Genomic DNA, 57671 nt, shown 5'->3' with positions numbered 1-57671 from the left:
TGGCTGGCCTGCCGACGATCCGCAGGTGAAGCCGCGTTTACCCGCTGCGCTGGTGGTGCATGAAAACAGCTATCAGCCTGTCGATGCGGACATCCTTGCACAATATGATGCGCAAATTGCCGCGTATTATACGTCGCGAGGCAGCAATACCCGTCAGGATACCTGGAGCGATCATATCCGGCGCACCATTATTAAAGAGAACCGCCCGTTCATCCTCGACTATTTGCATAAACAAGGGTGGGCAGTGCGCTAATTCCCGTTCATCCTGTGTCTCGCTGCGTGTATGATACGCAGGCTTTCTACTCGTCATGCTTCTCGTTGCCAGTGCGTTTGCTATATCACTGGGCGCCCTGGTCATAGCGTTATCTCTGCTGCCGGGGCTAACTGACTTGCCGCCTTCCGGCAACGTGAAAAAGGTAGAGTATTGCCAGTCTATTCAGAGAGGTGCAGGGTGAAAATCGCCATATTGTCCCGGGACGGAACGCTCTATTCATGCAAACGCCTACGCGAAGCTGCCATTGCGCGCGGGCATCTGGTCGAAATTCTCGATCCGCTGTCGTGTTATATGAACATTGACCCCGCGGCGTCTTCGGTCCATTACAAAGGCCGTCAACTTCCCCATTTTGATGCAGTGATCCCGCGAATTGGTTCTGCGATTACCTTTTACGGTACCGCCGCGCTGCGCCAGTTTGAAATGCTGGGTAGCTATCCGCTCAATGAGTCGGTGGCGATTACGCGCGCGCGTGACAAATTGCGTTCTCTGCAACTCCTGGCCCGCCAGGGGATTGATCTGCCGGTGACGGGGATCGCCCATTCACCGGATGACACCAGTGATCTGATTGCCATGGTCGGCGGCGCGCCGCTGGTGGTAAAACTGGTAGAAGGGACACAGGGGATTGGCGTGGTCCTTGCCGAAACACGGCAGGCGGCAGAAAGTGTGATTGACGCTTTTCGCGGCCTGAACGCCCATATTCTGGTTCAGGAATACATTGAGGAAGCGAAGGGACGGGATGTTCGTTGCCTGGTGGTGGGCAACGAGGTTGTCGCGGCGATTGAGCGGCAGGCGAAAGAGGGCGATTTTCGCTCCAACCTGCATCGTGGCGGCGTGGCCAGCGTGGCGACAATCACCCCGCGTGAGCGGGAGATGGCGATTAAAGCCGCACAGACACTCGGTCTGGATGTCGCCGGGGTGGATATCCTTCGTGCCAACCGGGGGCCGCTGGTGATGGAGGTGAATGCGTCGCCTGGGCTTGAAGGTATTGAGAAGACCACAGGGGTGGATATCGCGGGTAAAATGATTGCCTGGATTGAGCGCCATGCCACGCCCGGCTATTGCCTCAAAACCGGCGGGTAGTCGATTTTCCGCGCTACATAATGGTATGCGGCCTGCTTTTTGCGTAAGCTATGGCTCCCATTTTTTCGTCAGAGGTTGTTTTGCGCATGAATTCACTCGTCGCACCTGGTCTGGACACGCTTCGTCAATGGCTTGATGAACTGGGTATCAGTTTCTTCGAATGCGATACCTGCCAGGCGTTACACCTGCCGCATATGCAGAATTTCGACGGGGTATTTGACGCCAAAATCGATCTGATTAACGACGTTGTCCTGTTTACGGCGATGGCGGAAGTGAAGCCTTCCGCCTTGCTGGCACTGGCCGCCGATCTTTCCGCCATCAATGCCAGTTCTTTGACGGTGAAAGCATTTCTTGATATTCAGGATGATAACCTGCCTAAGCTTGTCGTTTGCCAGACATTATCCTCAGGCGCCGGGGTGACGCTCGAACAATTTGCATGGTTCATGCGCCAGAGCGAAGAGCAAATTTCAATGGTGATCCTTGAAGCCCGCGCCCATCAGATGCTGTTTGTTCCCGAAGAAGAAGAGCTCAAAGCTGGCGAAGACGCGCACAATTTTCTTCACTAAACCTGCCTGACATTAGCGCAGTCGCTGCCAGAGCGGCTGCATAATGAATGTTTTAATTCTGCTTTTAACCTTCTTTTAAAGAATTATTCACCGCTATTCCCGCCGTTTCGGCTTATCACATAGACAGAATCTGCATAAAAAATTGATAAAAGGCGTTTTTTAATCTGCCCTATAGCCTCTAACCCTGGCTACAGTTATTCTTGCGGTGCTTTGAAAGCATGCGGCGTCGGCCGAAAGAATTTTCCTCTTCGACCAGTGCAGACTGACAAAATATGCATGAATTTTGCATATCTTAAATGCGTACACTTAGTTCGTATGGTAACGGACTTTCCAGAAGGAATGAGATATGACCGCTTTGAGTAAAAAATGGTTATCAGGTCTTGTTGCGGGTGCATTAATGGCTGTCTCTGCCAGCACACTCGCCGCAGAGCAAAAGACGCTGCATGTGTATAACTGGTCTGACTATATTGCGCCGGATACGGTCGCAAACTTTGAAAAAGAGACCGGGATTAAAGTTGTTTACGACGTGTTCGATTCCAACGAAGTGCTGGAAGGCAAATTGATGGCGGGCAGCACCGGTTTCGACCTGGTGGTGCCTTCTGCAAGCTTCCTTGAGCGCCAGTTAACCGCCGGTGTGTTCCAGCCGCTCGATAAGAGCAAGCTGCCGAACTGGAAGAACATGGACCCGGATGTGCTGAAAATGGTTGCTCAGCATGACCCGGACAACAAATACGCGGTGCCGTACCTGTGGGCCACCACCGGCATTGGCTATAACGTTGATAAAGTCAAAGCGGTATTGGGCGATGTGCCGGTCAACAGTTGGGATCTGGTGCTGAAACCGGAAAACCTCGAAAAACTGAAAAGCTGCGGCGTCTCCTTCCTGGATGCGCCAGAAGAGATTTTCGCGACCGTGCTGAACTACCTGGGTAAAGATCCGAACAGCACCAAAGCGGACGATTACTCCGGCCCGGCAACCGATCTGCTGCTGAAACTGCGTCCGAACATTCGCTACTTCCACTCCTCTCAGTACATTAACGATCTGGCAAATGGCGACATCTGCGTAGCCATCGGCTGGGCGGGCGACGTGTGGCAGGCGGCTAACCGTGCTAAAGAAGCGAAGAACGGCGTGCATGTTAACTACATCATTCCGAAAGAGGGCGCCCTGGCGTTCTTCGATGTCTTCGCCATGCCTGTTGATGCGAAAAACAAAGACGAAGCGTATCAGTTCCTGAATTACCTGATGCGTCCTGACGTTATCGCGCACATCAGTGACCACGTCTTCTATGCTAACGGTAACAAAGAGTCCAAACCGTTGATCAGCGCAGAAGTACGTGACAACCCGGCAATTTATCCGCCGGCGGATGTTTTCGCGAAACTGTATACGCTTAAAGTGCAGGATCAGAAAATTGACCGCGTAAGAACCCGCGCGTGGACAAAAGTAAAAAGCGGCAAATAATCAATCACCTGAACAGTGATTGCGTTGCACCAGGGCGGTGCAATTGCCCTAAACCTGGACAGAGGTCATCGGCCTCTGTCCGGTCATTTGTAGACAACTAGCTGGTACTGGTTGAGTTTTTTTGCCGGAGAGCACTTGAGTGAATGACGCTATCCCCCGCCCACAGGCGAAAACCCGTAAGGATTTAACGCCTCTGCTTGAAATCCGCAATCTGACCAAATCGTTTGACGGCCAGCACGCCGTTGATGACGTCAGTCTGACCATTTATAAAGGCGAAATCTTCGCGCTGCTGGGTGCATCTGGTTGCGGCAAATCAACGCTGCTGCGAATGCTGGCAGGCTTTGAACAGCCAACGACCGGGCAAATTATGCTCGATGGTGTCGATCTGGCGCATGTGCCGCCTTATCTGCGTCCTATCAATATGATGTTTCAGTCCTATGCCTTGTTCCCGCATATGACCGTTGAACAGAACATCGCGTTTGGCCTCAAGCAGGACAGGCTGCCCAAAGCGGAAATCGCCAGCCGTGTTGCGGAGATGCTGAGTCTTGTGCACATGCAGGAGTTCGCTAAGCGTAAACCGCATCAGCTTTCTGGCGGTCAGCGTCAGCGTGTCGCATTGGCCCGTAGTCTGGCAAAACGCCCGAAACTCCTGCTGCTTGATGAGCCGATGGGTGCGCTGGATAAGAAACTGCGTGACCGTATGCAACTGGAAGTGGTGGACATTCTGGAGCGCGTTGGCGTGACCTGCGTTATGGTCACCCACGATCAGGAAGAAGCCATGACCATGGCCGGACGTATCGCCATTATGAACCGCGGTAAGTTTGTGCAAATTGGCGAACCTGAAGAGATTTATGAACACCCGACCACCCGCTACAGCGCCGAATTTATCGGCTCGGTTAACGTGTTCGAAGGCCTGCTTAAAGCGCGTGAGGACGACGGTCTGGTGATTGATTCGCCGGGGCTGGTTCATCCGCTGAAAGTGGACCCGGATGCCTCTGTTGTGGATAACGTGCCGGTCTATGTTGCGCTGCGCCCGGAGAAAATCATGCTCTGCGAAGAGCCGCCTGCTGACGGTTATAACTTCGCGGTGGGTGAGGTGGTGCATATTGCCTACCTTGGCGATCTGTCGATTTACCACGTTCGTCTGCAAAGCGGGCAAATGATCAGTGCGCAGTTGCAGAACGAGCACCGCTATCGTAAAGGTACCCCGACATGGGGCGACGAAGTTCGCCTGTGCTGGGATGCCGACAGTTGTGTGGTTCTGACGGTTTAAGGAGCGGTGATGAGTACACTTGAACCACCGACCCGCGTCGAAAAACCGGGCGGTTTTAACCTGTGGTTGGCGCGTTTTCAGATGAAGCACGGGCGCAAGTTCGTTATCGCGCTGCCCTATATCTGGTTGATCTTACTGTTTTTACTGCCGTTCCTGATAGTCTTCAAAATCAGTCTGGCAGAGATGGCGCGCGCGATCCCGCCCTATACGGATCTGGTGGAGTGGGCCGATAATCAGCTCACCATTTCGCTCAACATCAATAACTTCCTGCAACTGACCGACGATCCGCTCTATTTTGAAGCGTATCTCCAGTCATTACAGGTCGCGGCGGTGTCGACGATCTGCTGTCTGGTTCTGGGGTATCCGCTGGCCTGGGCCGTTGCGCACAGTAAGCCATCAACGCGTAATATTCTGCTGTTGCTGGTTATTTTGCCTTCATGGACCTCTTTCCTGATTCGCGTCTATGCCTGGATGGGGATTCTGAAAAGTAACGGCGTGCTGAATAATTTCCTGATGTGGCTGGGGATTATCGATCAGCCGCTGACGATTTTGCACACCAACCTGGCGGTGTATATCGGTATTGTTTATGCCTATTTGCCGTTTATGGTGCTGCCTATCTACACCGCGCTGACGCGTATTGACTACTCGCTGGTTGAAGCGTCGCTGGATCTGGGCGCGCGCCCGCTGAAAACCTTCTTTAGCGTGATCGTGCCGTTGACCAAAGGGGGTATTATCGCAGGCTCCATGCTGGTGTTTATCCCGGCGGTGGGTGAGTTCGTGATCCCGGAACTGCTCGGTGGCCCGGACAGCATCATGATTGGTCGCGTCCTGTGGCAGGAGTTCTTTAATAACCGCGACTGGCCGGTGGCCTCGGCGGTGGCGATTATTATGCTGCTGCTGCTGATCGTGCCAATCATGTGGTTCCATAAACATCAGCAGAAACAGATGGGAGACAACGCATGAATAACTTGCCGGTAGTGCGTTCCCCGTGGCGTATTTTGATTCTGGTGCTGGGGTTCACGTTCCTCTATGCGCCGATGCTGATGCTGGTCATCTATTCCTTTAACAGCTCCAAACTGGTGACGGTGTGGGCCGGCTGGTCAACGCGCTGGTATAGCGAGTTGTTCCATGATGACGCCATGATGAGCGCGGTGGGCCTGAGTCTGACCATTGCCGCCTGCGCCGCGACGATGGCGGCGATCCTCGGTACGATTGCGGCAGTGGTGATGGTGCGCTTTGGCCGTTTCCGTGGCGCCAACGGTTTTGCGTTTATGATTACCGCGCCGTTGGTGATGCCGGATGTGATCACCGGGCTGTCGCTGTTGCTGCTGTTTGTTGCCCTTGGCCATGCGATTGGCTGGCCATCGGATCGTGGCATGCTCACCATCTGGCTGGCGCATGTGACCTTCTGTACGGCTTATGTCGCGGTGGTTATATCCTCACGTCTGCGTGAACTCGACAGGTCAATTGAGGAGGCGGCGATGGATCTTGGCGCGACGCCGCTGAAAGTGTTCTTTGTTATTACGCTACCGATGATCATGCCAGCGATTATCTCTGGCTGGCTGCTGGCGTTTACCCTCTCTCTTGACGATCTGGTTATCGCCAGCTTCGTTTCCGGCCCGGGGGCGACAACGCTGCCGATGCTGGTCTTCTCGAGCGTACGTATGGGGGTGAACCCGGAGATCAACGCCCTGGCGAGCCTGATACTGGGTGTCGTGGGGATTGTTGGTTTAATCGCCTGGTATCTGATGGCGCGCGCGGAAAAGCAGCGAGTGCGCGATATCCAGCGTGCAAGACAGGGACAATGATTCTAGAATCTTAAACGTTGTGTCACGGATGCCGCGCTTGTCGCGGCATTTTTCACAGGGAATATTGCACATTGGGATTCTTTACTAAAGCGCATCAGTCTCACGCACGTCCGAATGTACCCGCACTGGTACAAGTGGCGGCTATCGCCATTATTCTTATCCGCTGTGTGGATGTCTTCATGCTCTGCAATGTGCTGGGCATACGGGGAATGATCGACTTCGTGGTACGCAGCGCGCAAACCTGGAGCCTGACGCTGATTTTCTTCGGCAGCCTGGTGCTGGTCTTTGTTGAAATCCTCTGTGCTTTTTCCGTGGTGAAGGGGCGAAACTGGGCGCGCTGGCTGTATCTGTTGACGCAAATTATTGCCACCGGTTATCTGTGGGCGGCATCGCTGGGGTATGGATATCCTGAGCTGTTCAGTATTGCCGGCGAATCAAAACGTGAGATTTTCCGTACGCTAATGATGCAGAAAATGCCCGACCTGCTGGTACTCTTCCTGTTGTTTGTCCCTTCTCCCAGCCGACGCTTTTTCCGTCTGCAATAACGGGGTACAATCGCCGCCCCGCAATTAAGAAGGTTTTATTATGCAGTGCGCACTCTTTGACGCCAGGCGCTGTCACTCCTGTCAGTGGATTGAACAACCGACTGGCGACCAACTCTGTGCAAAAATGACCGATCTCCGCACCTTGCTGGCGGATTTGCCGGTGACAGAATGGTGCGCGCCGGTTAGCGGCCCGGAACAGGGGTTTCGTAATAAAGCCAAGATGGTGGTGAGCGGCAGCGTGGAGAAACCGCTGCTCGGCATGTTGCATCGCGACGGTACCCCCGAAGATTTGACCGATTGCCCGCTTTATCCCGCCTCGTTTCAGGCGGTTTTCGCCGTCCTTAAACCTTTTATCGCCCGTGCGGGCTTAACGCCCTACAACGTGGCGCGTAAACGCGGTGAGCTGAAATACCTGCTATTAACCGAAAGCCAGCATACGGGCGGCATGATGCTGCGTTTTGTGCTGCGTTCACAGGCCAAGCTTGAGCAGCTTCGTGCCGCGCTGCCGTGGTTACAGGCGCAATTGCCGCAGCTTCGCGTCATTTCAGTCAATATCCAGCCGGTGCACATGGCCATTATGGAAGGGGAGACGGAAATCTTCCTGACTGAGCAGCAGGCGCTGGCGGAAAATTTCAACGGCGTGCCGTTGTGGATCCGCCCGCAGAGTTTCTTTCAAACCAATCCGGTTGTCGCCAGTGCGCTGTACGCTACGGCGCGTGAGTGGGTAAGGGCGCTGCCGGTACGCCATATGTGGGATCTGTTTTGCGGTGTCGGCGGTTTTGGTCTGCATTGTGCAACCCCGGGGATGACGCTCACCGGTATCGAAATCGCCCCGGAGGCGATTGCCTGCGCGAAGCAGTCTGCGGCTGAGCTGGGGCTGACCGATTTGCACTTTCAGGCGCTGGACTCCACCCGGTTCGCGACCGCCCAGACGGATGCGCCACAACTGGTGCTGGTAAACCCGCCGCGTCGTGGAATTGGCCAGGCGCTTTGCGATTATCTGAGTCGGATGGCGCCGCCGTATATCGTCTATTCAAGCTGTAATGCCCGCACGATGGCGGCAGACTTACACGCGCTGGAGGGCTATCGCGTGGAGCGTGTACAACTGTTTGATATGTTCCCCCACACGGCGCATTACGAAGTGCTGACACTGCTGGTGAAATGTTCTACGGTTTAAGGCATTCGCTCATCAGGGACACTGACCATGCGTATGCCATCTCGTTACTTATTCCCTCTTAAACCTGCCGCACCGGGTTCCGGTGTGGTGGCGTTCGTCGTTCTGTTTGCGCTGTTGGCTGGGGTTCTTTACGGCGCTTATCGCCTGTTGCGTGACTTTGTGAGCACGGGGAATCCTTTTATTTTTGCCGTTGCGCTGTTTGTGGTGCTGTTGAGCGTTTCCGGGATTGTCGACAGCCGCAAGCGGCGCGCAAGGCTCCTGGCACTGGCGCAGGCGCGTCAGGGCGAAAGCATTTGCCAGTTTGCGCGCGCATTTCCTCGGCGGGATGTGGACGCCTGGGTGATCCGCGCTGTCTGGGAAACCGTGATGGCGTGGGGTGTGCGTGACCTGGTGCGGCTGAATTTCCCCCTGCGGGCGGACGACAGTCTGGCACTTTTTGCTTTAGACGATGACGAAGAGCTTTTCGATGCGCTCTCTGATGCGGCGACAAGGGCCGGGCGTACACTGGAAAATCATGAGCACAACCCGTTTTTTCCCCTCATCACGCTGCGTGATATGGTCATGGCGTTGAATGCGCAGCCCATGACGCCAGAGCGGCAACAAAAAAGAGACGTCGTTCTGGATTAGGGTAAACAGTGGGCACAGCCCGGCCAGTGACCCCGGCAATACTGTCCGGGGTGCTGGCGGGGAGATTATTTGTCCATGCCGTCCGATTTTTTCTTCATCATGTCGTCGTCTTTGCCCATGGTCCCTTTTTTCGCCATGTCGCCGTGTTTCATCGTGCTCTCTTTTTTTGTCATCCCGTCATGTTTCATCGGCGCCTTTTTCTTCATCATGGTGCTGTCGTCCTGCTTTTTCATACCGTCCTGGCTCATCGCGTCGGCGGCATGGGCGTTAGCCACCCCAAAGGCACAGAGGGTGGCGAGGGTGAGAATCATCTTTTTCATCGTGGTTTCCTTGCAAGGTGAGAGGGGGTGTCACCTGACTCTCTTGCCTGACTCCGGAAAGTGTGGGTGACAGGCCGCAGCTTACGCCTGGACCGGTCACGACTTCCTCACGGAAATATAAATTATTTGTGATAACTCAATGCGCGACTATTGGGTAAGCTAATAAAGAGAAAGGCAACCGGAACGGGCTATGGAAATCGCAAAAAAAATACTGCTGGTCGAAGATGATCGGGATATTGCTGGCCTGCTGCGGCTTAATTTGCAGGACGAGGGCTACCAGATTGTGCATGAAGAGGATGGGGCGCGTGCGCTCGCCCAGCTTGAAAAGACCGACTGGGATGCGGTGATCCTCGATCTGATGCTGCCGAATGTCGATGGGCTGGAGATTTGCCGCCGCATCCGCCAGATGACCCGCTATCTTCCGGTCATTATCATCAGCGCCCGAACCAGTGAGACACATCGGGTTCTGGGGCTGGAAATGGGGGCGGATGATTATCTGGCGAAGCCATTTTCGATACTGGAACTGGTGGCGAGGGTGAAGGCGCTGTTTCGTCGCCAGGAGGCGATGGGACGCAACCTGCGTCTTGATATGGGCAGTATTGCCTGTCACGGTTTAACCATCGACCCGCTTCCCCGCGAGGTGCGCCTGCGCGGCGAGTTGATTGATCTGACGCCGCGCGAGTTCGATCTGCTCTACTGGTTTGCCCGTCACCCCGGTGAGGTCTTCTCGCGCCTGGCGCTGCTCGATCAGGTGTGGGGATATCAGCATGAAGGCTATGAGCACACAGTTAATACCCATATCAACCGTCTACGTATGAAGATTGAAAAGGATGCCGCCGCGCCGGAAATTATTCTGACCGTCTGGGGGAAAGGCTATAAATTTGCCGTTTCGGAGCCTGAGGGGGAATGATGCGTCGTTTAAGTCTGACTCAGCGCCTGACGCTGCTCTTCACCGTGCTGCTCTTGCTCTGCGCCGCCGCAGCCTGCAGCGTTCAGCTCTACAGTAGCACCCGCTACGGCGATGCGATGGTGCAACGGCTTTCTGCGGGTCTTGCTCAGCAAATTGCCAGCAGTGAGCCGCTGCTTGATTCCCAGGGCAAAGTGAATCGCCAGACGCTGAAATCGCTGTTTGACCGCCTGATGACGCTCAACCCCAGCGTCGAGCTGTATATGATCTCCCCGGAAGGCGACTTGCTGGCCGATGCCGCGCCGCCGGGGCATCTTCGTCGCGAGCATATCGATGTTGCCCCGTTGCAGCACTTTCTATCCGGCGCGGCCTGGCCGGTCTACGGCGACGATCCGCGCAGTGTCGACAAACAAAAAGTCTTTAGCGTGTCGCCGATTCGCCTCGATGGTCAGCTGCGGGGTTATCTCTACATTATTTTGCAGGGTGAGAACCTGAACGCACTGGCGGATACTGCCTGGCAAAAAGCGCTGTGGAGCGCATTGCTGTGGTCGTTGCTGTTAGTGGCGGTGTTTGGCGCACTGGCAGGCGGTCTTACCTGGTGGTGGGTGACGCGTCCGGTGAAAAAGTTGACCCGCGAGGTGCAGGGGCTGGAGCAGGATAGCATCAGCGCCATCAAGCAACTGGCGTTGCGTGCGCCGGATCCTGAGGCAGGAAATGAAGTCGCGGTCCTGGAAAACGCCTTTATTGAGCTTTCCCGGCAGATAGCCAGCCAGTGGGATCAATTGGCAGACAATGACCGACAGCGACGGGAGTTTGTCGCCAATATTTCGCACGATTTACGTACCCCGCTGACCTCATTACTCGGCTATCTGGAAACCCTTTCGGTGAAGGCTGGGCATTTAACGCCGGAAGAGTCGAAGCATTATCTGAGCATCGCCCTGCGCCAGGGAAACAAAGTCCGGCACCTGTCTCAACAGCTCTTTGAACTGGCGCGGCTGGAACATGGTGGCATCAAACCGCAGCCGGAACCCTTCTCAATGGCGGAACTTTTGCAGGATGTGGCACAAAAATTCGATCTGATGGCGGAAACGCGCGACATCCGATTACTGCTGGAGTTGCCCACCAACCTGCCGCTGGTGTATGCCGATTTGTCGATGATGGAACGGGTGCTCACCAATTTGCTGGATAATGCGGTGCGTCATACGCCCAACGGTGGGAAGATTTATCTGCGCGCCCGTCAGCAGGATGACCAGCTTATGGTTGAGGTTGAGGACAACGGGTCCGGTGTACCGGGTGCGCTGCGGGCTACGTTGTTCCAGCGCCCGTCGGTGCTGGACAAGGCCAGTGCGGGAGAGTCGCGCGGCGGGCTGGGGCTGATGATTGTCCGGCGTATGCTGCAACTGCACGGTGGCGATATCCGGCTGGTGGATGCGCAACCGGGGTCGTGTTTCCGCTTTACGCTGCCGTTTCAGGGAGCGTGAGAGCATAAAAAAAGCCGCGTCACGCGGCTTTTTCTCTTCAATTCCGCTTACTGCGGGAACCACTGATCGCTGATTTTCTGGTAAGTGCCGTCAGCTTTGATGGCCGCCAGGGCCGCGTTCAGTTTTTCCAGCAGGGCTTTGTTATCCGGGCGTACCGCGATACCAAGGCCTGTGCCGAAATACTGCGGATCGGTCACTTTCGGAGTCGCAACACCCAGTTGCGGGTTGGTTTTCAGCCACTCGTTGACCACCGCGGTATCACCGAACACGCCATCGATACGGCCATTTTTCAGGTCGATAATCGCGTTCTGGTAGCTGTCATAAGCTACGGTTTTCACTTCCGGATGTTTGTCCTGCAGGTATTTCTGGTGCGTGGTGCCGTTTTCCATACCGATACGTTTGCCTTTCAGGTCATCGAAGGTTTTATACGCATCTTTTTTGGCGATAACCACGGCGGAGTTGGCGTAGTACGGCTCGGTGAAGGAGACCTGTTTGCTGCGCTCAGGCGTGATATCCATGCCGGAGATAACCGCGTCATATTTTTTGAATTTCAGGGACGGGATCAGGCTGTCAAAGGCATGGTTGGTGAAAGTACACTCTGCTTTCATCTGGGTACAGAGCGCGTTTGCCAGGTCGATATCAAAGCCCACAATCTTGTTATTCGCATCCATGGATTCAAACGGCGGGTAGGTAGCAGAGACACCGAAATTAATTTTATCCGCGGCGGTTGCGCCAGCAGCGAAAGAGGCAAGTAATGCGGCCAGAATCAGTTTTTTCATTTTTGGAGCTCCTGTCTGTCAATCTTATTGTTTTGCGGTTGCCGTGTCTGAGGCATGGGGCTAACAATGCCATTTAATGAATTTATATGCAATATATTTGATTAGTTATTTTATTTTTCACATAAAAAAAGCGAGCGATTAATAAGTTGCTCGCTTTGCTGGTTACTATTTATGCATTTTGTATGGTTTTAGTTGCGACGCTCAAAGGCCAGCGCTTTACGCTCAATCAGACGCATCATCAGGGTCAACAGACCGTTAACGATAAGATAAATCGCCCCGGCAGCACCAAATACCATCACATCGTAGGTGCGTCCGTACAGCAACTGGCCGTGCCCCATCACTTCCATCAGCGTAATGGTATAGGCCAGCGATGTACTCTTGAACACCAGCACCACTTCGTTCGAATAGGACGATAAGGCGCGTTTGAATGCATACGGCAACAGAATCGCCAGCGTGTCTTTCTTGCTCATCCCCAGCGCGCTACAGGACTGCCACTGGCCTTGCGGAATGGCGCGGATCGCCCCGTAAAACAGCAGCGTGGTATAGGCCGCGCTGTTCAGGGAGAGCGCCAGCAAGGCACACAGCCAGGGTTCCGACAGCAGGTGCCAGATAACCGGATATTCCTGCAGCACCGGGAACTGGCCCGGACCGTAGTAAATCAGGAAGATCTGCACCAGCAGCGGGGTACCGGTAAACAGCGTGATATAGCCACGGACTATCCACGACAGAACGGGCGTCTTTAGCGTCAGCACAATGGTAAAGAGCAACGACAGAACCAACGCGGCAATCAGCGACGCCACGGTGAGCGTCAGGCTGGTGTGCAGGCCTTTCAGCAGCTCGGGTAAGTACTCAAGCATCAGTCTGGTCTCCGTTCAAAGCGTGTTGCGCGCAGATCGATACGCTTAAGGATCCACTGACTGAGCAGGGTGACCACCAGATAAATCGCTGCCGCCACAATGTACCAGGTAAAGGGTTCCTGGGTACGGGTGGCGATACTTTTGGTTTGCAACATCAGGTCATTAACGCTGATAAGCGATACCAGCGCGGTATCTTTCAACAGTACCAGCCACTGGTTGCCAAGGCCCGGCAACGCGTGACGCCACATTTGCGGCATGACCAGACGGAAGAAAATGGCGCTTTTTGACAGCCCCAGCGCCTGGCCCGATTCCCACTGACCTTGCGGTACCGCTTTTAACGCGCCACGTAAGGTCTGTGACGCGTAGGCGGAGTACAGCAATGACAGGGCGATCACGCCGCAGAAGAACGGGCTGACATCAAAGTTCTCGATCTGCACCTGTATCGGGAGTTGCACGAACCCCAGATTGAGGGTGAAACCGTCAGAAAGAATTAACAGTAGCTGTGATGAGCCGAAATAGATAAACAGCACGACCAGAATTTCTGGTAAGCCGCGCAAAATAGTGACCAGCGCCGAGCCAGCCCACGCAACGGGACGCCATTTGGCTGACTCCCATACCGCAAAAATCATCGCCAGAACCAGGCCGATGATCAGTGCGCAAACGGCAAGGCCGACGGTCATCCCGGCGGCGCTTGCTAATGGAAAAATTTCATTCATCAAGGATTACTTCTGGAACCATTTGTTGTAGATGGTTTCGTAGGTGCCATCTTTCTTCACTTTTTCCAGCGCAGTGTTGAATTTCTGCTGCAACTCGGTGTTGCCCTGACGAACGGCGATACCCAGGCCCGTGCCGAAGTACTCTTTATCGGTCACTTTGTCGCCAACGGCAGCCAGTTTATCGTTCGATTTCAACCATTCGGTAACAACTGCGGTGTCACCGAATACGGCATCGATACGGCCATTCTGCAGATCCAGCTTAGCATTCTGATAGCTGTCGTACGGAACAGTGGTGATTTCCGGGTGCTTATCGTTGATGAATTTCTGGTGAGTAGTGCCGTTCTGCACGCCCACTTTCTTGCCTTTCAGGGCATCAATGCTGGTGTATTTACCGGTTTGACCCACGAACAGCGCGGAGTTGTCATAGTACGGAGTGGTAAACAGAACCTGTTTCTCACGCTCCGGGGTGATGTCCATACCGGCCATTACCGCGTCGAAACGACGGAATTTCAGGCTGGGGATCAGGCTATCGAACGCCTGGTTGGTGAAGGTACAGGTGGCATCAATCTCTTTACACAGCGCGTTTGCCAGGTCCACATCGAAACCAACGATTTTGTTGTTGGCGTCGGTAGATTCAAACGGAGGGTAGCTTGCTTCGGTGGCGAAACGGATAGTCTGTGCTGCGGAAGCAGAGAGGCTGACGCTTGCAAGTAGCGCGGCGATCAATACTTTTTTCATTGTCATTTCCCCGAGAACTCAGTGAGATAAATAATATTTAAACGCGTCGGTCTGCGGCGAAGCAAAGCAGCTCGCATCCCCTTGTTCGATAATATGACCGTTTTCCATATAGACCACGCGGCTGGCGGTTTTGCGCGCCACTTCCACTTCATGGGTCACGATAACCTGCGTAATGCCGGTTTCTGCCAGTTCACGGATGATGCTGACGATTTGCGCGGTAATTTCCGGGTCCAGCGCGGCTGTCGGTTCATCAAACAGCAGAACCTGCGGCTCCATCATCAGGGCGCGGGCAATCGCCACACGCTGCTGTTGGCCGCCGGAAAGATGCAGCGGATAACGATCGCTGTAGGGCTTAAGACGTAAACGTTCCAGCAGTTTGTCCGCACGGGCGAGCGCCTCATCTTTACTCAGGCCCAGCACGCGGCACGGGGCTTCAATCAGGTTCTGGGCTACCGTTAAGTGCGGCCAAAGATTGTATTGCTGAAACACCATACCCACGTTCTGACGCAAATCGCGAATCGCTTTGTCAGAAGGGGCTTTGGCAAAATCGAAGTGATTGCCTGCGATGCTTAACTGACCGGAGCGCGGCATCTCAAGCAGGTTCAATACGCGTAATAATGAGCTCTTACCCGCGCCACTCGGGCCAAGCAGCACAAGTGTTTCACCGTGCGGGCAGTCAAGCGTAATGTCAAAGAGCGCCTGGTGCGCACCATAGAAGCAGTTAATGCCGTTTAATTTTATACTCATCGAGGCAATCTAATAGCAATTGAGGCCGCAAATAGTAACGTTCGCAGAATAGTTATGCAATATTTGTGCGTTAAAACTTAAATATAAACCGCATTCACACATAAAGTTAGCACAAAATACCGGGGCGTGATGGAAGCAGGCATAAATGTCGGCATTCGCGCTCGAATGCCAGACATTTTGCGGGGATTAATGCATATTTCCCACTTTCATGGGCATCTTGTTAGCGATGCTCAACAGACTGGCGCAATGTCCCGGCCGGAGCATGCGCCGCGCCACCGAGGTAGCGTACATCGTCCACAGCCCAGCACTGACCTTCACGGATCATCAGCACTTCATCCTGCCAGCTTTGGGAGCCCTGAGTCAGGGTGACCCGCAGTGGAATGTTTCGCGCATCGGTGTTCGGGATCGTTGAGGCGCTGGCAACGCTCGCTTTCTCTGGCATGACGGTTCTGCTGGAGAAGGGATCGGATTTCAGGAGCGTGGTATTGCGATTATCTTTACTGGCCGCGGTGAGCGAAGCCGCCAGATCGTCGCTCAGGTACGGACGCAGTGCGGAAAAATCATTACTGCGGTGCTCAATGCGATAATCGTAAAATTGTTGTGCAACAGTATCGGGACCGCCTTCGATACAAGGGCCGCTGCGGGTTCCGATATCCTTAAACGCTGGTGTAACCGTGGTACAGGCGCTGAGCAGCAGCGCGCACGGTAAAACGAGAGTCAAAGCAGAGTAGCGCATATTGATTTCCTTATTTTCTCTTCGGATATAACCACCTTTCAAGAATAGTGTATTGCTCCGATAATGTGCTTTATAACGCACTGAGTATCAAAAGGAGACGCTGATGCAATTTTCAACAACACCCACCCTCGAAGGCCAGCCGATTGTCGAATACTGCGGCGTCGTCACCGGCGAAGCGATTCTGGGGGCCAATATTTTTCGCGACTTTTTCGCCGGTATTCGCGACATCGTGGGGGGCCGTTCAGGCGCGTATGAAAAAGAGCTGCGCAAGGCGCGTGAAATTGCGTTTCGCGAGATGGGCGAGCAGGCAAAAGCGCTGGGCGCGAATGCCGTTGTGGGTATCGATATCGATTACGAAACGGTGGGCAAAGACAGCAGCATGCTGATGGTGAGTGTGAGCGGTACGGCGGTGAAAACACGCTGATGAGCCGCTTTTTATCCTTACTGTTGTTAGCGCTGCTTCTGGTGGGTTGTGCGGGTGAGAAGGGGATCGTCGATAAAGACGGTTACCAGCTTGATACCCGCCGTCAGGCGCAGGCGGCGTATCCGCGTATCAAAGTGCTGGTGGTGCACTACACGGCGGATGACTTTGATGTTTCGCTGGCGACGCTCACCGATAAGCAGGTGAGTTCGCACTATTTGATTCCGGCGCACCCGCCTGTCCATCACGGTAAGCCGCGTATCTGGCAACTGGTGCCGGAAAGTGAGCTGGCCTGGCATGCGGGGATCAGCTACTGGCGCAACGCCACGCGAATCAATGATACCTCTATCGGTATTGAGCTGGAAAACCGTGGCTGGCAAAACGTGGCAGGGGTGAAGCGATTTACCCCCTTTGAGCCTGAACAGATTGCCGCGCTGGTTCCGCTGATGAAAGACATTGTCAGTCGTTATCACATCCAGCCACAGAACGTGGTGGCGCATTCGGATATCGCCCCGCAGCGCAAAGATGATCCGGGGCCACTTTTCCCGTGGCGTGAACTGGCGTCACAGGGGATAGGGGCATGGCCGGATGCCTCGCGTGTGGCATTCTATCTGAATGGTCGCGCGCCGTATGAAGCGGTAGAGACGGCCTCACTGCTCGATCTGCTGGCGCGCTACGGTTATGAGGTCAAACCGGAGATGAGCGCCGCCCAGCAGAAAAGGGTGATTATGGCCTTCCAGATGCATTTCCGCCCGGCATTATGGAATGGCATAGCCGATGCGGAAAGCCAGGCGATTGCCGAGGCACTGCTGGAAAAATATGGTCAGGGATGAGGACGCTTGAGGGAAGGGCCGTTTAGCGCGGCAACTTCCCGTGATCCCGCAGCCAGTAAGCCGTGCGGGCAATGCCCTCATCGACAGAGACAATAGGCTCATATCCCAGCTCGTCCTTCGCTCTTTGGATATCCAGCGTGAAATCGAAGTTCAGCTTGGATACCCCATAATGGGTGAGCGAAGGCTCTTTCGCTGATTTGTCGCCGAAACGTTCCATGCTGCGTGCGATCATATCCAGCATCGCATAAGGCACCGAGCGGATGCGGCAGTCCATCCCTAAATCGTCAATTAATTTTTGCACGATGCTACGCAGGGTGCGCGGCTCGCCGTTGGTGATGTTGTACGTTCGCCCGGACGGCAGCGCATCACAAACGGGCTGGCTTGCCAGCCACATCGCATGCACCGCGTTTTCATAGTAGGTCATATCGACCAGCGCTTGCCCACCGCGCGGCAGTAAGATGCTGCGGTAGTGGTGCATCATCTGCGCCAGGCGGGGGATAAAGACTTTATCGTGCGGCCCGAACAGACTCTGCGGGCGTAAAACTGTAAAACGGGTATTGGGGTTGGCCTGCGCAAGCAGTTGAATCACCTCTTCGCTGGCGGCTTTACTACGGGCGAACTCGTTAGCTAAGCGCGCCGGACGGAAATCCTCACGAATGTCGTGATGGTGGTGATAATCGAAATAGAGTGATGGCGATGAAATATGAATGAAGTTACGCACGCCCCAGGCCACGGCCCATTCGCCGAGGCGGCGGGTTGCCCGGACGTTCGCCAGGTCAAAGGCTGCCTGTGTACCCCAGGGAGAGGTAAAACTGGAACAGTGCCACAGGGTGTCCACCCCGGCGAGCATCACTTTGGCCTGCGAAGAGACCAGCTCGGTCAGATCGGCGTGAATAAACTCAGCGCCCATTTTTGTCAGCAACTCGCCCATGGCTTTGTTGCGGCCCGTTGCGCGTACGCTAATGCCTTTTTGACGCAAATATTCGACGGCGTTTCGGCCTAAACCGCTGGTTGCGCCTGTGACCAGAACCTTCATAGCAATCCACTATAGTGACCCGCAATCATTGCGTGCGCATTCTTCCGTGAAACAGGGCGGTATGCAATGGGAAACATGAAAGAATAATGTCTGAATTTACTTTTTTTCTGCGTTTTGTTCTGCCAGTCGCGCAATTCGCCGCGCCATGCCCCGAAAAATAAACAGATGCGCGGGGATCATCAGCAGCCAGTAGAGCAGCCCTGGCATACCGTGCGGATGCCACCAGGCGCGCACATCCAGCAGACGGTATTGACCTTTGTCGGTGAGGGTAAAGCTCAGGCGACCCAGCCCCGGCGCTTTCATCCCGAACAGCAGTGCTAATTGCTTTTGCGGCTCGGCGATGATCACTTTCCAGCTATCAACCTGGTCGCCTGGCTGCAAAAACGGACGCTGCGGACGGCCTTTCGCCAGACGATGGCCGATCAGATGATCCAGCGCGGCGCGGGTTTGCCAGAGAACATTGCCAAAAAAGTAACGCTCTTTACCGCCGATCTGATTAACCACCTCCCACAGCGCCTCCAGACTGGCGGCAGTTTCAACGGTGAAGCCTGCCTGTTTGGGGAAATAGCCGTATTGCGGACGCCAGCGTGCAAATGCCTGCGGGGAATATCCCCAGTCGCTGGAATTCACCAGTTTCTCTTCTTCGCGAAGCGTACGACGAACCGCTTCGTCGAAAGTGATCAGCGGTTGGGGGATGAGCTGGCGAAGGGGGCCATCGTCAGCCAGCAGATCGTGCTTTAACCCCTGAATCAGCGCGCGCGCAATAGTCGGCGGCACGGACGTGATGACCTGTAAAAACCAGACCGAGATAAGCCGGGTGGGCAGAGGGACAGGGATCATCGGACGGGTAACGCCACTGACCGTCATAAAGTGTTCAAACTGTTGCTGGTAACTCAGCGTTTCCGGGCCGGCAGCCTCAAAAACGCGGTGCTCTTGCGACGGATGATGGCGTAACTCCAGCAGGTAGTGGAGCAGATTCTCCAGCGCAATGGGAGTGGTACGTGAACGCACCCACAGCGGCGGCGTCAGCACCGGCAGGTTATAAACCATATCGCGCATCACTTCAAACGCGGCCGAGCCTGCGCCAATAATAATCCCGGCGCGCAATTCCGTAACAGGAACCCCCGCGTCGCGCAGGATATCGCCGGTGAGCTGGCGGGCAATCAGATGGCTGGAGTCACTGGATCCTTTGGCCTGCAGTGAGCTGAGAAAAATCACCTGCCGGACCGGACATTGCCGCAGCGTATCGCGCACGTTGAGGGCAATTTGTCGCTCCTGGGCGATAAAGTCGCCGCTCTCGCCCATGCTATGCACCAGGAAGTAGAGGGTATCGATCCCCTGAAACAGCGCCGGGAGATTGTCTGGCCAGATAAGATCCATTTCATGGCAACTTACCCCCGGCAACTGCTGTTTTTGCAGGCGAGTAAGATGGCGTGCCACAGCGAGAATCTCATGACCCTGCTGACTTAACGCCTGGATCAGGTGCTGACCAATGTAGCCACTGGCCCCGAGCACCAGAATTCGTTGCGGCACACCCTGCTCCTTAACGCTGCAAAAACGCCTGCCAGTGAGAAACAACATCGGCAAGCTGATCGCGGCTGACGTCCAGATGGGTCACCAGGCGCACAATCGGCGAAGCGTTAATCAGCACATCGCGCTCACGCATAAAGGCTCCGAGCGCCGCCGCGTTTTCTTCCCCTACGCGGACAAACAGCATATTGGTGTCATTGCGCATCACGTCGGCGCCAATTTCACGCAACTGTGCCGCCAGCCAGGCCGCGTTATCGTGATCGTCTTTCAGCCGCTGGACATTGTGCTCAAGCGCATAGAGACCGGCTGCCGCCAGTATTCCCGCCTGACGCATGCCGCCGCCGGTCATTTTACGCCAGCGCGTAGCGCGCCTGATGTAATCCTTGCTTCCCACCAGCAGTGACCCGACGGGCGTGCCAAGACCTTTAGAGAGGCAAATAGTAAACGAGTCGCAATATTGGGTGATGTCGCGCAACGCACAGCCATATTCCACCACTGCATTGAAAATACGCGCGCCATCAACATGCAGCGCAAGATTGCGCTGGCGGGTAAACTCCCACGCCTGACGCAGGTAGTCGCGTGGCAGGACTTTACCGTTGTGAGTGTTTTCCAGGCTTAACAGGCGGGTGCGGGCAAAGTGGATATCGTCCGGCTTGATTTTCATGGCCACTTTATCGAGCGGCAGGCTGCCGTCCGGTGCGGCGTCGATAGGCTGCGGCTGGATACTGCCCAGAACGGCAGCGCCACCGGCTTCGTACAGGTAATTATGTGCGGCCTGGCCAACAATGTACTCTTCGCCGCGCTCGCAGTGGCTGAGCAATGCCACCAGGTTTGCCTGGGTACCCGTAGGCAGAAACAGCGCGGCTTCCTTACCGCCCAGCGCAGCCGCGTAACGCTGCAGTTCATTGACGGTCGGGTCATCCCCGTAAACATCGTCCCCGACGGGCGCTGCCAGCATATGTTCCAGCATGGCGCGCCCCGGGCGGGTGACGGTATCACTGCGTAAATCGATCATGGCACTTCCTTATTTACACGTCATCCCTCAGGCTGCCTCTGTGCAGGCTGTGCCCGCTAACCCCCGTCGCATTGTTATCTCCGCGTCTGGGGTTAGAAGACGTGCCATCCTGATACATCATGAAGGATTTTGTGTCGAGACAAAAAGGATGTTTTACCTGAGCCAGTTCGTTTTCGCCAGTTCCATCACCTCATCGCCACGTCCGTTGATAATGGCGCGCAGCATATAAAGGCTAAAGCCTTTGGCCTGTTCCAGTTTGATCTGCGGTGGGATGGCCAGCTCTTCTTTGGCGACCACCACATCCACCAGCACCGGGCCATCAATGGAGAAAGCCCGTTGGAGAGCCTCATCCACATCGGCGGATTTTTCCACCCGGATACCGGTAATCCCGCACGCTTCGGCAATTCGGGCAAAATTGGTATCGTGCAGTTCCGTGCCATCGGTGAGATACCCGCCAGCCTTCATCTCCATCGCCACAAAGCCAAGCACGCTATTGTTAAAAACGATGATTTTGACAGGCAGCTTCATTTGCACCACCGAGAGAAAATCCCCCATCAGCATGCTGAAACCACCATCGCCGCACATCGCCACAACCTGCCGTTGTGGGTAGGTTGCTTTCGCCCCCAGTGCCTGGGGCATCGCATTGGCCATCGAACCGTGGTTGAACGATCCCAGCAGGCGGCGCTTACCGTTCATTTTCAGATAACGTGCAGCCCAGACGGTCGGTGTGCCTACATCGCAGGTGAAGATGGCGTCGTCGCTGGCGAAATGGCTGATCTGTTGCGCCAGATATTGCGGGTGGATGGCTTTCTCACTGGGTTTTGCCAGATCGTCCAGCCCCTTACGCGCATCGCGATAGTGCTCCAGCGCTTTGTCCAGAAAACGGCGATCGGTTTTTTCTTCCAGCAGCGGGAGCAGGGCGGTGAGGGTGGCATTGATATCACCCACCAGCGCCATGTCTACCTTGCTGTGGGCGCCAATGCTGCCTGGATTGATATCAATTTGAATGATTTTGGCATCCGTGGGATAAAACGCCCGATAGGGGAACTGGGTACCGAGCAGGATTAACGTATCGGCATTCATCATGGTGTGAAAACCCGACGAGAAGCTAATCAACCCGGTCATGCCAACATCGTACGGGTTGTCATACTCCACATGCTCTTTACCGCGCATGGCATGCACGACAGGCGCTTTCAACTTACCGGCAAACTCGATCAACGCACTATGTGCGCCCGCACAGCCACTGCCGCACATCAGGGCGATGTTGCTGGAGTAGCGCAGCAACTGCGCCAGTTTTTTCAACTCTTCCTCAGCGGGTACTACCACTGGTTGTGGGGCCGGATACCAGTGGCTGCTGGCGCTCTCTGGTGCCGGTTTCAACGCCACATCTCCGGGTATGACGACAACGGAAACACCACGGTTAAGTATGGCTTTGCGCATGGCGATGGCCAGCACCTGCGGGATCTGTTCGGGGGTCGAAACCAGCTCACAATAGTGACTGCATTCGCGGAACAACTCCTGCGGATGGGTCTCCTGAAAGTAGCCGCTGCCGATTTCGCTTGAAGGAATGTGAGCGGCAATCGCCAGCACAGGTACGTGGTTGCGATGGCAGTCGAACAGCCCGTTAATCAAATGCAGGTTGCCAGGCCCGCAGGAGCCAGCACAGACGGCCAGCTCACCGGTAAGTTGCGCTTCCGCGCCTGCCGCAAATGCAGCAACTTCTTCATGGCGCGTGGACATCCAGTCTATGGTGCCCATGCGGTTAAGGCTGTCGCTTAATCCGTTTAACGAATCTCCGGTTACACCCCAGATGCGTTTCACCCCTGCCTGCTCAAGTGTTCTGGCGATATAAGCGGCTACAGTCTGTTTCATCGTTACGCCTCCATCTTATTGTTCCGTCTACAAGCGTAGTCGATGAAATGTCATTATTTGTGCGTAAATTGCCCCTTATTAGTTAGGGCTTTATTTATTTTTGGATTAGGAATAATCTGCATACAGTCGAATAAAAATAGGAATCATTTCAAATGGTTAAATCTATGTTAGGTTCTGTTAATAAGATGTTGGCACACGAAGACTTTGGTCGTTTATTGCTGCGTTTGACTGTCGGTGGATTGATGTTGTTCCACGGATTGCACAAGCTCATCGGCGGTATTGATGGCATCGCGGGTATGCTGGTGGCGAAAGGATTGCCTGGTTTTATCGCTTACGGTGTGCTGATTGGCGAAGTGGTTTGCCCAGCCCTGATCATTTTGGGCATTCTGGTCCGTCCGGCAGCGCTGGTGCTGGCATTTACAATGGTCGTTGCCTGGTTGATGGTGGGTATTAACAACACGGCAATGTTGGATAAGACGGGCGCATGGGCGATCGAAAGCCTGGTCTATTTCTTTGTTGCCGCACTGGCACTGGCCTTCCTGGGCGCGGGGCGTTACTCCGTTGCGCCAGCCGAGTGGCGTTAAGGTTTTAAAAAAGCCCTCCCTGAAAAGGAAGGGCTTTTGCTTAACAGGGTACTGGCGGTTATGCCAGTACCAGATCGCTTTCCGGGTGACAGGAGCAGGCCAGAACATAACCCTCAGCAATTTCCTGTGGTGTTAATGTCATGGTGCTGGTGACGCTGTACTTACCGGACATCACTTTCGTTTTGCAAGACCCGCAGACACCCGCACGACAGGCCGCATTGACCGGCACCTTGTTACTTTCGAATGCTTCCAGCAACGTAGTGCCAATCGGACCGTAGAACGTTTTCGCCGGCTGTAGTTTGGTGAATGTCAGACCGCTGGTTGCCGCTTCTGCCACCGGGGTGAAGAACTTCTCATTAAAGAACTGCGTCACACCCAGAGCTTTAACGTCTTTCTCAACCTGGTCCATATAAGGCGCTGGACCACAGGTCATGACGGTACGGGCAGCAAGGTCCGGGACGCTGCGCAGGATCTCTTGCGTCAGGCGACCGGCAAGGAAGCCAGCCGTGGCGTTGTTTTCCGCCACCAGGGTAACCGGGTAGTTTTTCCACTCATCGGCAAAAATCACATCCTGGGGTGAGCGCACGCTAAAAATAACCTGCACATCAACCTGTGGACGGTATTTTGCCAGCCAGCGGCGCATCGACATGATCGGTGTTACCCCGCAGCCCGCCGCCAGCAAGAGTAATTTATCACTGGCTTTGTTGTCGCAGGTGAACTCCCCTTGCGCATCAGACAGCCAGAGATAATCGCCGCGTTTGACGTCTCGCGTCAGCCACTCTGAGCCCAGACCGCCATCAAGACGACGGATGGTCAGCGTGATGTATTCGCTGACGCCCGGCGTGGAGGAGATCGTATAGGCACGCATCTGCTCAGCGCTGTTGCGAATACTGACCAGCGCATATTGTCCCGCGCGGTACGGGTAATAATCGTGGCATAACAGCGACAGCGTCCAGACATCCGGTGTTTCTTGTTGGATGTGGTGAACCTGCATACGCCACGGACACTGCGGGGTTGGCATCGTCATTCTCTACTCCTTACGCGCCCAGTAACTGCTGCATATCCTGCTCTACGGTCGTGATTGAACGCAGACCGAATTTCTCATTCAGTACTGCCAGCAGATCTGGCGTCAGGAAGCCTGGCGCCGTTGGGCCGGTCACGATATTGGTGACGCCGAGTGAGAGCAGGGTCAGCAGAATCACAATTGCTTTCTGTTCAAACCAGGAAAGCACCAGTGACAGCGGCAGGTCGTTCACGCCACAGCCCAGTTTTTCCGCCAGCGTGACGGCAAGAATAATGGCCGAGTAGGCGTCGTTACACTGACCGGCATCCACCAGACGCGGCAGGCCTTCGATATTGCCGAAGTCCAGCTTGTTAAAGCGGTATTTACCGCACGCCAGGGTCAGGATCAGGCAGTCATCCGGTACGCTGGTGGCGAAGTCGGTAAAGTAGTTACGTTCACCGCGCGCGCCATCACAGCCGCCAAGCAGGAAGATGTGACGCAGTTTTTCACGGCTCACCAAATCAATCAGGGTATCGGCTGCACCGAGCAGCGTCTGACGGCCAAAACCAACGGTGATCAGGTGCTCGATTTCGCTGTACGGGAAGCCTGCCAGTTGTTGTGCCTGATCGATAACGCGGGTGAAGTCATCGCCTTCCAGATGATTGACACCCGGCCAGCCGACGATGCTGCGCGTCCAGATACGGTCATCATAGGAACCGACAGTCGGGTCGATGATGCAGTTAGATGTCATCACGATGGGGCCCGGGAAGCGGGCAAATTCAACCTGCTGATTCTGCCAGCCGCTGCCGTAGTTACCTACCAGATGTTTATATTTACGCAGTTCCGGGTAGCCGTGGGCTGGCAGCATTTCGCCATGGGTATAGACGTTAACACCCGTGCCTTCGGTCTGCTGCAGCAGGTTATGGAGGTCTTTCAGATCGTGACCGGAAATCAGGATGCATTTACCGGCAACCGCTTTTACGTTGACCTGAGTCGGCGTCGGGTGACCGTAGGCGCTGGTTTCGCCCGCATCCAGGATGCTCATCACTTTAAAGTTCATCTGACCGATTTCCATCGAGCAGTTGAGTAGGGCATTCATATCAGCAGGCCAGGTACCCAGCCACGCCATAATTTTATGGTACTGGGCGTAAATCTCGTTGTCGTACTGGCCGAGTACGTGGGCATGCTCCATATAGGCTGCGGCCCCTTTCAGGCCGTACAGGCACAGCAGGCGCAGGCCGAGAATATTTTCACCGATAACCGCTTTATCAATATTTGGTGTGAAGGCTGCCGCCTGACGCTGCAGATCGCCCAGGTCGTCGCTGACCAGTTGCAGTTCTGCCATCGGGTTATCAACCGTGGCTGCCGGATCTTTGCTCAGGCACTGTGCTTTTAAGGCTTCACGGTAGGCAATCGCTTCACGCGCATAGCCAACGATACGCACGGAATCGAAGTTGACGTTTGTCAGCGTAGAGAAGAAGGCGCGCGGGGCAAAGTTGTCGATGTCATGAACGATAATGCCGTATTCACGCGCTTTGCTGGCCCAGGCTGACAGCCCTTGCAGCGCGGCGATCAGCAGATCCTGCAGGTCCGATGTTTCGGCCGTTTTGCCGCACATACCCTGCGCATAAGCGCAGCCATCACCAGCCGGGGTACGGATGGTCTGTTCACATTGCACACAAAACATAGTCACACCTTATAAATTAAAGTTATATTTAAAATGCATGTTTAAGATTATGCTGCTCCCGAAAGGCTTAAAAGATGTTTTTTATGCAATGTGCAGAGAGATTGATTTAGCGCAATTTTAAGGCCGCCAGTCTACCGCTTAAGGGGTAAATGTTAAAACGAGAGAGGGCGCTTAATAATAAAGAGAATTATTAGCAATACTGGCAGGGGCGAAGATACCGGCGTCTCTCTTAAATGAAAAACGCCGGTTGCCGCTTAGAGGCAGAAGGAATGTTCGGAGTAACTGACAACGTAAAACGAAGAGATAAAATAAACCAATAACCTATTGGCTTAATTCGAATTAATCACGTTTTTCCAGCAGAGTGCGATACAAAATCCCCCCAAGGATGCCGCCAATAATTGGCATGACCCAAAATAGCCATAATTGATTTAGCGCCCAGCCACCCTGAAAGAGTGCCACTGCGGTGCTACGTGCCGGGTTAACGGAGGTATTTGTTACAGGGATACTGATCAAATGTATCAGCGTTAAAGCAAGGCCAATGGCAATAGGGGCAAAACCAGCAGGTGCATATTTATCCGTCGCGCCGAGAATAACTAACAGGAAGCCACAAGTCAGAACAACTTCTATTATGATGGCTGAGGTCATGGAATATTGACCAGGAGAATGTTCGCCGTAGCCATTTGACGCAAAGCCGCTGGCGACAGCATCAAAGCCCGCTTTACCGCTGGCAATCAGGTATAGCACACCGGCAGCAATTATCCCGCCTGCCAGTTGCGCAATAATATAGCCGATAATCTCTTTTGCCGGGAAACGACCACCCGCCCATAACCCCAGGGTTACGGCGGGATTAAAATGCCCACCAGAAATATGCCCGACAGCGTAAGCCATCGTTAATACGGTTAAACCAAATGCCAGCGCTACGCCAACAAAACCAATTCCCAGTTCTGGGAATGCCGCAGCTAATACCGCGCTCCCGCAACCACCAAATACCAGCCAGAATGTCCCGAAACATTCCGCCGCTAATTTTCTAAACATAATATCCTCAATAAAAATCTACATCCTGTGAAGACAGCCAAAAACATTTTTCTGGCTGCTGTGTCACTATTTTAGAAATAATGACGCGTGAGAACCAGCCAAATAAATGGCTTAAATTTGATTTAAGGCAAAATGATGATAATAGCCTTTCGATGAACGAAGAAACGCAGCAGGAAATTATTTCGAATGAAATAAGCCATGCGCTAAAAAATTAAACCATAAGCGCGTCGATACACTGGCTCACATTCAAAGATGCTTAATCTATGATAAATACGGTGTTTTGCCCCGTTTCATGCCGCTATACTTGAGCTAACTTAATGGAAAAAAGACATATTTCCCGGAGGGGCTATGATTCTGGAGCGCGTAGAGATTGTCGGGTTTCGCGGTATCAATCGGCTATCGCTGATGCTGGAACAAACCAACGTCCTGATCGGGGAAAATGCCTGGGGTAAATCAAGCCTGCTGGATGCGCTGACGTTGTTGCTCTCGCCGGAAACAGATTTATATCATTTTGTACGTGAAGATTTTTGGTTTCCGCCGGGAGATATTCAGGGGCGGGAACACCATCTGCACATTATCCTGACGTTTCGTGAATCCGAACCGGGGCGGTACCGTACACGCCGTTATCGACCGCTTCAGCCCTGCTGGGTGCCCAGCGATGATGGCTATCAACGTCTGTTTTACCGTCTGGAAGGGGAACTGGCGCAAGATGAGAGCGTCATGACGCTACGAAGCTTTCTTGATGCCCAGGGGCACCCGCTGATACTCGACGATATTGATGACCTGGCGCGCCATCTTATCCGCCTGATGCCGGTGCTACGTCTGCGTGATGCGCGTTTTATGCGACGTATCCGTAATGGTTCGCTGCCGCAGACGCTGGAAGTAGAAGCAACCGCGCGTCAGCTTGATTTTCTCTCACGGGAACTGGTGACCCATCCGCAAAACCTGACGGACGGGCAAATTCGCCACGGGCTTTCAGCCATGGTGCAACTGCTGGAGCACTATTTTGCTGAACAGGGCAGCGGTCCATCCCATCAGCGCCTGATGCGCCGTCGCTCTCACGATGAGCAGCGTAGCTGGCGTTACCTCGATATCATTAACCGTATGATCGATAAACCCGGCGGCCGTATGTACCGGGTCATTCTGTTAGGCTTTTTTGCGACGTTGTTACAGGCCAAAGGGACAGTGCGCCTGGACCGCGACGCCCGACCGCTTCTGTTGGTTGAAGATCCGGAAACACGACTGCACCCCATTATGCTTTCCGTCGCCTGGCAATTACTCAACTTGCTGCCGTTACAGCAAATCACGACCACTAACTCAGGAGAACTGCTTTCGCTCACCCCTGTTGAGCATGTATGCCGCCTTGTGAGGGAGTCTTCACGGGTTGCTGCATGGCGGCTGGGGCCGGGCGGCATGAACGCAGAGGAGGGGCGGCGTATTGCCTTCCATATTCGTTTTAACCGTGCATCGGCGCTGTTTGCCCGCTGTTGGCTTCTGGTAGAAGGGGAAACGGAGACCTGGGTGATTAACGAACTGGCACGTCAGTGCGGGCACCATTTCGACGCGGAAGGGATTAAGGTTATTGAGTTCGCCCAGTCCGGGTTAAAGCCCTTGATCAAATTCGCCAGACGCATGGGCATTGAATGGCATGTGCTGGTCGACGGGGATGAAGCGGGCAAAAAATACGCGGCAACGGTGCGCGGTCTGCTGAACGAGGAACGTGACCAGGTGCGTGAGCACTTAACCGAACTGCCGGCGCTGGACATGGAGCATTTTATGTTTCGCGAGGGGTTTGACGATGTGTATCGCCGTGTGGCGCAGTTGCCTGAAAATGTGCCGATGAATATGCGGCGTATCATTATCAAAGCGATTCATCGTTCGTCGAAACCCGACTTAGCTATTGAAGTCGCGATGGAAGCGGGGCGGCGGGGCGTGGAGTCGGTGCCATTACTTCTACGTAAGATGTTCTCCCGCGTACTCTGGCTGGCGCGCGGGAGAGCGGATTAACGGTGTAAAATCTGACGCATCTGGTTTTGCAGTGAATCCAGTAAATCATAGCGGCGGCGATACTCCGCGCGTTTTTTACTGGCAATCTCTTCCATGGTTTTTCGCACAATCAACATTGGCAGGCGGAAGGTTCCCTCGGCGGTACGTTCGCCGCTGAGCGATTCCCAGAAGCTGTCGTAGTCGGCGTGCAGCTTGTCCTGTTTTTTCTTGCGGTAGCGCCAGCTCTGGTAAATATGCGTGTCATTACTGACGGCGATAATTTGCTCCATACCCAGGTAAGATGCCAGCTCTGTACAGGCTTCCAGCAGCAGACGTTTAGGAAATAAGCCGTGGCAACTCTTGGTTGCGGCCTGGATAAACTCATGGGGAATATTCGCTTTTGCGCCCTGCAGGCCACCGATAAACAGCGTGCGTTTCCCTTCGTATAGACACAGCGCGAAGGTCATTCCCGCCAGTTGGGTTCGCTGCTCATCGCAAAAAACCAGTGTCGCTTCACCTTCTTTGTCCTGCATCGGGTCCGTATAAAAACGGATAGTATACTGCTCCCCATTCTTGCCGGTTAATTTAGCAAAGGTGACGCCCTGCGGCGTAAAAAAACCTGAACGTACCTCGGTGGGTAAGCGCGCATAAAGGGTTTTGTAATGATAATCGAGCGCGGCGAGTGTTTTTTTCTCGTCGAAGGTTAATGACAGCCACGGGCGATGTAATCGGCAGGGCAAACCCGGCTGGGCATTAAGAATAAGCAATAAATCCGGGTGCTGTGCCAGGCTGGATAGCAGTTTCGCGGTGCCGAGTGGTTTGAGCAAAGAGCGCAGCAGAAATTTTCGCCGATAAGAGGGATTTTTCCAGGCAAAACCTGACATTAATTTGCCACTGGCAAGACGGCAAAAAAGTTGCCAGCCTGTTTTTGCACAGAGTACGGGTGAAGCGATTCCAGCGATAGTGGACATGACACAAACTCGAATTGTAAGCGTAATGTCAATATTTCAACAAAATATGTCTTAACGTCGAATAAATGAATTATGTGAAAAAAAAGAAGATTGGGTTTCGTTGAGCAATTGTTTAATGAATACTGGCATCAATAGAGTCAGTTTGGATATCTGGAAAAGTTATGAATTTGAAGGGAAGAAGTCGAAAAATCTGGCTGGTGCTGATAGTACTGATCGTACTGGCGGCGATATGGCTCTTTAAGCAGTTGAATGCGCCAGTGCCTCACTATCAAACCTTGATCGTTCGCCCGGGCGAATTGCAGCAGAGCGTGCTGGCGACCGGTAAGCTGGATGCTTTGCGCAAAGTTGATGTTGGCGCTCAGGTCAGCGGGCAGCTCAAAACGCTGTCGGTGAATATCGGGGATAAAGTTAAAAAAGATCAACTGCTCGGCGTTATCGATCCGGAACAGGCAACAAACCAGATCAAGGAAGTGGAAGCGACCCTGATGGAGTTGCGTGCGCAACGTCGTCAGGCTCAGGCTGAGCGCAAACTGGCTGCGGTCACGCTCACACGCCAGCAACAACTGGCTAAAACGCATCTTATCTCGCGTCAGGATCTGGACACGGCGATTACCGACCTGGCGGTTAAAGAGGCGCAGATTGGTACTATAGATGCCCAGATTCAGCGTAATCAGGCGACGCTCGACACGGCGAAAGCCAATTTTGATTACACCCGCATTGTTGCGCCTATGGCGGGTGAGGTGACGGAAATCACCACCTTGCAGGGCCAGACGGTCATTGCCGCTCAGCAGGCTCCGAATATTCTGACCCTCGCCGATATGAGTACCATGCTGGTGAAAGCGCAGGTATCCGAGGCTGATGTCATCCACCTCAAACCGGGACAAAAGGCCTGGTTTACCGTACTGGGTGACCCGGACACCCGCTATGAAGGCAAACTTAAGGATATTCTCCCCACGCCGCAGAAAGTGAATGACGCCATTTTTTACTATGCGCGTTTTGAGGTGCCTAACCCGCAAGGCATTCTTCGTCTGGAAATGACGGCGCAGGTACATATTCAGTTAACGGGTGTGAAAAATGTCCTTACTGTGCCGCTTGCCGCGTTAGGCGATCCGGTGGGTGATAACCGCTACAAAGTGAAAGTGCTACGTAACGGTGAAGTGCGCGATCGTGAAGTGACGCTGGGTGCCCGCAATGATACTGATGCTGAGGTGACAAAAGGGCTGGATGCCGGAGAGGAGGTGGTCATTTCGGAAATCAAACCGGGGGCTAATAAATGACGGCGTTGCTCGAACTTAAAGGCATTCGCCGTAGTTATCCTTCCGGTGACGGGCAGGTAGAGGTTCTTAAAGGCATTACCCTTGATATCCATGCCGGCGAGATGGTGGCGATTGTCGGGGCTTCCGGGTCCGGCAAATCAACATTAATGAATATCCTGGGTTGCCTGGATAAGCCGACCAGCGGCAGCTATCGGGTTGCGGGGATTGATATTGCAACGCTCAATGGCGATGCGCTGGCCAGGCTGCGCCGGGAACACTTCGGTTTCATCTTTCAACGCTATCACCTATTGTCGCATCTTACGGCCGCGCAGAACGTCGAAGTTCCCGCCGTTTATGCAGGCGTTGATCGTAAGGCACGTCTGGCGCGGGCAAAGGAGCTACTGGCGCGACTGGGCTTAGATGAACGGATGGAATATCCGCCGTCGCAGCTCTCAGGTGGGCAACAGCAGCGCGTTAGTATCGCGCGCGCCCTGATGAACGGCGGGCAGGTTATCCTTGCTGACGAACCTACCGGCGCACTGGATAGCCATTCGGGTGAAGAGGTGATGGCTATCCTGCATCAGCTTCGCGATCGTGGTCACACGGTCATTATCGTCACCCACGATGCGGACATTGCCGCGCAGGCTGAAAGAGTTATCGAAATCCGCGATGGCGAGATAATTAAGAATCCTCCCTCTACGAAGCACGACAACGCGCCGAAGACAATGAGTGCAGGGACGGAACCCGGCAACTGGCGACAATTCTCCGGGCGTTTGCAGGAAGCGCTGATGATGGCGTGGCGGGCGATGGCGGCAAATAAGATGCGTACCTTGCTCACCATGCTCGGCATCATTATTGGCATTGCCTCGGTGGTGTCGATTGTGGTGGTGGGCGATGCCGCTAAACAACTGGTACTGGCTGATATTCGAGCCATCGGCACCAACACCATTGATGTCTACCCCGGTAAAGATTTCGGCGATGACGACCCTCAGTATCAGCAGGCGCTGAAATACGACGATATGGTCGCCATCCAAAAGCAGCCATGGGTGCGCTCGGCCACGCCATCTGTCTCGCAAAACGTGCGCCTGCGCAGTGGAAACATTGATGTGGCGGCCAGCGCGAATGGCGTTAGCGGTCAGTATTTCAACGTCTATGGCATGACCTTTAGCGAAGGGAACACCTTCAACAGCGAGCAGGAAAAAGGACGGGCACAGGTGGTGGTTCTCGATAGCAATACGCGTCGTCAGCTCTTCCCGAACAAAGCGCAGGTTACCGGCGAAGTGATTCTGGTGGGAAATATGCCCGCCACGGTGATTGGTGTGGCAGAAGAGAAGCAGTCAATGTTTGGCAGCAGTAAGATTTTGCGCGTCTGGTTGCCTTATCCCACCCTCTCGGCCCGCGTTCTGGGCCAGTCCTGGTTGAACTCCATTACCGTGCGAGTCAATGAAGGTTACAGCAGTGAGCAGGCGGAGCAGCAGCTTACGCGGTTGCTGTCATTACGCCACGGCAAAAAGGATTTCTTCACCTGGAATATGGACGGTGTATTGAAAACGGCAGAAAAGACCACACGTACTCTTCAGCTGTTTTTAACGTTGGTTGCGGTAATCTCACTTCTGGTTGGCGGTATTGGTGTAATGAATATTATGCTGGTATCAGTAACGGAACGAACCCGAGAGATTGGTATCCGCATGGCGGTGGGTGCGAGGGCGAGCGATGTACTGGCGCAGTTTTTGATTGAAGCCGTGCTGGTATGTCTGGTGGGGGGCGCGCTGGGTGTGGCACTCTCGATGGCTATCGCTTTCACGCTGCAATTGTTCCTGCCGGGTTGGGAGATAGGCTTTTCGCCAGTTGCGCTATTGACGGCCTTTATCTGCTCAACCTTTACTGGCGTGCTGTTTGGCTGGTTGCCAGCCCGCAGCGCGGCGCGACTGGACCCGGTGGATGCGCTGGCTCGCGAGTAAATAAAAATGCCAGTCGACTGGACTGGCATTTTAACTGCGGCATGTACACAATGAAGAAAGCGCCGTCAGGCGACGGCTTCTGCTTCTACGGGCACGATGAGACTGGCATGATTGCCTTTAGGGCCCTGATGTACATCAAACCGGACGGTTTGCCCGGCTTTTAGCGTTCTGTAACCATCCATCTGAATGGTGGAGTAATGTGCGAAGATATCTTCGCCGCCGCCTTCGGGGCAAATGAAACCAAACCCTTTGGCATTATTGAACCACTTAACAGTACCCGTTTCCATGCTTCGACATCCTTCGTAAATCTTATTTAAGTAAGATGGAATGAACCGGTGGCAGAGTGTGGGTTTGTTCAAAACCTCGCCAACTCTCGCCTGTACAATTTAGAGAAATCAGGCATCGCGTCAAGCGTTTGGCAGGGGTTATGCGGGGTGCATCAATCAAAAATTTGAAGCAGTTAACGCTATTGGAGGGGTTTGTGACAGCCGTCGCGGATGACAACGATAGATGATAGTTATCTAACACCTGATGTAGATTAAAAATACATCTAGACTCATGTAATCGGCCGATTGATTTGGGTCGGAACCTGTAACCTAAGATGAAAACTGACGATGGGCAAGACCAATAACTGGCTGGATTTTGACCACCTGGCGGATGAAAAACTGCGTGACGCGCTAAAGCCGCCATCCATGTATAAAGTTATGTTAATGAACGATGATTACACGCCAATGGAATTTGTTATTGACGTGCTACAAAAGTTCTTTTCTTATGATGTAGAACGTGCAACGCAATTGATGCTGACTGTGCACTATCGTGGAAAGGCAATTTGTGGTGTTTTCACCGCAGAAGTCGCAGAAACGAAAGTGTCGATGGTTAATAAATATGCCAGGGAAAACGAGCATCCGTTGTTGTGTACGCTGGAAAGAGCCTGAATGCAGGCATAAAACTTGGGGGAGGTGCCAATGCTCAATCAAGAACTGGAACTCAGTTTAAACATGGCTTTCGCCAGAGCGCGTGAGCACCGACATGAGTTTATGACCGTCGAACACCTGTTACTGGCATTGCTCAGTAACCCCTCGGCCCGCGAAGCGCTGGAAGCGTGTTCTGTGGACCTGGTGGCGTTGCGACAGGAACTCGAAGCCTTCATCGAACAAACCACACCCGTCCTGCCGATGAGTGAAGAGGAGCGCGATACTCAACCGACGCTCAGCTTCCAGCGTGTCTTACAGCGCGCGGTGTTTCACGTTCAGTCCTCCGGTCGTAGCGAAGTTTCCGGGGCGAACGTGCTGGTTGCCATTTTCAGCGAGCAGGAGTCGCAAGCGGCTTATCTGCTACGCAAACATGAAGTGAGCCGCCTTGACGTGGTTAACTTCATCTCTCACGGCACACGTAAAGACGAGCCGGGACAATCCTCTTCTGATTCAAGCAGTCAGGCGAATAATGAAGAGCAAGCAGGCGGGGAGGAACGTATGGAAAACTTCACCACCAATCTCAATCAGCTTGCTCGTGTCGGCGGTATTGACCCGTTGATTGGGCGTGACAAAGAGCTTGAGCGCACTGTTCAGGTTCTCTGTCGTCGCCGTAAAAATAACCCGTTGTTGGTGGGAGAATCCGGTGTCGGTAAGACGGCGATTGCCGAAGGTCTGGCATGGCGTATTGTGCAGGGTGACGTGCCTGAAATTATGGCCGATTGCACCGTCTATTCGCTGGATATCGGTTCTCTGCTGGCGGGCACCAAATACCGCGGTGACTTTGAGAAGCGTTTCAAAGCGCTGTTGAAACAGCTTGAGCAGGACAGCAACAGCATTCTGTTTATCGACGAAATTCACACCATTATTGGTGCGGGTGCCGCGTCGGGTGGACAGGTGGATGCCGCTAACCTGATCAAACCGTTGCTCTCCAGCGGTAAGATTCGCGTGATGGGGTCGACGACCTATCAGGAATTCAGCAACATTTTTGAGAAAGACCGTGCGCTGGCGCGTCGTTTCCAGAAAATTGATATTACTGAACCCTCTGTCGAAGAGACTGTGCAGATTATCAATGGCCTGAAACCGAAATACGAAGCACACCATGACGTGCGCTACACCGCGAAAGCGGTGCGTGCGGCGGTGGAGCTGGCGGTGAAATACATCAACGATCGTCATCTGCCGGATAAAGCGATTGATGTGATTGACGAAGCTGGCGCGCGTGCACGACTGATGCCCGTCAGCAAGCGTAAAAAAACCATCAACGTGGCGGATATCGAATCGGTGGTGGCCCGCATCGCGCGTATTCCTGAGAAGAGTGTGTCGCAAAGCGATCGCGATACGCTGAAAAATCTCGGCGATCGCCTGAAAATGCTGGTCTTTGGGCAGGATAAAGCCATTGAGGCATTAACCGAAGCCATCAAGATGAGCCGTGCGGGTCTGGGCCACGATCATAAGCCGGTCGGTTCCTTCCTGTTTGCCGGTCCTACCGGAGTCGGGAAAACCGAGGTGACGGTCCAGCTTTCCAAAGCGCTGGGTATCGAACTGCTGCGTTTTGATATGTCCGAATATATGGAGCGTCATACCGTCAGCCGTTTGATTGGTGCGCCTCCAGGATATGTCGGCTTTGATCAGGGCGGCTTACTGACGGATGCGGTCATTAAACATCCTCATGCGGTCCTGCTGCTTGATGAGATCGAGAAAGCGCATCCGGATGTCTTTAACCTGCTGTTGCAGGTCATGGATAACGGTACGCTGACCGATAACAACGGGCGCAAAGCGGACTTCCGCAATGTGGTGCTGGTGATGACCACTAACGCCGGGGTGCGTGAAACCGAACGTAAATCGATTGGTCTTATCCACCAGGATAACAGTACCGATGCGATGGAAGAGATCAAAAAGATCTTTACGCCGGAGTTCCGCAACCGTCTGGACAACATCATCTGGTTCGATCACTTGTCGACTGAGGTGATCCATCAGGTGGTCGACAAATTTATCGTCGAGCTCCAGGTGCAGTTGGATCAGAAAGGCGTGTCGCTGGAAGTCAGTCAGGATGCCCGCAACTGGCTGGCGGAAAAAGGCTATGACCGTGCGATGGGGGCACGTCCAATGGGACGCGTCATCCAGGATAACCTGAAAAAACCGCTCGCCAATGAACTGCTGTTTGGTTCGCTGGTTGATGGCGGCCAGGTAACGGTAACACTGGATAAAGAGAAAGATGAGCTGAAATATGACTTCCAGAGTGCACAAAAGCACAAACCGGAAGCCGCACATTAATCTTCCTGCCTGAAATAAAAAACCGGACTGATGTCCGGTTTTTTTATGCGTAGCATACTGGTGTTGATGTTGGCATCATCCCCGAAAAGCGGGGCGCATCGTATTCGGAAACGAAAAAAGCCGGACTGCGCGTCCGGCTCTCAAATTCTTGCACGTGCGTGCTTCAATAATTAACGGCTACGGAAGACAATGCGGCCTTTGCTCAGGTCGTACGGGGTCAGCTCAACTGTCACTTTGTCGCCCGTCAGAATGCGGATGTAGTTTTTACGCATTTTACCGGAGATATGCGCAGTGACCACGTGACCGTTTTCCAGTTCTACGCGGAACATAGTATTAGGCAACGTTTCCAGAACGGTGCCCTGCATTTCAATATTGTCTTCTTTGGCCATCTAATCCTCGGGGGTATCACTACCATATTTTTTTGAACCGGCAAGATAATGCCGAAGTTCGTCTGTTAAGTAAAGATTTGTGCGATAAAACGCAGCAAAGCGGCTTTTGCGCATTACCCTCACGCCACACTCACGGCACGCAATATGCGCAACGTGTAAAGGGGAACGAAGAAGGAAATGAAGGACGTCCCTGATACAAGCTTTCCCGAATGGTGGCGGGGTAACAGGCAGAAGCTGCTCTGAGCGTCCATTATAACACCCTGATAAAAAATGTGCCGAAAACATTCATCAGGCGGGTAAAAACAGTTCCCTGGGCACCCAGAAATGGGAAGGGAGCTTTTGCAAACGGAGCTCTCTAAGCCATTCAAGGTACTCGCGCCGCGGAATTTCCACGGCGCCCAGCGAGGCGGTATGCGAGTTCAGCACCTGGCAATCAATCAATTGACCCCCATCGCGAGCGAAGGCATGGCTGAACACCATTAACGCAGTTTTGGATGCATTAACGCGGCGGCTGAACATCGACTCGCCGCAAAACAATCTCCCCTGCGATACGCCGTACATGCCACCGACCAGTTCATCCTCCTCCCAGACTTCAATTGAATGGGCATGTCCTAACTCATGCAGTCGGTGATAAGCCAGCACCACATCCGGTGTGATCCAGGTTCCCTCATCACGATCCTCTGTGCAGCCGTCGATTACCCGCCCAAAGGCATGATTGATCGTAACGCGATAGGGGGAGGATTTGTGAAAACGCTTCATACTACGGCTGACATGAAACTCTGTCGGCCACAGCACGGCACGTGGGTCTGGCGACCACCAGAGAATGGGATCGCCTGGCGAAAACCACGGGAAGATACCGCGTTGATACGCCATCAGGAGACGGGCAGGGCTAAGATCCCCACCCAGTGCCAACAAGCCATTTGGTTCACGCAACGCCGCTTCCGGCGAAGGGAACGCAAGGGTATGACGAGACAGCTGGACCAGGCGCATGACACAACGCTCCACAACGCAACAAGGAATACCCCATATATATCGTCACATCCGGCACAGCACTTTAGAATCACCCCTTAATGGGAGGCTGAAAATGACGACATCCATAGACTACAGACGTTGCTTAAACTGGTAGTATCGACCCTGTTTTGCCATTAACGCTGCGTGATTACCTTGCTCAATTATTTGTCCGTTGTCCATCACAATTATCTGATCAAAGCGACTCAGCCCTCGCAGGCGATGTGTCACCATAAGCACGGTTTTTTTCTGCATCACTTCTTCAAGTAACTCAAGGATTTGGCTCTCCGTGGCAGCATCAAGCCCCTCGGTCGGCTCATCCAGCAGGACCAGCGGCGCATCGTGCAATAACGCTCGTGCGATAGCCAGACGGCGAAGCTCACCGCCGGACAGTTGACGACCGCCTTCACCCAGCCAGGCATTCAGGCCGCTGTCATCGAGTAATTTCTCAAGACCCGTGCGGGTAAGTACATCAGCCAGCGCCTCATCAGTTGCCTGCGGTGCGGCTAACAGCAGGTTATCGCGCAGCGTTGCGCTGAACAGATGCACACGTTGCGGTACCATACTGATACTCGCACGTAGCGCCGTTTCCCCGTATTGAGTCAGTGGCGCTCCGTTGAGTAATACTTCTCCGTGCTGCGGGTCCCAGGCACGCGTTAATAGCTGTAGCAGCGTTGATTTACCACACCCTGTACGCCCCAGCACAGCAACATGTTCGCCAGCGGCAATAGACAGGCTAATGCCATCCAGCGCCTTTTGCGGTTGCTCAGGATAGCTAAATGAGATGTCCCGCAGGTTGACATTGACCTCAGTGGGGGCCATCGCTGAGGTTTGCGGGAACTGCACTTCCGGCGGACAGTCGGTAATTTGCGTAATCCGTATCGCCGAGGCGATAACTTGTCCAAGGTGTTGGAATGCACCGGTAACCGGGGCCAGCGCTTCAAAAGCCGCTAAAGCACAGAACACGAAAAGGGCAATAAGCGCACCTGGCTGCGTGTTATCGCCCACGCCGCCTGCGGCGAACCACAGCATAGTCAGCACTGCAATCGCGCCAATCAGTAACATCACTGCCTGGGACGCGGCAGTCAGATCGGACTGGCGACGCTGGGCGTCATGCCAGCTTAGTTCCGTATTTTCCATCTGTTCGCGGTAGCGCTGGCTGGCGCCGAAAATCGTCAGTTCCGCCTGGCCCTGTAGCCAGGTGGTTAACTGCTGACGGTATTGTCCGCGAAGCTGCGTCAGATTTTCGCCGGTGGGTTTCCCGGCACGATAAAAGAGCGGCGGCAGGATAATCAGCGTAGCCAGCATAATTCCACCCAGCATCAGCGCCAGTGGAACATCCAGTACGCTTAGCCCGACGGTGACCACAACAATCACCACAAGAGCGCCAACAAGAGGTGAAATCACGCGCAGATACAAGTGGTCAAGCGTGTCGACATCCGCAACCACGCGATTGAGTAACTCTCCCTGGCGAAAACGTGACAGGCCGGCAGGAGAGAGCGGCAGCAGTTTGCTGAATGTAGTGACGCGCAGATGTTGCAGCACGCGGAAGGTTGCATCGTGGCTGACCAGCCGTTCAAAATAGCGCCCGGCGGTACGGGTAATCGCGGCACCGCGAACCCCTGCAGCCGGGAGCATGTAATTAAAGCTGTAGAGTCCGGCGGCGCCGACCACCGCGGATGCCGATAAAAACCATCCGGACAATGTCAGCAGGCCGATACTGGCCAGTAGTGTGACAATCGCGAGGATCACACCCAGCAACAGCAGCCAGAAGTGGCGTTTATACAGAGCGAGATAGGGCAGAAGTGCGCGCATTTAAATGTCCTCCTGGCGATGGGCGAGGAGCGCGGCAAAGGCTCCCTGCGCTGTGGAGAGTTCCGCGAAAGTCCCCTGTTCGATGATTTTTCCGTCATCCATGACCCATATGGCGCTCCAGTCGGCCAGCCCTTCTAACTGATGTGTCACCATCAGTGTTGTCTGGTTCAGTGAGGCATCATTAAGCGCTTGCATCACGCGCTGTTCACTGTGCGCGTCAAGGCTGGCGGCGGGTTCATCGAGCAGCAATAGTTGGCATCGGTTAAGCAGGGCGCGGGCAACCGCAACGCGCTGGGCCTGGCCTACGGAAAGACGCGTTCCCTGATCGCCACAAGCTGTTTCCAGCCCTTGTGGTAAGAGCGGTAAAAATTCGCTCACCCAGGCTTTATCCAACACGGTCTGCAATTCAGCGGCGCTGGCATCCGGGCGAGACAGGAGGATATTTTCCCGTAATGTGGTGGCCGGAAGCTGCGGGTTTTGCCCGACCCAACTGATAAGCTGACGCCAGCTCTCCGGGTCCAGGTCTCGTAACTCAATGCCATTTATCCGCAGGGAGCCCTCATACGGCAGGAACCCGGAAAGGGCATTCACCAGCGAACTCTTACCGGAGCCGCTTTTCCCCACCAGCACCACGCGCTGACCGGCTGGCAGCGTAAAGTTCAGTGGCCCGGCAAGGACGCTGCCTTCTGGCGATTTGAGAACCAGATCTTCCGCTGTGATGCTCACCGCCTCATCCGCTTTCAGCGTGATATCGCCACGCTGCGGATGGGCATGTGGCGCTTCCATAAAGGTTTTCAGGCTGTCGGCGGCACCAATAGCCTGGGCTTTCGCGTGATAGAACGTCCCCAGGTCGCGCAGCGGCTGGAAGAACTCCGGAGCCAGAATCAGGGCCAGGAAACCGGCAAACAGCGTTACGCCCGTGCCGTAATGGCCAAAATTGAGTTCGCCCAGGTAAGAGAAGCCAAAATAGACGGCCACCAGAGCGATGGACAACGAAGTGAAAAACTCCAGCACGCCGGAGGAGAGAAACGCCATACGCAGGACTTCCATCGTACGGCTGCGAAAATCCTCTGAGGCCTGACGAATATTTTCTGTCTCCGCTGCGCCACGATCGAAGATACGCAGCGTCTCCATGCCGCGTAAGCGGTCAAGGAAATGGCCGCTCAGGCGCGCCAGTGCTTTGAAGTTGCGTCGGTTCGCATCGGCTGCGCCCATCCCCACCATCGCCATAAAGATCGGAATGAGAGGTGCGGTTGCCAGCAGAATCAAGGCTGCGGCCCAGTTAATTGGAAAGAGGGTAATGACAATCAGCAACGGTACGCTGGCTGCCAGTGCCATCTGAGGCAGATAACGTGCATAGAAATCATGCATATCGTCGATTTGCTCGAGGATAAGCGTAGCCCAACTGCCTGCGGGCTTACCCTGAATCCACGCTGGACCAGCTTGCTGTAACCTGTCGAGCACCTGACGGCGTATTTCGAAACGGATGTGGACGCCGGCATGAAAACCGACGCGCTCACGCAACCAGACGACCCAACTGCGCAAAACAAAAATCAGCACCAACAAGGCAAAAGGCAGCAGCAATGCTTCGCGCGGGATATTTTCCATAATCATATGATTCAGGATCTTGGCGAGTATCCAGGCCTGAGCAACGATAAGAACGCCACTCACCACGCCCAGCAGGCGAGACATCATAAGCCAGCGACGGGAAATGACACTTTGCTGTTTTAACCAGCGGGTTAACTCTTGTTGACGGGTTTTATTCATTGCGCGCTTTGCAGGTGAAGTTATCGGAATTTTTGAGCTTCGCAATGTTACATCGGCGCAAAAATAAAGGCGACTTATAGTCGCCTTATTTACCTTTGTTACTGAGTTGTAACGTTTATTTACTTTGTGCTAACCCATCAAGATAACGTTCTGCATCCAGTGCCGCCATACAGCCGGTACCGGCCGAGGTGATCGCCTGACGATAGATATGATCCATAACATCACCCGCAGCGAAAACGCCTGGAATACTGGTCTGGGTGGCATTGCCATGAATACCTGACTGTACTTTGATGTAGCCATTTTCCAGTTCAAGTTGACCATCAAAAATGGCGGTGTTCGGGCTGTGTCCAATAGCGACAAACAGGCCGGCGACATCCAGTGATTCAATATTATCCGCATTTTCGGTATCGCGAATGCGCAGACCGCTAACGCCCATCTGATCGCCCGTCACCTCTTCCAGGGTGCGGTTGGTGTGCAGCACGATATTGCCACTGGCCACTTTATCCATCAGACGTTTAATCAGGATTTTCTCCGCGCGGAAAGAATCACGACGGTGAATCAGGTGTACCTCAGAGGCGATGTTTGCCAGGTACAGCGCTTCTTCAACGGCAGTATTACCCCCACCGATGACCGCGACTTTCTGATTGCGATAGAAGAAACCATCGCAGGTGGCGCAGGCAGAAACACCGCGGCCTTTAAATGCTTCCTCAGATGGCAGACCCAAATAACGCGCGGAGGCGCCGGTGGCGATAATCAACGCATCACAGGTATATTCGCCGCTATCACCGATAAGACGGAACGGACGGTTTTGCAGATCAACCTTATTGATATGATCGAACAAAATTTCGGTATCAAATTTTGCGGCATGTTCATGCATGCGCTCCATCAGGAGCGGCCCGGTCAGATCGTGCGGGTCGCCTGGCCAGTTTTCCACCTCAGTGGTCGTGGTGAGCTGACCGCCTTTCTCCATACCGGTAATTAACACCGGTTCCAGGTTTGCACGTGCAGCATAGACCGCAGCGGTGTATCCCGCAGGCCCTGAACCAAGGATAAGCAGCTTACTGTGTTTGGCCGTACCCATGAGATCCTCATTATTGTTTGGCAGACATTGGGCTGGATTGTAGGGAATTTGCAGGCGTAAAAAAAGGGCACAGCGGTTTTGTTAACGATATGTGTAATAGATGGCACTAATCATTTAACGCTGAGTGAGATCCTAAATATAACTATTTCTACTGAAAAACGGGCCGTTATAAGGTGATTAAATGAGTATTGCCTAAGGGTGATGATGAATATCTGGCATGTTGTACTAAAAAAAGATGTTTTGCTTTGACAATCCCCTGCGCATTTGCGAAAACATCAAAGGAAGAAAAAAAGCAGTGTTTCGCGCGTGATGCAAATTCATGCATGTAAATACCATTTTTACCGGGCTAGCGAAATCTACGCATGGCGTGGACAGACGCCATTCGTGATGTCGATAGCTGCCGTATGGCAACGGACTTCTTAATGCAGACCCTGGGATTACATGCGGCGTTATCGTTATTAACCCGCACGTAAAGCGACGGGCAAAGACCCTGAACAGTGAAGTGCACAGGGTCAAGACAGGAGTAGGGAAGGAATACAGAGAGACAATAATAATGGTAGATAGCAAGAAGCGCCCTGGCAAAGATCTCGACCGCATTGATCGTAATATTCTGAACGAATTGCAAAAAGATGGGCGTATTTCCAACGTCGAGCTTTCTAAACGAGTGGGACTTTCTCCTACGCCGTGCCTTGAGCGCGTGCGCAGGCTGGAAAGACAGGGCTTCATTCAGGGCTATACAGCGCTGCTGAACCCGCATTATCTGGATGCATCACTTCTGGTATTTGTTGAGATTACTCTGAATCGTGGCGCCCCGGATGTGTTTGAGCAATTTAACGCCGCAGTACAAAAACTTGAAGAAATTCAAGAGTGTCATTTGGTGTCCGGTGATTTCGACTACCTGTTGAAAACACGTGTGCCGGATATGTCTGCTTATCGCAAACTGCTAGGGGAAACCCTGCTGCGACTGCCGGGCGTGAATGACACCCGTACTTATGTGGTGATGGAAGAAGTCAAACAGAGCAACCGTCTGGTTATCAAGACGCGCTAATACGGAACAGGTGCAAAATCAGCTTTTTTTGATTACACTCCTGTTAATCCATACAGCAACAGTGCCGGGGTAACCCGGCGCTGTTGTCCGTTTTAGCTGGAGAGCCTTACTTGAGCCAGGAATACACAGAAGACAAAGAAGTCACACTAACCAAGCTAAGCAGCGGGCGTCGACTCCTTGAGGCGTTGCTGATCCTTGTTTCTCTGTTTGCCGTCTGGTTAATGGCGGCCCTCATTAGTTTTAATCCTTCCGATCCCAGTTGGTCGCAAACCGCGTGGCATGAACCCATACATAATCTGGGTGGCGCACCGGGAGCGTGGCTTGCGGATACATTATTCTTCATTTTCGGTGTAATGGCTTACACCCTGCCGGTGATTATCATCGGTGGTTGCTGGTTTGCTTATCGACATCGTGCCAATGAAGACTTTATCGATTATTTCGCCGTTTCATTACGTCTTATTGGCGCGCTGGCGCTGATCCTGACCTCTTGCGGTCTGGCGGCTATCAACGCTGACGATATCTGGTATTTCGCCTCTGGCGGCGTCATCGGTAGTTTGCTGAGCACAACGTTGCAACCGTTGCTGCATAGCAGCGGGGGCACCATCGCCTTATTGTGTGTCTGGGCAGCCGGGCTCACGCTGTTTACCGGCTGGTCCTGGGTGACCATTGCTGAAAAACTCGGTGGCATTATCCTCGGTATTCTCACCTTCGCCAGTAATCGCACGCGCCGTGACGATACCTGGGTTGATGAAGAGGAATATGAAGAAGAGGAGTACGACGACGAGCCCGCAGCCCCGCGCGAATCGCGTCGTGCCCGTATTCTGCGTGGAGCACTGGCGCGCCGTAAACGCGTCGCGGAAAAATTCGCCAACCCGCTTGGCCGTAAAACCGACGCAGCATTGTTCTCCGGAAAACGGATGGATGATGATGAAGAGGAGATTGCCTACAGTGCCCGCGGTGTCGCAGCAGATGCTGATGATGTCCTGTTTTCTGGCCATAGAGCCACACAACCGGATATCGACGCTTACGATCCGCTGTTAAGCGGGCAACGCGCAACCGAACCTGTTTCAGCCGCCGCTGCAGCCATGACAGCGGCACAGGCGTATGCTGCGCCAGCCAGCCCGGTGGTCCAGCCCCCGGTGGAAACGCCGCCGTGGCAGCCAGCTTCTGGCGACTATGCGGCGCAATATGAGCCAGAGCCAGAGCAGGTTCCGCTTTCGCATTACGCCGCGCCTGCACAGAATAATGAGTGGCAGCCGGAAGCGCCGCCTGTTGCACCACAGCCGCAAGCATATCAGGCGTGGCAAGAGCCTCAATACGAAGAGCCCGCGCCAGCGCCGGAGATTGAGCCGGAAGTGGTAGAAGAGGTGAAGCAGACGCGCCCGCCACTTTACTATTTTGAAGAGGTTGAAGCCCAGCGAGCACGTGAGCGTGAACAGCTTGCCGCCTGGTATCAGCCCATCCCGGAGCCGGTACAAGAATCGACGCGTCCGGTCGCGCCAGCGATGCCTTCTATTCCTGCTGCGCCGACAACGCCTGTTGAACCCAGCGTTGTGCCGACAGTCGCGCCTGTTGCTGCAGGCGCGAAAGATGTCGCTGCGACAGCGGCAGTGGCTACTGCGCCGGTGTTTAGTCTTGCCGATGGCGGTGCTGCTCGTCCGCAGGTGAAAGAGGGCATTGGACCACAACTGCCGCGCCCGAACCGTGTCCGCGTGCCTACACGTCGTGAACTGGCTTCCTATGGCATCAAACTGCCCTCGCAGCGCATGGCAGAAGAGCGCGCGCGTGAAGCCGGGCGCCAACAAAATGGTGCGCTGGATGATGACGATGCCGACATGCTGCAACAACATGAGTTGGCGCAACAGTTCGCGACCAGTCAGCAGAACCGCTATGGCGAGGAGTATCAGCACGATACGACAGCCCCCATTCTTGATGACAATGAGGCCGAAGAGGCTGAACTGGCGCGTCAGTTTGCCGCCACCCAGCAGCAGCGCTATTCCGGTGAACAGCCGACAGGGGCTCATGCCTTTTCAGCTGATGATTTTGCATTCTCGCCGTTTAAAGCGCTGGTGGATGATGGCCCTGGCGAGCCATTGTTTACGCCTGGCGTGATGCCAGAAGCTGAACCGCCAACGCAGCAGCCTGCTGTAAATTATACTGCTCAGCCTTCCGCGCCTGTCCATGCGCAACCTGCAGCGGCCAGACCACAAGCACCTGCGCCTCAGGAAAGCCTGATTCATCCGCTGTTGATGCGTAACGGTGACAGCCGGCCGTTGCCAAAACCGACGACACTGCTGCCTTCGCTGGATTTGCTGACGCCACCGCCGGCTGAGGTTGAGCCGGTTGATACTTTCGCGCTGGAGCAAATGGCCCGTCTGGTGGAGGCGCGCCTGGCCGATTTCCGTATTAAAGCTGACGTGGTGAACTACTCTCCGGGTCCGGTGATTACACGTTTTGAACTGAACCTGGCGCCGGGGGTGAAAGCGGCACGAATTTCTAACCTGTCGCGTGACCTGGCGCGTTCCCTGTCGACCGCAGCGGTTCGTGTTGTAGAAGTGATTCCAGGTAAACCTTACGTTGGTCTGGAATTACCGAACAAAAAGCGTCAGACCGTCTATCTGCGCGAAGTGCTGGACTGCGCGAAATTCCGCGAAAGCCCGTCGCCTTTGACCGTCGTGTTGGGCAACGATATCGGTGGCGAGCCGGTGATTGCTGATTTGGCCAAAATGCCCCATCTGTTAGTTGCAGGGACCACGGGTTCTGGTAAATCCGTTGGGGTTAACGCCATGATCCTCAGCATGCTCTACAAAGCGCAGCCGGAAGACGTGAAATTCATCATGATCGACCCGAAAATGCTGGAACTTTCCGTGTACGAAGGTATCCCGCATTTGCTGACAGAAGTGGTCACCGACATGAAAGACGCTGCCAACGCATTGCGCTGGAGCGTTAATGAGATGGAACGTCGGTACAAACTGATGTCGGCGCTTGGCGTGCGTAATCTCGCGGGTTATAACGACAAAATCGCCGAAGCGGCGAAAATGGGCCGTCCAATTCCGGATCCATACTGGAAACCGGGTGACAGCATGGCGATTGACCATCCGGTGCTGGAAAAACTGCCGTACATCGTCGTGCTGGTCGATGAATTTGCCGACCTGATGATGACCGTGGGTAAAAAGGTGGAAGAGCTGATTGCCCGCCTGGCGCAGAAAGCGCGTGCTGCGGGTATTCACCTGGTGCTGGCGACGCAGCGTCCTTCTGTTGACGTTATCACCGGTCTGATTAAAGCCAACATCCCGACCCGTATTGCTTTTACCGTGTCGAGCAAAATCGACTCCCGTACCATCCTTGACCAGGGCGGTGCAGAATCGCTGCTGGGGATGGGGGATATGCTTTACTCAGGGCCAAACTCGACCATGCCGGTGCGTGTTCATGGTGCGTTTGTGCGTGACCAGGAAGTGCATGCCGTGGTGCAGGACTGGAAAGCGCGCGGCCGTCCGCAATACGTTGATGGTATTACCTCTGATAGCGAAAGCGAAGGGGGCGGCGGCGGTGGTTTTGACGGCGGTGAAGAGCTGGATCCGTTATTCGACCAGGCGGTTAATTTCGTCACCGAAAAACGCAAGGCTTCTATCTCTGGCGTACAGCGTCAGTTCCGTATCGGTTATAACCGCGCGGCGCGTATCATTGAGCAGATGGAAGCGCAGGGCATCGTCAGCGAGCAGGGGCACAATGGTAACCGTGAGGTGTTAGCGCCTCCGCCGTTCGAGTGATTGCAAAGATCGGTAAAGCCGTAAAAATTCAGTCTTTTCTTCTGTCACTTGGGGCAATGAGCTTTTAGAGTGACAGAAGTATTCTCCCGTACCGGGAGCGACGTTTTTGAGGAAAAACAATGAAAAAAATCGCGATAACCTGTGCGTTAATTGGCAGCTTTATGGTGAGCAGCGTGTGGGCGGATGCTTCCAGCGATCTGAAAAGCCGTCTCGACAAAGTGAGCAGTTTCCATGCAAGCTTTACCCAAAAAGTGACGGACGGAAGCGGTGCGGCGGTACAGGAAGGTCAGGGCGATTTGTGGGTCAAGCGTCCAAATCTGTTCAACTGGCACATGACGCAACCCGATGAGAGTGTCCTTGTTTCCGATGGGAAAACATTGTGGTTCTACAACCCCTTTGTTGAGCAGGCTACGGCAACCTGGCTGAAAGATGCTACCAGCAACACACCGTTTATGCTGATTGCGCGTAACCAGAGTAGCGACTGGCAGCAGTACAATATTCAGCAGAACGGCGATGATTTTGTCCTGACACCAAAAAGCAGCAATGGCAACCTCAAGCAGTTCACGATCAACGTTGGCAGTGATGGCACCATTCACCAGTTCAGCGCGATTGAGCAGGATGACCAGAAAAGTAACTACCAGCTAAAAGCCCAGCAAAATGGCACGGTAGATGCTGCTAAGTTTACCTTTACTCCACCAAAAGGCGTAACGGTCGACGATCAACGTAAGTAAGAGGCATGCGTGAGCAATCTGTCGCTCGATTTTTCCGACAATGCGTTTCAACCTCTGGCCGCGCGTATGCGGCCAGAAAATTTGGCGCAATATATAGGTCAGCAACATTTGCTGGCTCCGGGTAAACCCCTGCCTCGGGCGATTGAAGCCGGTCATCTGCATTCGATGATTTTGTGGGGACCGCCCGGAACGGGAAAAACGACGCTGGCAGAGGTGATTGCCCGCTATGCCAGTGCCGATGTTGAACGCATTTCTGCGGTCACGTCGGGCGTGAAAGAGATTCGTGAAGCTATTGAGCGAGCCCGGCAAAATCGCAATGCGGGGCGTCGCACGATCCTGTTTGTTGATGAAGTCCATCGCTTTAACAAAAGCCAGCAGGATGCCTTTTTACCCCATATTGAAGACGGTACGATCACTTTCATTGGTGCTACCACCGAAAATCCCTCTTTCGAACTCAATTCCGCTTTGCTCTCTCGTGCGCGCGTCTATCTGCTGAAATCTTTGACGACAGCGGATATTGAACAGGTATTAACGCAAGCGATGGAAGATAAGGCGCGGGGCTATGGCGGTCAGGATATTTCTCTGCCGGATGAGACCCGTCGCGCGATTGCTGAGCTGGTCAACGGCGATGCGCGCCGGGCGCTTAATACGCTGGAAATGATGGCCGACATGGCTGAGCTGGATGACTCCGGTAAGCGCGTCCTGCAACCCTCGCTTCTGACGGAGATTGCCGGTGAGCGCAGTGCGCGTTTTGATAACAAAGGCGACCGTTTCTACGATTTGATCTCAGCGCTGCATAAGTCGGTGCGCGGTAGTGCGCCAGATGCGGCGTTGTACTGGTATGCACGTATTATCAGCGCCGGGGGCGATCCCTTGTACGTGGCGCGCCGCTGTCTGGCGATTGCGTCTGAAGATGTTGGTAACGCCGATCCGCGCGCGATGCAGGTGGCTATTTCGGCCTGGGATTGTTTCACCCGCGTTGGGCCTGCGGAGGGTGAACGGGCCATTGCGCAGGCGATTGTTTATCTGGCCTGTGCCCCGAAAAGTAATGCGGTTTATACCGCCTTCAAAGCCGCACTGGCTGATGCGCGCGAACGTCCGGATTACGACGTTCCCGTCCATTTACGTAATGCGCCAACCAAACTGATGAAAGAGATGGGTTATGGTCAGGAGTATCGCTATGCTCATGACGAACCCAATGCCTATGCGGCTGGCGAGTCTTATTTCCCCGAAGAGTTAGCACAAACACGCTATTATCATCCGACAAACAGAGGCCTTGAAGGCAAGATTGGCGAAAAGCTCGCCTGGCTCGCTGAACAGGATCATAAAAGCCCCACAAAACGCTATCGCTGAGAGTGGCGTTGCGGTAATGTTGTCGGTGTATCTCTGTGGCCGCAGGCTGCGGTCACTTTCTCATTTTTTCAATTCGATAAGCACAGGATAAGCATGCTCGATCCCAATCTGCTGCGTACCGAGCCAGACGCAGTCGCAGAAAAACTGGCACGCCGGGGCTTTAAGCTGGATGTAGATAAATTGCGCGCTCTTGAAGAACGTCGCAAAGTTTTGCAGGTAAACACCGAAAACCTGCAGGCAGAGCGTAACTCGCGATCGAAATCCATCGGCCAGGCGAAAGCGCGCGGGGAAGACATTGAGCCATTACGCCTGGAAGTGAACAAACTGGGTGAACAACTGGACGCGGCGAAAGCCGAGCTGGAAACGCTGCTGGCGGAAATCCGTGATATCGCCCTGGCAATCCCCAACATTCCGGATGACAGCGTTCCGGTTGGTAAAGATGAAAACGACAACGTTGAAGTGAAACGCTGGGGTACGCCGCGTCAGTTCGACTTTGAAATTCGTGACCATGTCTCGCTCGGCGAAATGCACGCAGGGCTGGATTTTGCTGCAGCGGTTAAACTGACCGGCTCCCGTTTTGTGGTGATGAAAGGTCAAATCGCTCACCTGCATCGTGCACTGGCGCAGTTTATGCTCGACCTGCATACCGAGCAGCACGGCTATAGCGAGACCTATGTTCCATATCTGGTTAACCAGGATACGCTGTACGGTACGGGGCAATTGCCGAAGTTTGCGGGCGATCTGTTCCACACGCGTCCGCTGGAGGAAGAAGCTGACAGCAGTAACTATGCGCTGATTCCGACCGCAGAAGTACCGCTGACTAACCTTGTTCGCGATGAAATCATCGACGAAGACGACTTGCCGATTAAGCTGACGGCGCATTCACCATGCTTCCGTTCAGAAGCCGGTTCTTATGGTCGTGATACGCGCGGTCTGATCCGTATGCACCAGTTCGACAAAGTCGAGATGGTACAGATTGTTCGTCCGGAAGACTCTATGGCCGCACTCGAAGAGATGACCGGTCACGCGGAAAAAGTGCTGGAGCTGCTCGGCCTGCCGTACCGTCGTGTTGCACTCTGCACGGGTGACATGGGTTTTGGTGCCTGCAAAACATTCGACCTGGAAGTATGGGTACCGGCGCAAAATACCTATCGCGAAATCTCCTCCTGCTCCAACGTCTGGGACTTCCAGGCGCGCCGTATGCAGGCTCGTTGCCGTAGCAAATCCGATAAAAAAACACGCCTGGTACATACCCTGAACGGGTCCGGTCTGGCGGTCGGTCGTACGCTGGTTGCGGTGCTGGAAAACTATCAGCAAGCCGACGGTCGGATTGAGATCCCGGAAGTCCTGCGTCCTTATATGCGTGGGCTTGAGTATATCGGCTAGCACTCCCGTCTTATAAAAAGCGCCTGCGGGCGCTTTTTTTTTGCCCACCTTGATTCCCGACAATAACCTCACTTTTAATGAGATTAATATTCACTTTGCCGAATCAGAATAAATCACTAAAAAGTTGAGATTTCGTTATATAGAAAATTATATATCGGACTCGCATTTTAATTTTGTAAGCAAAGTGAGTACATATGAAAACTAAGACCCCCGATACACTACTCGGTGTGGAGGTGAGTCGACGTGGGCTGATGAGAACAACCGCTATTGGCGGGCTCGCGGCGGCAGGAAGCGCCTTCACTTTACCTTTTTCCCGACTCGTCAGCGCCGCTGACGCCATTTCTCCACCTTCCACCAGTGAAAAAGTTGTCTGGAGTGCCTGTACGGTCAACTGCGGTAGCCGATGCCCGCTGCGCATGCATGTCGTGGATGGCGAGATTAAATACGTCGAAACTGATAATACAGGCGATGATAACTACGATGGATTGCATCAGGTTCGCGCCTGCCTTCGTGGCCGCTCAATGCGCCGTCGTGTCTACAACCCCGATCGTCTGAAATATCCGATGAAGCGCGTTGGCAAACGCGGCGAAGGTAAATTCGAGCGAATCAGTTGGGAAGAAGCATACGACACAATCGCGCAGAATATGACGCGTCTTATTAAAGACTACGGTAACGAATCCATCTATCTGAATTATGGTACCGGTACGCTGGGCGGCACAATGACGCGTTCGTGGCCACCGGGAAAAACGTTGGTGGCACGCCTGATGAACTGTTGTGGCGGTTACCTTAACCATTATGGCGACTACTCCTCGGCACAAATTGCTGCGGGGCTTAATTACACCTACGGTGGCTGGGCGGCGGGTAACAGTCCGTCAGATATCGAAAACAGCAAACTGGTCGTGCTATTTGGTAACAACCCTGGCGAAACGCGTATGAGCGGTGGTGGGGTGACCTATTATCTTGAACAGGCGAGGGCAAAATCGAATGCCCGAATGATTATCGTCGATCCGCGTTATACCGATACCGGCGCAGGGCGTGAAGATGAGTGGATCCCCATTCGTCCCGGTACAGACGCCGCACTGGTAAATGGCATTGCATGGGTGCTGATTACGGAAAACCTTGTTGATCAGCCATTCCTCGATAAGTGCTGCGTTGGTTACGACGAAAAAACGTTGCCAGCCAGTGCACCTGCCAATGGTCATTACAAAGCCTATATTCTTGGGCAGGGGAAAGACGGTGTGGCCAAAACGCCTGAGTGGGCGTCGACAATTACCGGTGTGCCTGCTGAGCGCATTGTGAAGCTGGCACGAGAAATCGGTAGTACCAAACCCGCGTTTATCAGCCAGGGATGGGGGCCACAGCGCCATGCCAATGGTGAGATTGCGACCCGTGCAATTTCAATGCTGGCTATCCTGACAGGCAATGTCGGGATCCACGGCGGCAACACAGGGGCGCGCGAGGGGTCTTACGCCCTGCCATTCGAACGAATGCCGACGCTGGACAACCCGGTACAAACCAGTATTTCCATGTTCTTATGGACGGATGCCATTGAGCGCGGGCCTGAGATGACGGCGCTGCGTGATGGTGTGCGCGGCAAAGAGAAGCTGGACGTGCCGATTAAGATGATCTGGAACTATGCTGGTAACTGCCTCATCAACCAGCATTCAGATATCAACCGTACGCATAACATCCTGCAGGATGATAAAAAATGCGAGCTGATTGTGGTGATTGATTGCCATATGACGTCATCAGCAAAATATGCCGATATTTTGCTACCAGATTGCACGGCGTCTGAGCAGATGGACTTCGCACTCGATGCTTCCTGCGGCAATATGTCTTACGTCATTTTTAATGATCAGGTCATCAAGCCGCGTTTCGAGTGTAAAACCATCTACGACATGATGTCCGGGCTGGCAAAACGTCTTGGCGTTGAGCAGCAGTTTACCGAAGGTCGCACGCAGGAAGAGTGGATGCGTCACCTGCACGCGCTTTCACGCAAAGCGATCCCGGATTTGCCGGATTTTGACACCTTCCGTCAGCAGGGAATGTTCAAACAGCGTGATCCGGATGGGCACTACGTCGCCTATAAAGGGTTCCGCGACGATCCACAGGCCAACCCGCTGACCACACCGTCAGGTAAGATCGAGATCTATTCAGAAGCGCTGGCAACGATCGCGGCAACCTGGGAATTACCGGAAGGGGATGTTATCGACCCGCTGCCGATATATACCCCAGGGTTTGAGAGTTACAACGATCCGCTGAACAAAACATTCCCCTTACAGCTTACTGGTTTCCACTATAAGTCCCGTACGCACTCAACCTATGGCAACGTTGAGGTATTGAAAGCGGCCTGTCGACAGGAGATGTGGATCAACCCGCTTGATGCGCGCAAACGTGGGATAAGCAACGGTGATCGCGTACGCATTTTTAACGATCGTGGCGAAGTTCATATTGAAGCGAAGGTGACGCCGCGCATGATGCCGGGCGTCGTCGCGTTGAGCGAGGGCGCCTGGTATGCGCCGGATGCGAAAGGCATAGACCAGGCGGGTAGTATCAACGTCCTGACGACTCAGCGTCCTTCACCGTTGGCGAAGGGTAACCCATCGCACACTAACCTTGTTCAGGTCGAGAAGGCGTAAGGAGTAAAAGATGGCTACGCAATATGGATTTTATATCGACTCCGCACGCTGCACTGGCTGCAAAACCTGTGAGCTTGCGTGTAAGGATTACAAGAACTTAACCCCGGATGTCAGCTTCCGCCGCATTTACGAATACGCGGGGGGAGACTGGCAAGAGGATAACGGTGTCTGGCACCAGAACGTTTTCGCCTATTACCTCTCCATCGCCTGTAACCACTGCGAGGATCCGGCCTGTACCAAAGTCTGCCCCAGCGGGGCGATGCACAAACGCGAAGATGGCTTTGTGGTGGTGGACGAAGATATCTGCATCGGCTGTCGTTACTGCCATATGGCCTGCCCGTACGGCGCGCCGCAGTTCAACGCCGAAAAAGGCCATATGACCAAGTGCGACGGCTGCTACAGTCGTGTTGCCGAGGGGCATAAGCCGATTTGCGTGGAATCCTGCCCGCTGCGTGCGCTGGACTTCGGTCCCATTGAAGAGCTGCGTAAAAAATACGGTGAGCTGGCGGCTGTCGCCCCGCTCCCGGCGTCGCACTTCACCAAACCGTGCATTGTGATTAAACCTAACGCCAACAGCCGCCCGACAGGGGATACCACCGGCTATCTGGCAAACCCGCGGGAGGTGTGAGATGGGTAACGGATGGCATGAATGGCCGCTGATGATCTTCACTGTCTTTGGCCAGTGTGTGGTGGGTGGCTTCATTGTACTGGCTGTGGCGCTCCTGAAAGGAGATGCTCACTCCGGGACGCAGCAACGTATTGTCCGCGTGATGTTCGGTCTGTGGGTACTGATGGGTATTGGTTTTATTGCATCAATGCTGCACCTTGGTACGCCAATGCGGGCGCTGAACTCCCTTAACCGGGTCGGCTCCTCAGCGTTAAGCAATGAAATTGCCTCAGGATCGCTGTTTTTTGCTGTTGGTGGTATCGGTTGGCTGCTGGCTATGGCAGGAAAGTTGTCGCAGGGTTTGCGCCAGCTGTGGCTCATTGTGACGGCAGTACTGGGCGTGGTGTTTGTCTGGATGATGGTGCGCGTATACAACACCATTGATACGGTACCTACCTGGTACACGCTCTGGACGCCGCTCAGTTTCTTCCTGACGCTATTCATTGGCGGCCCGCTACTTGGCTATTTGTTACTGCGCATAGTGGGCGTTGAAGGCTGGGCAATGCGACTGCTGCCAGTGATTACTTTGCTTGCACTGGTTGCCAGTATGGTTGTCGTGCTGATACAGGGAAGTGAACTTGCGTCTGTTCATAGCTCCGTCCAGCAGGCGTCTGCGCTGGTACCGGATTACGGGGCGTTAATGGCATGGCGCGTCGTTGCGCTGGTCCTGGCTGTAGTATGCTGGGTGGCACCGCAACTGAAAGGCCACTACCCGGCGGTCCCGTTACTGAGCCTGGCATTTGTCCTGGTGCTGGTGGGGGAAATGATTGGTCGTGGTGTATTTTACGGCCTGCACATGACCGTGGGTATGGCGGTGGCAGGGTAACGTTGTAACAGCCGGGGCGGAAGTCCCGGCTTTTCAGGGCTGTTTTCACAAGAAATCATCATGAATTTTTTCAACTGAACCCTGTCGATGCCATTCTGATATAAGCCAGTCTAATCAATCACGTAATGAAACTTTTAACCCTACGGAAACTTCGCTGGATTAGTTTTATATATCGTCCTGGCGTAAAACGTACCGATGGATAAAAGTGGTAGATTGACAATGTTTTTGCCAGTGGCATGATGCGCACGAATCTTGAACTTCCTCACGGTTTTTACCCATGCCCACTTATACTCGCCCAGTGCTTTTGTTGCTCTGTGGCTTGCTGCTGTTGACGCTGGCGATTGCAGTGCTGAACACGCTCGTCCCGCTTTGGCTCGCCCATGAAAACATGCCTACCTGGCAGGTTGGTATGGTCGGTTCATCCTATTTTACCGGCAACTTATTGGGGACACTGCTGACCGGGCGTGTGATCCAGCGGCTTGGGTTTAACCGCAGTTATTACATTGCATCCATCATCTTTGCGGTTGGTTGCGCAGGGCTGGGGCTGAATGTGGGTTTCTGGAGCTGGCTTAGCTGGCGTTTCGTCGCGGGTATCGGTTGCGCAATGATTTGGGTTGTGGTGGAAAGCGCATTGATGTGCAGCGGAACATCCCGTAATCGCGGGCGCTTACTGGCGGCCTATATGATGGTCTATTACGTGGGCACGGTGCTGGGGCAGTTGATGGTGAGCAAACTGTCCACTGAACTGATGCATGTGCTGCCCTGGGCGGTGGGGTTAATACTGGCGGGGATTTTACCGTTACTCTTCACGCGCATTATGGAGCAGCGCGATGAATCTCACGGTACTACGGCAATCTGGCCTATGCTTCGCCTGCGTCAGGCGCGGCTTGGCGTTAATGGCTGCATTATTTCCGGGATCATTCTGGGCTCCTTGTATGGGCTGATGCCGCTTTATCTGAACCATAAGGGCATCAGTGATGCGGGTATTGGGTTCTGGATGGCGTTAATGGTGAGCTCCGGTATCATTGGGCAATGGCCAATTGGCCGCCTGGCAGATCGTTTTGGACGACTGCTGGTGCTGCGTGTTCAGGTCTTTGTTGTGATCCTTGGTTGTTTCGCAATGCTCAGCAACGCGGCGATGGCCCCGGCGTTGTTTGTATTGGGGACTGCCGGTTTCACGCTCTATCCGGTGGCGATGGCGTGGGCCTGCGAAAAAGTCGAATACCATCAACTGGTGGCGATGAACCAGGCTTTGCTGTTGAGCTATACCGTTGGCAGCCTCTCAGGACCAACGCTGACCGCAATGCTGATGCAGAGCTATTCCGACAGTCTGCTGTTTATCATGATTGCCAGCGTGTCCTTTATCTATCTGCTAATGCTGATGCGTAAAGCTGGTCAGCATCCAACGCCAGTGGCGCATGCCTGATTTTAAGCCTGCATACGCAGGCTTTTTCTCTTTACAGACGAAAATTCTCCATTATGGGAGTTCTCCCTATTGTGACCCGTTGAATATCTCAGATATTCTGCGCCTGGACTCACTTTAAGAAGGCCTCCATCATGATGTCTTTACGTCGTTTCAATACTGCCGCATTGGCTGTCTTTCTCGCGTGTTCCCTCGTATCCATACCTGCTATGGCTAATCCCGGTAATGGGAATGGTAATGGCGGAGGGCAGGGCAATAGCGGCAACCATGGTAATTCCGGCTCACATGGTGATAACGGAAATCATTCGGCAAATAATCAACACAAATCCGCTAAACAAAAAGACGGTAATGATGTTTCAGTGAATGTCAGCTATGACCGTGCGCGTACGCTGGCTGTGAATTATGGTTTGACGGGCTATGACTCTTTGCCGCCGGGAATCGCAAAAAACGTTGCGCGCGGTAAAGCACTACCGCCAGGTATTGCGAAGAAAACGGTGCCTGCGTCTATGCTGGGGCAGTTACCATCCTATCCGGGATATGAATGGCGAATTGTAGGCGACGACTTAGTTTTGGTGGCGCTGAGTACTGCCGTTGTGACGGCAATTATTAATGGTGTATTCAAATAAAATAATAACGCCCGGGAAACCGGGCGTTATTATTAATACATTACTTTGTGACCATACTGTTCCAGGATGCCTTTCACGCGCTCCATGGTCTCTTTCTTCGGCGGATGAACGCCATCCAGTTTGTACTCTTCACCCATCGCTACCCATTTGTGTTTACCCAGCTCATGGTAAGGCAGCAGTTCGATTTTCTCGACATTGCCCATATCGCGGGTAAATTCACCGAGGCGATGCGCGGAGTCGTCATCGTCAGACCAGCCTGGTACAACAACGTAGCGGATCCAGACCTTAATGTTTTTATTCGCCAGGTATTTCGCGAATTCCAGCGTACGGTGATTGGAAACGCCCACCAGATCCTGATGAATTTCATCATTCATCTGTTTGAGATCGAGCATCACCAGATCAGTCACTTCCAGCAGCTCATCAATCACCGGATCGTAACGGCGAACAAAGCCATTAGTATCAAGACAGGTATGAATGCCCTCTTTTTTGCAGGCGCGGAACCAGTCGCGGACAAACTCTGCCTGCAAAATGGCTTCTCCGCCAGAGGCAGTCACGCCGCCGCCGGACGCATTCATAAAGTGACGATAGGTCACCACGTCTTTCATCAGATCTTCGATGGT

52 protein-coding genes (2 of these 52 only partly in view) are annotated in these 57671 nt (G+C 53.9%); 30 read left to right on the top strand and 22 right to left on the bottom strand.

What is annotated here, in order from left to right:
* From nfsA to MRY16398_RS19725, 10 genes are all read left to right on the top strand, one after another.
* Positions 1-253, top strand: the 3' end of a protein-coding gene (nfsA, locus tag MRY16398_RS19770) for an oxygen-insensitive NADPH nitroreductase (protein ID WP_079498315.1). The gene continues 470 nt to the left of window position 1, outside the view; the window shows 253 of its 723 coding nt (coding positions 471-723); its start codon lies beyond the left edge, outside the window; its stop codon occupies positions 251-253.
* A gap of 198 nt (positions 254-451) precedes the next feature.
* A complete protein-coding gene (gene rimK, locus MRY16398_RS19765) occupies positions 452-1354 on the top strand; it encodes a 30S ribosomal protein S6--L-glutamate ligase (RefSeq protein WP_039078493.1) in 903 nt (300 codons plus the stop codon).
* Between the two features lie 86 nt (positions 1355-1440).
* Complete coding sequence (locus MRY16398_RS19760) at positions 1441-1920, top strand: type III secretion system chaperone family protein (protein ID WP_039078494.1); 480 nt, start codon at positions 1441-1443, stop codon at positions 1918-1920.
* A 346-nt stretch (positions 1921-2266) separates the two neighbouring features.
* Positions 2267-3376, top strand: coding sequence for a spermidine/putrescine ABC transporter substrate-binding protein PotF (potF, locus tag MRY16398_RS19755; protein WP_125125054.1), 1110 nt, complete (start codon positions 2267-2269; stop codon positions 3374-3376).
* 139 nt (positions 3377-3515) lie between these two features.
* Positions 3516-4649 carry a putrescine ABC transporter ATP-binding subunit PotG gene (gene potG / locus MRY16398_RS19750; protein ID WP_039078496.1) on the top strand — a complete coding sequence of 378 codons (1134 nt, stop codon included), beginning with the start codon at positions 3516-3518 and terminating at the stop codon, positions 4647-4649.
* Between the two features lie 9 nt (positions 4650-4658).
* The gene (gene potH / locus MRY16398_RS19745; RefSeq protein ID WP_039078497.1) at positions 4659-5612 is read left to right on the top strand and encodes a putrescine ABC transporter permease PotH; all 954 of its coding nucleotides are present in this window, start codon (positions 4659-4661) and stop codon (positions 5610-5612) included.
* Positions 5609-6457 (top strand): putrescine ABC transporter permease PotI, encoded by an 849-nt coding sequence (potI, locus tag MRY16398_RS19740; RefSeq protein WP_079498317.1) that lies wholly within the window; start codon positions 5609-5611, stop codon positions 6455-6457. The genes potH and potI overlap by 4 nt, the downstream gene beginning before the upstream one ends.
* 71 nt (positions 6458-6528) lie before the next feature.
* Positions 6529-7002, top strand: coding sequence for a YbjO family protein (locus tag MRY16398_RS19735; protein WP_039078499.1), 474 nt, complete (start codon positions 6529-6531; stop codon positions 7000-7002).
* Positions 7003-7042: 40 nt separating this feature from the next.
* Complete coding sequence (gene rlmC, locus MRY16398_RS19730) at positions 7043-8179, top strand: 23S rRNA (uracil(747)-C(5))-methyltransferase RlmC (protein WP_125125053.1); 1137 nt, start codon at positions 7043-7045, stop codon at positions 8177-8179.
* 27 nt (positions 8180-8206) lie between these two features.
* Positions 8207-8806 (top strand): hypothetical protein, encoded by a 600-nt coding sequence (locus MRY16398_RS19725; protein WP_125125052.1) that lies wholly within the window; start codon positions 8207-8209, stop codon positions 8804-8806.
* 65 nt (positions 8807-8871) lie between these two features.
* Here the strand turns inward: MRY16398_RS19725 and MRY16398_RS19720 are convergent, their stop codons facing one another.
* Complete coding sequence (locus tag MRY16398_RS19720) at positions 8872-9126, bottom strand: hypothetical protein (protein ID WP_039078502.1); 255 nt, start codon at positions 9124-9126, stop codon at positions 8872-8874.
* Between the two features lie 196 nt (positions 9127-9322).
* Here MRY16398_RS19720 and MRY16398_RS19715 point away from each other — a divergent pair, with 196 nt between their 5' ends.
* Both MRY16398_RS19715 and MRY16398_RS19710 read left to right on the top strand, forming a co-directional pair.
* Positions 9323-10036 (top strand): response regulator transcription factor, encoded by a 714-nt coding sequence (locus MRY16398_RS19715; RefSeq protein ID WP_125125708.1) that lies wholly within the window; start codon positions 9323-9325, stop codon positions 10034-10036.
* Positions 10033-11514 (top strand): sensor histidine kinase, encoded by a 1482-nt coding sequence (locus MRY16398_RS19710; protein ID WP_110295651.1) that lies wholly within the window; start codon positions 10033-10035, stop codon positions 11512-11514. Before MRY16398_RS19715 ends, MRY16398_RS19710 begins: the two co-directional genes overlap by 4 nt.
* A gap of 47 nt (positions 11515-11561) precedes the next feature.
* Here the strand turns inward: MRY16398_RS19710 and artJ are convergent, their stop codons facing one another.
* The 6 genes from artJ to MRY16398_RS19680 form a co-directional block, all read right to left on the bottom strand.
* The gene (gene artJ / locus MRY16398_RS19705; protein WP_039078505.1) at positions 11562-12293 is read right to left on the bottom strand and encodes an arginine ABC transporter substrate-binding protein ArtJ; all 732 of its coding nucleotides are present in this window, start codon (positions 12291-12293) and stop codon (positions 11562-11564) included.
* Between the two features lie 188 nt (positions 12294-12481).
* The gene (gene artM, locus MRY16398_RS19700; protein ID WP_039078506.1) at positions 12482-13150 is read right to left on the bottom strand and encodes an arginine ABC transporter permease ArtM; all 669 of its coding nucleotides are present in this window, start codon (positions 13148-13150) and stop codon (positions 12482-12484) included.
* A complete protein-coding gene (gene artQ / locus MRY16398_RS19695; protein ID WP_039078507.1) occupies positions 13150-13866 on the bottom strand; it encodes an arginine ABC transporter permease ArtQ in 717 nt (238 codons plus the stop codon). The genes artM and artQ overlap by 1 nt, the downstream gene beginning before the upstream one ends.
* Before the next feature lie 6 nt (positions 13867-13872).
* The gene (gene artI, locus MRY16398_RS19690; RefSeq protein WP_071196069.1) at positions 13873-14604 is read right to left on the bottom strand and encodes an arginine ABC transporter substrate-binding protein ArtI; all 732 of its coding nucleotides are present in this window, start codon (positions 14602-14604) and stop codon (positions 13873-13875) included.
* Positions 14605-14622: 18 nt separating this feature from the next.
* Positions 14623-15351, bottom strand: coding sequence for an arginine ABC transporter ATP-binding protein ArtP (gene artP / locus MRY16398_RS19685; RefSeq protein ID WP_125125051.1), 729 nt, complete (start codon positions 15349-15351; stop codon positions 14623-14625).
* A gap of 220 nt (positions 15352-15571) precedes the next feature.
* Complete coding sequence (locus MRY16398_RS19680; protein ID WP_071196070.1) at positions 15572-16087, bottom strand: lipoprotein; 516 nt, start codon at positions 16085-16087, stop codon at positions 15572-15574.
* 103 nt (positions 16088-16190) lie between these two features.
* Between MRY16398_RS19680 and MRY16398_RS19675 the strand changes: the two genes are divergently transcribed.
* Positions 16191-16511 carry a heavy metal-binding domain-containing protein gene (locus MRY16398_RS19675; protein ID WP_039078511.1) on the top strand — a complete coding sequence of 107 codons (321 nt, stop codon included), beginning with the start codon at positions 16191-16193 and terminating at the stop codon, positions 16509-16511.
* The gene (locus tag MRY16398_RS19670; RefSeq protein WP_125125050.1) at positions 16511-17341 is read left to right on the top strand and encodes an N-acetylmuramoyl-L-alanine amidase; all 831 of its coding nucleotides are present in this window, start codon (positions 16511-16513) and stop codon (positions 17339-17341) included. Before MRY16398_RS19675 ends, MRY16398_RS19670 begins: the two co-directional genes overlap by 1 nt.
* 22 nt (positions 17342-17363) lie before the next feature.
* On the opposite strand, the gene MRY16398_RS19665 is transcribed toward MRY16398_RS19670, so the two are convergent.
* The 4 genes from MRY16398_RS19665 to poxB all read right to left on the bottom strand — a co-directional run bounded on the left by MRY16398_RS19665 (position 17364) and on the right by poxB (position 22794).
* Positions 17364-18377: an NAD-dependent epimerase/dehydratase family protein gene (locus MRY16398_RS19665; RefSeq protein WP_107222898.1), complete on the bottom strand. Its 1014-nt coding sequence runs from the start codon at positions 18375-18377 to the stop codon at positions 17364-17366.
* Between the two features lie 96 nt (positions 18378-18473).
* Positions 18474-19910 carry an SDR family oxidoreductase gene (locus MRY16398_RS19660; RefSeq protein ID WP_125125049.1) on the bottom strand — a complete coding sequence of 479 codons (1437 nt, stop codon included), beginning with the start codon at positions 19908-19910 and terminating at the stop codon, positions 18474-18476.
* A 10-nt stretch (positions 19911-19920) separates the two neighbouring features.
* Positions 19921-20922: a low-specificity L-threonine aldolase gene (gene ltaE, locus MRY16398_RS19655; RefSeq protein ID WP_107222897.1), complete on the bottom strand. Its 1002-nt coding sequence runs from the start codon at positions 20920-20922 to the stop codon at positions 19921-19923.
* Positions 20923-21075: 153 nt separating this feature from the next.
* Entirely contained in the window at positions 21076-22794 is a 1719-nt protein-coding gene (gene poxB / locus MRY16398_RS19650) for a ubiquinone-dependent pyruvate dehydrogenase (protein WP_125125048.1), read from the bottom strand.
* 152 nt (positions 22795-22946) lie between these two features.
* On the opposite strand from poxB, the gene MRY16398_RS19645 reads away from it, so the two are divergent.
* Entirely contained in the window at positions 22947-23378 is a 432-nt protein-coding gene (locus MRY16398_RS19645) for a DoxX family protein (RefSeq protein ID WP_039078517.1), read from the top strand.
* A 58-nt stretch (positions 23379-23436) separates the two neighbouring features.
* Here the strand turns inward: MRY16398_RS19645 and hcr are convergent, their stop codons facing one another.
* The 3 genes from hcr to aqpZ all read right to left on the bottom strand — a co-directional run bounded on the left by hcr (position 23437) and on the right by aqpZ (position 27103).
* The gene (gene hcr / locus MRY16398_RS19640; RefSeq protein ID WP_107222896.1) at positions 23437-24405 is read right to left on the bottom strand and encodes an NADH oxidoreductase; all 969 of its coding nucleotides are present in this window, start codon (positions 24403-24405) and stop codon (positions 23437-23439) included.
* Positions 24406-24415: 10 nt separating this feature from the next.
* On the bottom strand, positions 24416-26068 hold the full coding sequence (gene hcp / locus MRY16398_RS19635; protein ID WP_103245785.1) for a hydroxylamine reductase: 1653 nt from the start codon (positions 26066-26068) through the stop codon (positions 24416-24418).
* 339 nt (positions 26069-26407) lie between these two features.
* Positions 26408-27103 (bottom strand): aquaporin Z, encoded by a 696-nt coding sequence (aqpZ, locus tag MRY16398_RS19630; protein ID WP_079498330.1) that lies wholly within the window; start codon positions 27101-27103, stop codon positions 26408-26410.
* Between the two features lie 348 nt (positions 27104-27451).
* On the opposite strand from aqpZ, the gene MRY16398_RS19625 reads away from it, so the two are divergent.
* On the top strand, positions 27452-29110 hold the full coding sequence (locus MRY16398_RS19625; RefSeq protein WP_039078521.1) for an ATP-dependent endonuclease: 1659 nt from the start codon (positions 27452-27454) through the stop codon (positions 29108-29110).
* Here MRY16398_RS19625 and MRY16398_RS19620 read toward each other — a convergent pair.
* Positions 29107-30060 (bottom strand): VirK/YbjX family protein, encoded by a 954-nt coding sequence (locus MRY16398_RS19620; protein WP_071196078.1) that lies wholly within the window; start codon positions 30058-30060, stop codon positions 29107-29109. The two genes, MRY16398_RS19625 and MRY16398_RS19620, sit on opposite strands and share 4 nt — an antisense overlap.
* Before the next feature lie 161 nt (positions 30061-30221).
* Here MRY16398_RS19620 and macA point away from each other — a divergent pair, with 161 nt between their 5' ends.
* Positions 30222-31337, top strand: a complete 1116-nt coding sequence (macA, locus tag MRY16398_RS19615; protein ID WP_071196079.1) for a macrolide transporter subunit MacA — start codon at positions 30222-30224, stop codon at positions 31335-31337.
* Entirely contained in the window at positions 31334-33277 is a 1944-nt protein-coding gene (macB, locus tag MRY16398_RS19610; protein ID WP_110295639.1) for a macrolide ABC transporter ATP-binding protein/permease MacB, read from the top strand. The genes macA and macB overlap by 4 nt, the downstream gene beginning before the upstream one ends.
* A gap of 65 nt (positions 33278-33342) precedes the next feature.
* On the opposite strand, the gene cspD is transcribed toward macB, so the two are convergent.
* Positions 33343-33564, bottom strand: a complete 222-nt coding sequence (gene cspD, locus MRY16398_RS19605) for a cold shock-like protein CspD (RefSeq protein ID WP_039078525.1) — start codon at positions 33562-33564, stop codon at positions 33343-33345.
* A 327-nt stretch (positions 33565-33891) separates the two neighbouring features.
* On the opposite strand from cspD, the gene clpS reads away from it, so the two are divergent.
* Positions 33892-34212 (top strand): ATP-dependent Clp protease adapter ClpS, encoded by a 321-nt coding sequence (clpS, locus tag MRY16398_RS19600; protein WP_039078526.1) that lies wholly within the window; start codon positions 33892-33894, stop codon positions 34210-34212.
* Positions 34213-34242: 30 nt separating this feature from the next.
* Positions 34243-36522: an ATP-dependent Clp protease ATP-binding subunit ClpA gene (gene clpA / locus MRY16398_RS19595; protein WP_039078527.1), complete on the top strand. Its 2280-nt coding sequence runs from the start codon at positions 34243-34245 to the stop codon at positions 36520-36522.
* A gap of 170 nt (positions 36523-36692) precedes the next feature.
* Here clpA and infA read toward each other — a convergent pair whose 3' ends face one another.
* The 5 genes from infA to trxB all read right to left on the bottom strand — a co-directional run bounded on the left by infA (position 36693) and on the right by trxB (position 42582).
* Complete coding sequence (gene infA / locus MRY16398_RS19590; protein ID WP_001040187.1) at positions 36693-36911, bottom strand: translation initiation factor IF-1; 219 nt, start codon at positions 36909-36911, stop codon at positions 36693-36695.
* Between the two features lie 288 nt (positions 36912-37199).
* Positions 37200-37901 carry a leucyl/phenylalanyl-tRNA--protein transferase gene (aat, locus tag MRY16398_RS19585; protein ID WP_071196081.1) on the bottom strand — a complete coding sequence of 234 codons (702 nt, stop codon included), beginning with the start codon at positions 37899-37901 and terminating at the stop codon, positions 37200-37202.
* A gap of 111 nt (positions 37902-38012) precedes the next feature.
* Complete coding sequence (gene cydC / locus MRY16398_RS19580) at positions 38013-39734, bottom strand: heme ABC transporter ATP-binding protein/permease CydC (protein WP_125125047.1); 1722 nt, start codon at positions 39732-39734, stop codon at positions 38013-38015.
* Positions 39735-41501, bottom strand: a complete 1767-nt coding sequence (gene cydD, locus MRY16398_RS19575) for a heme ABC transporter permease/ATP-binding protein CydD (protein ID WP_125125046.1) — start codon at positions 41499-41501, stop codon at positions 39735-39737.
* A 115-nt stretch (positions 41502-41616) separates the two neighbouring features.
* Positions 41617-42582 carry a thioredoxin-disulfide reductase gene (gene trxB, locus MRY16398_RS19570; RefSeq protein ID WP_039078531.1) on the bottom strand — a complete coding sequence of 322 codons (966 nt, stop codon included), beginning with the start codon at positions 42580-42582 and terminating at the stop codon, positions 41617-41619.
* A gap of 553 nt (positions 42583-43135) precedes the next feature.
* Between trxB and lrp the strand changes: the two genes are divergently transcribed.
* The 10 genes from lrp to MRY16398_RS19520 all read left to right on the top strand — a co-directional run bounded on the left by lrp (position 43136) and on the right by MRY16398_RS19520 (position 57051).
* Positions 43136-43630, top strand: a complete 495-nt coding sequence (gene lrp, locus MRY16398_RS19565) for a leucine-responsive transcriptional regulator Lrp (RefSeq protein WP_000228469.1) — start codon at positions 43136-43138, stop codon at positions 43628-43630.
* A gap of 110 nt (positions 43631-43740) precedes the next feature.
* Positions 43741-47400, top strand: coding sequence for a DNA translocase FtsK 4TM domain-containing protein (locus MRY16398_RS19560; RefSeq protein ID WP_125125045.1), 3660 nt, complete (start codon positions 43741-43743; stop codon positions 47398-47400).
* Positions 47401-47519: 119 nt separating this feature from the next.
* Positions 47520-48131, top strand: coding sequence for an outer membrane lipoprotein chaperone LolA (gene lolA / locus MRY16398_RS19555; RefSeq protein WP_110295634.1), 612 nt, complete (start codon positions 47520-47522; stop codon positions 48129-48131).
* Between the two features lie 9 nt (positions 48132-48140).
* Complete coding sequence (gene rarA, locus MRY16398_RS19550; RefSeq protein ID WP_039078534.1) at positions 48141-49484, top strand: replication-associated recombination protein RarA; 1344 nt, start codon at positions 48141-48143, stop codon at positions 49482-49484.
* A gap of 93 nt (positions 49485-49577) precedes the next feature.
* Positions 49578-50870, top strand: coding sequence for a serine--tRNA ligase (gene serS, locus MRY16398_RS19545; RefSeq protein WP_039078535.1), 1293 nt, complete (start codon positions 49578-49580; stop codon positions 50868-50870).
* Positions 50871-51064: 194 nt separating this feature from the next.
* Positions 51065-53509, top strand: a complete 2445-nt coding sequence (dmsA, locus tag MRY16398_RS19540) for a dimethylsulfoxide reductase subunit A (RefSeq protein ID WP_125125044.1) — start codon at positions 51065-51067, stop codon at positions 53507-53509.
* A 10-nt stretch (positions 53510-53519) separates the two neighbouring features.
* A complete protein-coding gene (locus MRY16398_RS19535) occupies positions 53520-54137 on the top strand; it encodes a DMSO/selenate family reductase complex B subunit (RefSeq protein WP_079498341.1) in 618 nt (205 codons plus the stop codon).
* 1 nt (position 54138) lies between these two features.
* A complete protein-coding gene (locus tag MRY16398_RS19530; protein ID WP_039078538.1) occupies positions 54139-55002 on the top strand; it encodes a dimethyl sulfoxide reductase anchor subunit family protein in 864 nt (287 codons plus the stop codon).
* 277 nt (positions 55003-55279) lie between these two features.
* Complete coding sequence (locus tag MRY16398_RS19525) at positions 55280-56428, top strand: MFS transporter (RefSeq protein ID WP_039078539.1); 1149 nt, start codon at positions 55280-55282, stop codon at positions 56426-56428.
* A 134-nt stretch (positions 56429-56562) separates the two neighbouring features.
* Positions 56563-57051 carry an anti-virulence regulator CigR family protein gene (locus MRY16398_RS19520; RefSeq protein ID WP_039078757.1) on the top strand — a complete coding sequence of 163 codons (489 nt, stop codon included), beginning with the start codon at positions 56563-56565 and terminating at the stop codon, positions 57049-57051.
* A 32-nt stretch (positions 57052-57083) separates the two neighbouring features.
* Here MRY16398_RS19520 and pflA read toward each other — a convergent pair whose 3' ends face one another.
* Positions 57084-57671: the 3' portion of a pyruvate formate lyase 1-activating protein gene (gene pflA / locus MRY16398_RS19515; protein WP_125125043.1), read on the bottom strand. Its footprint extends 153 nt past the window's final position; the window shows 588 of its 741 coding nt (coding positions 154-741); its start codon lies off the right edge, out of view — the gene reads right to left on this strand; the stop codon is at positions 57084-57086.

It is taken from the genome of Phytobacter sp. MRY16-398, from assembly GCF_003925915.1.
In the GTDB taxonomy this organism is placed as follows: Bacteria; Pseudomonadota; Gammaproteobacteria; order Enterobacterales; family Enterobacteriaceae; genus Phytobacter; species Phytobacter diazotrophicus.
Note: the sequence above shows the minus strand (reverse complement) of the source record. Positions and strands in the feature narration are given on the sequence as shown.

Excerpts from the sequence above, each read along its gene's own strand:
- MRY16398_RS19760 (WP_039078494.1), top strand. The coding sequence starts at position 1,441 with ATGAATTCACTCGTCGCACCTGGTCTGGACACGCTTCGTCAATGGCTT.
- potF (WP_125125054.1), top strand. The coding sequence starts at position 2,267 with ATGACCGCTTTGAGTAAAAAATGGTTATCAGGTCTTGTTGCGGGTGCA.
- potH (WP_039078497.1), top strand. The coding sequence starts at position 4,659 with ATGAGTACACTTGAACCACCGACCCGCGTCGAAAAACCGGGCGGTTTT.
- potI (WP_079498317.1), top strand. The coding sequence starts at position 5,609 with ATGAATAACTTGCCGGTAGTGCGTTCCCCGTGGCGTATTTTGATTCTG.
- rlmC (WP_125125053.1), top strand. The coding sequence starts at position 7,043 with ATGCAGTGCGCACTCTTTGACGCCAGGCGCTGTCACTCCTGTCAGTGG.
- MRY16398_RS19725 (WP_125125052.1), top strand. The coding sequence starts at position 8,207 with ATGCGTATGCCATCTCGTTACTTATTCCCTCTTAAACCTGCCGCACCG.
- MRY16398_RS19720 (WP_039078502.1), bottom strand. The coding sequence starts at position 9,126 with ATGAAAAAGATGATTCTCACCCTCGCCACCCTCTGTGCCTTTGGGGTG.
- MRY16398_RS19710 (WP_110295651.1), top strand. The coding sequence starts at position 10,033 with ATGATGCGTCGTTTAAGTCTGACTCAGCGCCTGACGCTGCTCTTCACC.
- artJ (WP_039078505.1), bottom strand. The coding sequence starts at position 12,293 with ATGAAAAAACTGATTCTGGCCGCATTACTTGCCTCTTTCGCTGCTGGC.
- artM (WP_039078506.1), bottom strand. The coding sequence starts at position 13,150 with ATGCTTGAGTACTTACCCGAGCTGCTGAAAGGCCTGCACACCAGCCTG.
- artQ (WP_039078507.1), bottom strand. The coding sequence starts at position 13,866 with ATGAATGAAATTTTTCCATTAGCAAGCGCCGCCGGGATGACCGTCGGC.
- artI (WP_071196069.1), bottom strand. The coding sequence starts at position 14,604 with ATGAAAAAAGTATTGATCGCCGCGCTACTTGCAAGCGTCAGCCTCTCT.
- artP (WP_125125051.1), bottom strand. The coding sequence starts at position 15,351 with ATGAGTATAAAATTAAACGGCATTAACTGCTTCTATGGTGCGCACCAG.
- MRY16398_RS19680 (WP_071196070.1), bottom strand. The coding sequence starts at position 16,087 with ATGCGCTACTCTGCTTTGACTCTCGTTTTACCGTGCGCGCTGCTGCTC.
- MRY16398_RS19675 (WP_039078511.1), top strand. The coding sequence starts at position 16,191 with ATGCAATTTTCAACAACACCCACCCTCGAAGGCCAGCCGATTGTCGAA.
- MRY16398_RS19670 (WP_125125050.1), top strand. The coding sequence starts at position 16,511 with ATGAGCCGCTTTTTATCCTTACTGTTGTTAGCGCTGCTTCTGGTGGGT.
- MRY16398_RS19665 (WP_107222898.1), bottom strand. The coding sequence starts at position 18,377 with ATGAAGGTTCTGGTCACAGGCGCAACCAGCGGTTTAGGCCGAAACGCC.
- ltaE (WP_107222897.1), bottom strand. The coding sequence starts at position 20,922 with ATGATCGATTTACGCAGTGATACCGTCACCCGCCCGGGGCGCGCCATG.
- poxB (WP_125125048.1), bottom strand. The coding sequence starts at position 22,794 with ATGAAACAGACTGTAGCCGCTTATATCGCCAGAACACTTGAGCAGGCA.
- MRY16398_RS19645 (WP_039078517.1), top strand. The coding sequence starts at position 22,947 with ATGGTTAAATCTATGTTAGGTTCTGTTAATAAGATGTTGGCACACGAA.
- hcr (WP_107222896.1), bottom strand. The coding sequence starts at position 24,405 with ATGACGATGCCAACCCCGCAGTGTCCGTGGCGTATGCAGGTTCACCAC.
- hcp (WP_103245785.1), bottom strand. The coding sequence starts at position 26,068 with ATGTTTTGTGTGCAATGTGAACAGACCATCCGTACCCCGGCTGGTGAT.
- aqpZ (WP_079498330.1), bottom strand. The coding sequence starts at position 27,103 with ATGTTTAGAAAATTAGCGGCGGAATGTTTCGGGACATTCTGGCTGGTA.
- MRY16398_RS19625 (WP_039078521.1), top strand. The coding sequence starts at position 27,452 with ATGATTCTGGAGCGCGTAGAGATTGTCGGGTTTCGCGGTATCAATCGG.
- MRY16398_RS19620 (WP_071196078.1), bottom strand. The coding sequence starts at position 30,060 with ATGTCCACTATCGCTGGAATCGCTTCACCCGTACTCTGTGCAAAAACA.
- macA (WP_071196079.1), top strand. The coding sequence starts at position 30,222 with ATGAATTTGAAGGGAAGAAGTCGAAAAATCTGGCTGGTGCTGATAGTA.
- macB (WP_110295639.1), top strand. The coding sequence starts at position 31,334 with ATGACGGCGTTGCTCGAACTTAAAGGCATTCGCCGTAGTTATCCTTCC.
- cspD (WP_039078525.1), bottom strand. The coding sequence starts at position 33,564 with ATGGAAACGGGTACTGTTAAGTGGTTCAATAATGCCAAAGGGTTTGGT.
- clpS (WP_039078526.1), top strand. The coding sequence starts at position 33,892 with ATGGGCAAGACCAATAACTGGCTGGATTTTGACCACCTGGCGGATGAA.
- clpA (WP_039078527.1), top strand. The coding sequence starts at position 34,243 with ATGCTCAATCAAGAACTGGAACTCAGTTTAAACATGGCTTTCGCCAGA.
- infA (WP_001040187.1), bottom strand. The coding sequence starts at position 36,911 with ATGGCCAAAGAAGACAATATTGAAATGCAGGGCACCGTTCTGGAAACG.
- aat (WP_071196081.1), bottom strand. The coding sequence starts at position 37,901 with ATGCGCCTGGTCCAGCTGTCTCGTCATACCCTTGCGTTCCCTTCGCCG.
- cydC (WP_125125047.1), bottom strand. The coding sequence starts at position 39,734 with ATGCGCGCACTTCTGCCCTATCTCGCTCTGTATAAACGCCACTTCTGG.
- cydD (WP_125125046.1), bottom strand. The coding sequence starts at position 41,501 with ATGAATAAAACCCGTCAACAAGAGTTAACCCGCTGGTTAAAACAGCAA.
- trxB (WP_039078531.1), bottom strand. The coding sequence starts at position 42,582 with ATGGGTACGGCCAAACACAGTAAGCTGCTTATCCTTGGTTCAGGGCCT.
- lrp (WP_000228469.1), top strand. The coding sequence starts at position 43,136 with ATGGTAGATAGCAAGAAGCGCCCTGGCAAAGATCTCGACCGCATTGAT.
- lolA (WP_110295634.1), top strand. The coding sequence starts at position 47,520 with ATGAAAAAAATCGCGATAACCTGTGCGTTAATTGGCAGCTTTATGGTG.
- serS (WP_039078535.1), top strand. The coding sequence starts at position 49,578 with ATGCTCGATCCCAATCTGCTGCGTACCGAGCCAGACGCAGTCGCAGAA.
- dmsA (WP_125125044.1), top strand. The coding sequence starts at position 51,065 with ATGAAAACTAAGACCCCCGATACACTACTCGGTGTGGAGGTGAGTCGA.
- MRY16398_RS19535 (WP_079498341.1), top strand. The coding sequence starts at position 53,520 with ATGGCTACGCAATATGGATTTTATATCGACTCCGCACGCTGCACTGGC.
- MRY16398_RS19530 (WP_039078538.1), top strand. The coding sequence starts at position 54,139 with ATGGGTAACGGATGGCATGAATGGCCGCTGATGATCTTCACTGTCTTT.
- MRY16398_RS19525 (WP_039078539.1), top strand. The coding sequence starts at position 55,280 with ATGCCCACTTATACTCGCCCAGTGCTTTTGTTGCTCTGTGGCTTGCTG.
- MRY16398_RS19520 (WP_039078757.1), top strand. The coding sequence starts at position 56,563 with ATGTCTTTACGTCGTTTCAATACTGCCGCATTGGCTGTCTTTCTCGCG.